At 59.5% G+C, this 41,681-nt stretch carries 35 protein-coding genes (1 of these 35 only partly in view); 28 read left to right on the top strand and 7 right to left on the bottom strand.

Annotated elements, in window-relative coordinates:
- Window positions 1-49: 49 nt before the first annotated feature.
- Window positions 50-1,444 carry a class II fumarate hydratase gene (locus IAE40_RS18560; protein WP_197893343.1) on the bottom strand — a complete coding sequence of 465 codons (1,395 nt, stop codon included), beginning with the start codon at window positions 1,442-1,444 and terminating at the stop codon, window positions 50-52.
- Between the two features lie 157 nt (window positions 1,445-1,601).
- On the opposite strand from IAE40_RS18560, the gene IAE40_RS18555 reads away from it, so the two are divergent.
- The 7 genes from IAE40_RS18555 to IAE40_RS18525 all read left to right on the top strand — a co-directional run bounded on the left by IAE40_RS18555 (window position 1,602) and on the right by IAE40_RS18525 (window position 9,366).
- Window positions 1,602-2,126: a DUF2059 domain-containing protein gene (locus IAE40_RS18555; protein ID WP_054893865.1), complete on the top strand. Its 525-nt coding sequence runs from the start codon at window positions 1,602-1,604 to the stop codon at window positions 2,124-2,126.
- Window positions 2,127-2,136: 10 nt separating this feature from the next.
- A complete protein-coding gene (locus IAE40_RS18550) occupies window positions 2,137-2,433 on the top strand; it encodes a BolA family protein (RefSeq protein ID WP_054893866.1) in 297 nt (98 codons plus the stop codon).
- Window positions 2,434-2,550: 117 nt separating this feature from the next.
- Window positions 2,551-3,483, top strand: coding sequence for an oxygen-dependent tRNA uridine(34) hydroxylase TrhO (gene trhO, locus IAE40_RS18545; protein WP_054893867.1), 933 nt, complete (start codon window positions 2,551-2,553; stop codon window positions 3,481-3,483).
- A 3-nt stretch (window positions 3,484-3,486) separates the two neighbouring features.
- The gene (locus IAE40_RS18540; protein ID WP_200603666.1) at window positions 3,487-4,119 is read left to right on the top strand and encodes a DsbA family protein; all 633 of its coding nucleotides are present in this window, start codon (window positions 3,487-3,489) and stop codon (window positions 4,117-4,119) included.
- Complete coding sequence (locus IAE40_RS18535) at window positions 4,112-5,944, top strand: ABC transporter ATP-binding protein (RefSeq protein WP_197893344.1); 1,833 nt, start codon at window positions 4,112-4,114, stop codon at window positions 5,942-5,944. The genes IAE40_RS18540 and IAE40_RS18535 overlap by 8 nt, the downstream gene beginning before the upstream one ends.
- A 122-nt stretch (window positions 5,945-6,066) precedes the next feature.
- Window positions 6,067-8,523, top strand: coding sequence for an EAL domain-containing protein (locus tag IAE40_RS18530; RefSeq protein ID WP_197893345.1), 2,457 nt, complete (start codon window positions 6,067-6,069; stop codon window positions 8,521-8,523).
- Between the two features lie 45 nt (window positions 8,524-8,568).
- Entirely contained in the window at window positions 8,569-9,366 is a 798-nt protein-coding gene (locus IAE40_RS18525) for a TenA family transcriptional regulator (protein ID WP_151926277.1), read from the top strand.
- A 58-nt stretch (window positions 9,367-9,424) separates the two neighbouring features.
- Here IAE40_RS18525 and IAE40_RS18520 read toward each other — a convergent pair whose 3' ends face one another.
- The 4 genes from IAE40_RS18520 to IAE40_RS18505 form a co-directional block, all read right to left on the bottom strand.
- Window positions 9,425-10,165 (bottom strand): YciK family oxidoreductase, encoded by a 741-nt coding sequence (locus IAE40_RS18520; protein WP_200603665.1) that lies wholly within the window; start codon window positions 10,163-10,165, stop codon window positions 9,425-9,427.
- A 48-nt stretch (window positions 10,166-10,213) separates the two neighbouring features.
- Window positions 10,214-10,885, bottom strand: coding sequence for an N-acetylmuramic acid 6-phosphate phosphatase MupP (gene mupP, locus IAE40_RS18515; RefSeq protein ID WP_125931655.1), 672 nt, complete (start codon window positions 10,883-10,885; stop codon window positions 10,214-10,216).
- Between the two features lie 2 nt (window positions 10,886-10,887).
- Window positions 10,888-11,586: a bifunctional 2-polyprenyl-6-hydroxyphenol methylase/3-demethylubiquinol 3-O-methyltransferase UbiG gene (gene ubiG, locus IAE40_RS18510; RefSeq protein ID WP_112898930.1), complete on the bottom strand. Its 699-nt coding sequence runs from the start codon at window positions 11,584-11,586 to the stop codon at window positions 10,888-10,890.
- Between the two features lie 64 nt (window positions 11,587-11,650).
- The gene (locus tag IAE40_RS18505; protein ID WP_200603664.1) at window positions 11,651-12,976 is read right to left on the bottom strand and encodes a TRZ/ATZ family hydrolase; all 1,326 of its coding nucleotides are present in this window, start codon (window positions 12,974-12,976) and stop codon (window positions 11,651-11,653) included.
- Window positions 12,977-13,085: 109 nt separating this feature from the next.
- Between IAE40_RS18505 and mtnA the strand changes: the two genes are divergently transcribed.
- The 20 genes from mtnA to IAE40_RS18405 all read left to right on the top strand — a co-directional run bounded on the left by mtnA (window position 13,086) and on the right by IAE40_RS18405 (window position 39,148).
- Complete coding sequence (gene mtnA, locus IAE40_RS18500; RefSeq protein ID WP_200603663.1) at window positions 13,086-14,162, top strand: S-methyl-5-thioribose-1-phosphate isomerase; 1,077 nt, start codon at window positions 13,086-13,088, stop codon at window positions 14,160-14,162.
- A 258-nt stretch (window positions 14,163-14,420) separates the two neighbouring features.
- On the top strand, window positions 14,421-17,192 hold the full coding sequence (gene gyrA / locus IAE40_RS18495) for a DNA gyrase subunit A (RefSeq protein WP_063545778.1): 2,772 nt from the start codon (window positions 14,421-14,423) through the stop codon (window positions 17,190-17,192).
- Window positions 17,193-17,404: 212 nt separating this feature from the next.
- On the top strand, window positions 17,405-18,490 hold the full coding sequence (gene serC, locus IAE40_RS18490) for a 3-phosphoserine/phosphohydroxythreonine transaminase (protein ID WP_054893889.1): 1,086 nt from the start codon (window positions 17,405-17,407) through the stop codon (window positions 18,488-18,490).
- Window positions 18,490-19,584, top strand: a complete 1,095-nt coding sequence (gene pheA, locus IAE40_RS18485) for a prephenate dehydratase (protein ID WP_054893877.1) — start codon at window positions 18,490-18,492, stop codon at window positions 19,582-19,584. Before serC ends, pheA begins: the two co-directional genes overlap by 1 nt.
- Window positions 19,585-19,757: 173 nt before the next feature.
- A complete protein-coding gene (locus IAE40_RS18480) occupies window positions 19,758-21,995 on the top strand; it encodes a bifunctional prephenate dehydrogenase/3-phosphoshikimate 1-carboxyvinyltransferase (RefSeq protein ID WP_200603662.1) in 2,238 nt (745 codons plus the stop codon).
- Window positions 21,992-22,678, top strand: a complete 687-nt coding sequence (gene cmk, locus IAE40_RS18475) for a (d)CMP kinase (protein WP_054893879.1) — start codon at window positions 21,992-21,994, stop codon at window positions 22,676-22,678. Before IAE40_RS18480 ends, cmk begins: the two co-directional genes overlap by 4 nt.
- 124 nt (window positions 22,679-22,802) lie before the next feature.
- On the top strand, window positions 22,803-24,482 hold the full coding sequence (gene rpsA, locus IAE40_RS18470; RefSeq protein WP_054893880.1) for a 30S ribosomal protein S1: 1,680 nt from the start codon (window positions 22,803-22,805) through the stop codon (window positions 24,480-24,482).
- Between the two features lie 240 nt (window positions 24,483-24,722).
- Window positions 24,723-25,028 (top strand): integration host factor subunit beta, encoded by a 306-nt coding sequence (gene ihfB, locus IAE40_RS18465; RefSeq protein ID WP_125931661.1) that lies wholly within the window; start codon window positions 24,723-24,725, stop codon window positions 25,026-25,028.
- 8 nt (window positions 25,029-25,036) lie between these two features.
- Complete coding sequence (locus tag IAE40_RS18460; protein ID WP_153772859.1) at window positions 25,037-25,258, top strand: lipopolysaccharide assembly protein LapA domain-containing protein; 222 nt, start codon at window positions 25,037-25,039, stop codon at window positions 25,256-25,258.
- A gap of 345 nt (window positions 25,259-25,603) precedes the next feature.
- Window positions 25,604-27,085 (top strand): O-antigen ligase family protein, encoded by a 1,482-nt coding sequence (locus tag IAE40_RS18455; protein ID WP_200603661.1) that lies wholly within the window; start codon window positions 25,604-25,606, stop codon window positions 27,083-27,085.
- Between the two features lie 111 nt (window positions 27,086-27,196).
- Entirely contained in the window at window positions 27,197-28,630 is a 1,434-nt protein-coding gene (locus IAE40_RS18450; RefSeq protein WP_153772861.1) for a lipopolysaccharide biosynthesis protein, read from the top strand.
- Window positions 28,631-28,720: 90 nt separating this feature from the next.
- Window positions 28,721-29,911 carry a glycosyltransferase gene (locus tag IAE40_RS18445; protein ID WP_200603660.1) on the top strand — a complete coding sequence of 397 codons (1,191 nt, stop codon included), beginning with the start codon at window positions 28,721-28,723 and terminating at the stop codon, window positions 29,909-29,911.
- Window positions 29,908-30,948, top strand: a complete 1,041-nt coding sequence (locus IAE40_RS18440; RefSeq protein ID WP_065862133.1) for a polysaccharide biosynthesis protein — start codon at window positions 29,908-29,910, stop codon at window positions 30,946-30,948. The genes IAE40_RS18445 and IAE40_RS18440 overlap by 4 nt, the downstream gene beginning before the upstream one ends.
- Before the next feature lie 3 nt (window positions 30,949-30,951).
- Complete coding sequence (gene wbjC / locus IAE40_RS18435; RefSeq protein WP_197893352.1) at window positions 30,952-32,070, top strand: UDP-2-acetamido-2,6-beta-L-arabino-hexul-4-ose reductase; 1,119 nt, start codon at window positions 30,952-30,954, stop codon at window positions 32,068-32,070.
- Window positions 32,071-32,094: 24 nt separating this feature from the next.
- Window positions 32,095-33,225 (top strand): non-hydrolyzing UDP-N-acetylglucosamine 2-epimerase, encoded by a 1,131-nt coding sequence (gene wecB, locus IAE40_RS18430; RefSeq protein ID WP_200603659.1) that lies wholly within the window; start codon window positions 32,095-32,097, stop codon window positions 33,223-33,225.
- Window positions 33,226-33,237: 12 nt separating this feature from the next.
- Window positions 33,238-34,488 carry a glycosyltransferase family 4 protein gene (locus IAE40_RS18425; RefSeq protein ID WP_153772865.1) on the top strand — a complete coding sequence of 417 codons (1,251 nt, stop codon included), beginning with the start codon at window positions 33,238-33,240 and terminating at the stop codon, window positions 34,486-34,488.
- On the top strand, window positions 34,488-35,453 hold the full coding sequence (locus IAE40_RS18420) for a UDP-glucose 4-epimerase family protein (protein ID WP_200603658.1): 966 nt from the start codon (window positions 34,488-34,490) through the stop codon (window positions 35,451-35,453). The genes IAE40_RS18425 and IAE40_RS18420 overlap by 1 nt, the downstream gene beginning before the upstream one ends.
- A complete protein-coding gene (locus IAE40_RS18415) occupies window positions 35,450-36,460 on the top strand; it encodes an MraY family glycosyltransferase (protein WP_153772867.1) in 1,011 nt (336 codons plus the stop codon). The genes IAE40_RS18420 and IAE40_RS18415 overlap by 4 nt, the downstream gene beginning before the upstream one ends.
- A gap of 92 nt (window positions 36,461-36,552) precedes the next feature.
- Window positions 36,553-38,547 (top strand): polysaccharide biosynthesis protein, encoded by a 1,995-nt coding sequence (locus IAE40_RS18410; protein ID WP_153772873.1) that lies wholly within the window; start codon window positions 36,553-36,555, stop codon window positions 38,545-38,547.
- Window positions 38,548-38,812: 265 nt separating this feature from the next.
- Entirely contained in the window at window positions 38,813-39,148 is a 336-nt protein-coding gene (locus IAE40_RS18405) for a ComEA family DNA-binding protein (RefSeq protein WP_197893354.1), read from the top strand.
- Between the two features lie 454 nt (window positions 39,149-39,602).
- Here the strand turns inward: IAE40_RS18405 and IAE40_RS18400 are convergent, their stop codons facing one another.
- Together IAE40_RS18400 and IAE40_RS18395 are read right to left on the bottom strand one after the other, a co-directional pair.
- Window positions 39,603-40,697 carry an acyltransferase family protein gene (locus tag IAE40_RS18400; RefSeq protein WP_200603657.1) on the bottom strand — a complete coding sequence of 365 codons (1,095 nt, stop codon included), beginning with the start codon at window positions 40,695-40,697 and terminating at the stop codon, window positions 39,603-39,605.
- 334 nt (window positions 40,698-41,031) lie between these two features.
- Complete coding sequence (locus IAE40_RS18395) at window positions 41,032-41,199, bottom strand: DUF2897 family protein (protein WP_065862125.1); 168 nt, start codon at window positions 41,197-41,199, stop codon at window positions 41,032-41,034.
- Between the two features lie 166 nt (window positions 41,200-41,365).
- Between IAE40_RS18395 and pyrF the strand changes: the two genes are divergently transcribed.
- Window positions 41,366-41,681, top strand: the beginning of a protein-coding gene (pyrF, locus tag IAE40_RS18390; protein ID WP_153774642.1) for an orotidine-5'-phosphate decarboxylase. The gene runs 386 nt beyond the window's last position; the window shows 316 of its 702 coding nt (coding positions 1-316); it begins with the start codon at window positions 41,366-41,368; its stop codon lies beyond the right edge, outside the window.

Here is a 41,681-nt window from a genome sequence, read left to right as displayed (position 1 = left end):
GGGGCCTGTCCCCGGCCAAGCCCGCGAAGAGGCCGCTATCGGCTCAGGATCAGCCCTTGGCCCCCGGTGCCAGCATGTTTTCCGGGCGCACCCACTGATCGAACTGCTCGTTGGTCAGGTACTTGAGCTCCAGCGCTGCCTCGCGCAGGGTCTTGCCCTCGCTGTAGGCCTTCTTGGCGATTTCCGCAGCCTTGTCGTAGCCGATGTGCGGGTTCAGCGCCGTCACCAGCATCAGTCCGCGCTCCAGGTGGGCGGCCATCTGTTCGGCGTCCGGCTCGATGCCGGCCACGCAGTGCTCCTGGAAGTTGCGGCAGCCATCGGCCAACAGTTCGATCGACTGCAGCAGGTTGTGGATGATCACCGGCTTGAACACATTCAACTGCAAGTGCCCCTGGCTGGCCGCGAAGCCGATCGCCGCATCGTTGCCCAGTACCTGACAGGCCAGCATCGACAGGGCTTCGCATTGGGTCGGATTGACCTTGCCCGGCATGATAGAGCTGCCTGGTTCGTTGGCCGGCAGGCGCACTTCGGCAAGCCCGGCACGCGGGCCTGAACCCAGCAGGCGCAGGTCGTTGGCGATCTTCATCAGGGCCACGGCGAGAGTTTTGAGCGCGCCAGCCAGGCTGGTCAGCGGCTCATGGCCGGCGAGGGCGGCGAACTTGTTCGGTGCGGTGACGAAGGGCAGGCCGGACAACGCCGCGAGCTCAGCGGCAATGGCTTCGGCAAAGCCGTGTGGGGCGTTGAGACCGGTGCCGACGGCCGTGCCACCCTGTGCCAGTTCACAAACTGCCGGAAGGGTGGCGCGAATTGCCCGCTGTGCGTAGTCGAGCTGGGCAACGAAGGCCGAGATTTCCTGGCCGAAGGTGATGGGCGTGGCGTCCATCATGTGTGTGCGACCAGTCTTGACCAGATTCGAGTGACGCGCCGACAGTTCTGCCAGGCCCGACGACAACTCGGCGATGGCCGGCAGCAACTTGCCATGCACGGCCTGGGCGGCGGCGATGCTCATGGCGGTAGGGAAGCAGTCGTTGGAGCTCTGCGAGCGGTTGACGTGATCGTTCGGGTGGACCGGCACCTTGCCGCCACGGCCCTTGCCAGCCAGTTCGTTGGCGCGCCCGGCGATCACTTCGTTGACGTTCATGTTGCTCTGGGTGCCACTGCCGGTCTGCCAGACCACCAGCGGGAACTGATCGTCGTGTTCGCCGTCGAGCACTTCGTCGGCGGCCTGTTCGATCAGGCGGGCAATGTCGGCTGGCAGGTCGCCGTTGCGGTCGTTGACTCGTGCCGCGGCTTTCTTGACCAGCGCCAGGGCGTGGAGGACAGCCAGGGGCATGCGCTCCTTGCCGATGGCGAAGTTGATCAGCGAGCGCTGGGTTTGCGCACCCCAGTAGGCGTCCTCTGGAACTTCGACCGGGCCCAGGCTGTCTGTCTCGATACGGCTCATGCTGCGCTCACTCCTTTGTTCAGTCAGAAGTCGCAGTTTAGGCCCTGATCCACCCGGGCGGTCAATCGCTCGTCTTCCCACTTGAGCACAGTGCCCATCGCGGCGCAGAATGCTCTACTCTGAGGTATCCGCCTCACCCTCTCATGAAGGAATTGCAATGACCCGCCTCCGTGTCCTCTTTGCCGCCGTCGCCCTGGCCTGTGCCAGCGGCCAGGTCCTCGCCGCAACTGCCAGCCACAACGCCGCCGCCGAGAAGTTCCTGACCCTGGCCAATGCCGACAAGCTGGGCACCCCGGTGTACATGCAGGTCCAGCAGATGTTCGCCCAGCGCTTCGAGCAGACCAAGGCCCCGGCCGCGAAGAAATCCGTGCTCGACAGCTACCAGGCCAAGGCCAACGCCGCCCTGGACAATGCCATTGGCTGGAAGAAGCTCAAGCCGCAGATGGTCAACCTGTACACCGCGACCTTCACCGAGCAGGAGCTCAACGACCTGGTCAAGTTCTACGAGTCGCCGCTGGGCAAGAAAGTCCTGCGCGAAATGCCCAAGGTCACCCAGCAGTCGGCCCAGCTGACCCAGCAGAGCCTGGAGCCTGCAGTGCCGGTGGTGAACAAGCTGCTGGACGACATGACCAAGGAGCTGGACCCGAACGCTGGCAAGGCCGCCGCTCCGGCGAAGAAGTGAGCCTGAATCGATGAGCATGCAACAACGCATCGAGCAGCAACTGGCAGCGCTTGGCGATCAGCACCTGCAGGTGCTGAATGAAAGCCACATGCACAGTCGTGGGCAGGAGACGCACTACAAGGCGGTGCTGGTCAGCGAACAGTTCGCCGGCCTGAACAGCGTCAAGCGTCACCAGAAGGTCTACGCCACCATGGGCGAGCTGATGGGCGAGATTCATGCCCTGGCCATCCACACCTACACGCCCGAAGAATGGGCGCAGGTAGGGGCGGCGCCGGCCTCGCCGGTGTGTGCCGGCGGCGGGCACTGAAACCTGTCCGTCGTTCTGGTAGAATCCGCTTCATCCGGGGGCCGCTTTGCGGCCCCCGTGTTTTTTGTCAAACCCGGTCCGCCCCTTACGAGGGCAACCACCTGGAGATACAGATTCATGTCCCAACCGATCGTCGTGGCGGCGCTCTATAAGTTCGTCACCCTCGAGGACTACCTCGACCTGCGTGAACCATTGTTGAAAACCCTGCAGGACAATGACGTCAAAGGCACTTTGCTGCTGGCGCTCGAGGGTATCAATGGCACGGTCTCCGGTACCCGTGAAGGTATCGACGGCCTGCTGGCCTGGCTGCGCAACGACCCGCGCCTGGCGGATGTCGACCATAAAGAGTCGTACTGCGATGAGCAGCCGTTCTACCGCACCAAGGTCAAGCTCAAGAAAGAGATCGTCACCCTCGGCGTGCCGGGCGTCGACCCCAACAAGCAGGTCGGCACCTATGTCGAACCCAAGGACTGGAACGCGCTGATCAGCGACCCCGAAGTGCTGCTGATCGACACCCGCAATGACTATGAAGTGGCCATCGGCACCTTCAAGGGCGCCATCGATCCGAAGACCGAGACCTTCCGCGAGTTTCCCGACTACATCAAGGCCAACTTCGACCCGAGCAGACACAAGAAGGTCGCGATGTTCTGCACCGGCGGCATTCGCTGTGAAAAAGCGTCCAGCTACATGCTCGGTGAAGGCTTCGAGGAGGTCTATCATCTTAAGGGTGGGGTCCTGAAATACTTCGAGGAAGTGCCTCAGGAAGAAAGCCTCTGGGACGGCGACTGCTTCGTCTTCGACAACCGGGTCACGGTGCGTCACGACCTGTCCGAGGGCGAGTACGACCAGTGCCATGCCTGCCGCCATCCGATCAATGCGGATGACCGTGCGTCCGAGCATTATTCGCCCGGGGTGAGCTGCCCGCATTGCTGGGACACCCTGAGCGAGAAGACCCGGCGCAGCGCCATCGACCGCCAGAAGCAGATCGAGCTGGCCAAGGCGCGCAACTTGCCGCACCCGATCGGTTACAACTACAAAGCCGAGGCCTGATGCATGACTGCACGCCTGCTCTATGTGATGGACCCGATGTGTTCCTGGTGCTGGGGCTTCGCTCCCGTGGCCGAGGCGTTGATCGCCCAGGCGCGGGATGCCGGTGTGCCGACGCGCCTGGTGGTGGGTGGCCTGCGCAGCGGTAGCAGCGCGTTGGATAGCTCGACGCGCAAGTACATCCTCGAGCATTGGCAGGCGGTCGCCGAGGCCACCGGTCAAGCGTTTCGCTTCGAGGGCGCCATGCCTGACGGTTTCGTCTATGACACCGAGCCGGCCTGCCGCGCCTTGGTCACGGCGCGTGATCTCGATGCCGAGCGCGGTTGGGCGCTGCTCAAGCTGATCCAGGGCGCGTTCTACGAACAGGGCCTGGATGTCACCCGTGCCCCGCAACTGGTGGACCTGGCCGAGCAGGCAGGCTTCGACCGCGAACGGTTTTCTGCAGCGTTCGCAAGCGTCGAGACCCGCACGACCACGACAGCCGACTTTGCCTGGGTTCAGGACCTGGGTATCGCCGGCTTCCCGACCCTGCTGGCCGAGCGCAATGGTCAACTGGCCTTGCTGACCAACGGCTATCAGCCGCTCGATCGCCTGCAGCCGTTGCTGGGCCGCTGGCTGCAGCAGGCTGCCTGTGCTTGATCTGTCAGGGTCTAGCGACCCTGTGCCGGGGAAGCCCCCCGTTGCGCACGATCGTCTGAGCTGGGCGGAAATCCGCCGCCTGGCGCTGCACCACAAGAAGGCCTTGTGGACTGCCAACCTGGTTGCCGTGCTTGCCGCCCTCTGCAGCGTGCCGATTCCCTTGCTGCTGCCCTTGCTGGTCGATGAAGTGCTGCTGGGCCATGGCGACGCTGCCTTGAAATGGATGAACCAGTTCCTGCCGAGCCAATGGCAGGTGGCAGCCGGTTATATCGGCTTGATGCTGGTTGCGACCCTCAGCCTGCGCCTGGCCTCGCTGGCCTTCGGTGTGATCCAGGCCAGGCAGTTCGCCGGGCTGGCCAAGGATATCGTGTACCGCTTGCGAATCCGCCTGATCGAGCGGCTCAAGCGGATCTCGCTCAAGGAGTATGAAAGCCTGGGCAGTGGCACGGTCACTACGCATCTGGTCACCGACCTGGACACCCTGGACAAGTTCGTCGGTGAAACGCTCAGCCGCTTCCTGGTGGCCATGCTGACGCTTACCGGCACTGCGGCGATCCTGATCTGGATGCACTGGAAGCTGGCGCTGCTGATCCTGCTGTTCAACCCGTTGGTGATCTATTTCACCGTGCAGTTGGGCAAGCGGGTCAAGCACCTGAAGAAGCTCGAGAACGACAGTACCGGGCGTTTTACCCAGGCGCTGAGCGAGACCCTCGACGCCATCCAGGAAATCCGCGCAAGCAACCGCCAGGGCTATTTCCTCGGGCGCCTTGGAGTACGTGCCCGGGAAGTGCGTGACTATGCGGTGGCCTCGCAGTGGAAGAGCGACGCCAGTGGTCGGGCCAGCGGTCTGCTGTTCCAGTTCGGCATCGACATTTTCCGCGCTGCGGCGATGCTCACGGTGTTGTTCTCCGACCTGTCGATCGGGCAGATGCTGGCTGTGTTCAGTTACCTGTGGTTCATGATCGGCCCGGTGGAGCAGTTGCTCAACCTGCAGTACGCCTACTACGCGGCCGGTGGTGCGCTGAGCCGGCTCAACGAGTTGCTGTCGCGGGAGGACGAACCGCAGTATCCGGCCGCCTGTGATCCGTTCGCTGGGCACGCGACGGTGGGTATCGAGGTGCGCGAGCTGCGCTTCGCCTATGCCGATGAGCCGGTGCTCGATCACCTGGACCTGTCCATCGCTCCGGGCGAGAAGGTGGCTATCGTCGGTGCCAGCGGCGGCGGCAAGAGCACGCTGGTTCAGCTGCTGCTGGGGTTGTACAGCGCCCAGGCCGGGACCATTCGCTTTGGCGGTGCCAGCCTTCAGGAGATCGGCCTGGAGACCCTGCGCGAACATGTCGCGGTGGTGCTGCAGCATCCATCGTTGTTCAACGACAGTGTGCGCGCCAACCTGACCATGGGCCGCGAGTGCAGTGACGACGCCTGTTGGCAGGCGCTGCGCATCGCCCAGCTCGATGCCACCATCGCCGCGCTGCCGCAGGGATTGGACAGTGTGGTCGGGCGCTCTGGTGTACGCCTGTCCGGGGGCCAGCGTCAACGCCTGGCGATTGCCCGGATGGTACTGGCCGAGCCGAAGGTGGTGATCCTCGACGAGGCTACCTCGGCCCTCGATGCGGCCACCGAATACAACCTCCATCAGGCCCTGGCGCGCTTCCTCAGCGGCCGCACCACTCTGATCATTGCCCATCGCCTGTCCGCGGTGAAACAGGCTGATCGGGTTCTGGTATTCGACGGCGGTCATGTGGCCGAAGACGGCGGCCACCAGCAGCTCATCGCCGAAGGCGGGTTGTACGCCAAGCTGTATGGGCACCTGCAACAGTCCTGATCGGGCGGTGCATCAATAGGTGCAGTGGCTGCGACAAAAAGCTCCGCGCAGTTATGGCAAATGGCCTACGCTGTGCTTGTCTGGGTCGATTCGTGCCATATCCGCTCTGAGACAGGGACTACATGAAGGGAAATCGGACTCTCGAGGCGCCAAGGTTGCTGGGAATCATCTGGCCCTTCGTCGCAGTGGTGGTTTTCCAGGTGCTGTTGGGCAGCCTCAGTCTTTATTCGCTTTCGGCCATGCGTGCGTACGTGGCCGGCGAAAGCCTGTGGTCCAAGGCACAGAAAGACGCCATCTATTACCTCAATCTGTATGCCGAAAGCCAGGACGAACGCATCTTCGAGCGTTATCGCCAGGCCATTGCCATACCCCAGGGCGACCGTGAGCTACGGGTGGCTCTCGATCAGCCTGTCCCGGACCTGGAGGCGGCGCGGCGCGGGATCTTGCAGGGTGGTAACCATCCGGACGACGTCAATCGGATCATCTGGTTCTACCGCAATTTTCGCCAGATCAGTTACATGCAGAACGCCATCGGCTACTGGAACACCGGCGACGACTACCTGCGGCAACTGGACGGCCTGGCCCAGCAAATGCGCGAGGCCTTCGTCCAGGGGGTGGCCACTGAACGCGAGGTGGCGGACTGGAAAGCGCGTATCGTCTCGATCAACGAGGGCGTGACGCCGGCCGCCAAGGCATTCAGCGATGCATTGGGTGAAGGCTCGCGGGTGCTGCTGCGGGTGTTGATGGTCACCAATCTGCTCACGGCGTTGTTTCTCATCGCGCTGGCCTGGCGCCGTTCTGCACGGTTGCTGTCCCAGCGCCAGGCGTTTGCCAGCGCTTTGCAGGTGGAGCGTGAGCGGGCACAGACCACCCTTGAATCGATTGGCGATGCGGTGATCACCACCGATGTCGAGGGGTGCATCGTCTACATGAACCCTGCCGCGGAGCAGTTGACCCACTGGCAGGCCTCCCAGGCCCATGGCTTGCCGCTGGCGGCGCTGTTCAGCCTGCTCGATGAGAATGCCGAGCGGGACAGCCTGACCCTGGTCGAGCAGGTACTCAGCGGCAGCCTCAAGGGCGGCGCCGAGCATGCCCGGCTGATCCAGCGCCTGGATGGCAGTACGGTATCGGTCAACCTGGTTGGATCGCCGATCCACACCGACGGCCAGATCAGCGGTATCGTGCTGGCCTTGCATGACATGACGCAGGAGCGACAGTACATCGCCAACCTGTCCTGGCAGGCGACTCACGATGCCCTGACGGGCCTGGCCAACCGCCGCGAGTTCGAGTATCGCCTGGAGCAGGCGCTCAACACCTTGGTCCGTCAGTCGGGGCGCCATTCGCTGATGTTTCTCGACCTTGACCAGTTCAAGCTGGTCAACGATACCTGCGGACACGCTGCGGGCGATGAGTTGCTGCGCCATATCTGCGCCGTGCTGCAGGCAGGCCTGCGCGAAGGTGACACCCTGGCCCGGCTGGGCGGTGATGAATTCGGCGTGTTGCTGGAAAACTGCCCACCCGACCAGGCCGAGCGGATTGCCGAGCACTTGCGCCAGACCGTGCAGAGCCTGCATTTCGTCTGGAAGGGACGACCCTTCGTCACCACCGTCAGTATTGGCCTGGTACACATTGCCCAGTCGCCCGGCACCCTCGAGGCCTCGCTGCGGGCAGCCGACATGGCTTGCTACATGGCCAAGGAGAAGGGTCGCAACCGTGTGCAGGTCTACCATGCCGACGACAGCGAGTTGTCGATGCGCTTTGGCGAGATGGCCTGGATCCAGCGCCTGCATGTCGCGCTCGAGGAAAACCGCTTCTGCTTGTATGCCCAGGAAATCGCCCCGCTCAAGCCCGACATGGGCGCCGGGCACATAGAGATTCTTCTGCGCCTGCATGACGAGAGCGGCCGGACCGTGCTGCCTGACAGCTTCATCCCTGCTGCCGAACGCTACGGCCTGATGACCGCACTCGATCGCTGGGTGGTGCGCAATGTGTTTCAGGTGATTCGTCAGGCGCTGGATGAAGGTTGCAGTCGGCCGCTGGCGATGTGCGCGATCAATCTGTCGGGTAGCAGCATTGGCGACGACAAGTTTCTGGAGTACTTGCAGCGATCGTTCGCCGAGTACCAGATTCCTCCGCACATGATTTGTTTCGAAATAACCGAGACCAGCGCAATCGCCAATTTGGGAAGTGCTATTCGCTTCATCAACGAATTGAAAGGCTTGGGCTGCAAGTTCTCCCTCGACGATTTCTGCGCCGGGATGTCGTCATTCGCCTATTTGAAGCATTTACCCGTAGACTTCCTGAAGATCGACGGAAGTTTCGTCAAAGATATGCTCGACGATCCCATTAACAGGGCTATGGTGGAGGTGATCAACCATATCGGCCATGTCATGGGTAAGCGCACCATCGCCGAATTCGTCGAAACGCCGTTGATCGAGCAGGCGCTGCAGGAGATCGGCGTGGATTTCGCGCAGGGTTATCTGATCGAGCGGCCGCAGGTGTTCACCTGTGGCAGCCTTCAGCGACAACGGATTGCAGTAAGGCCCCTGTTGCACCGGGCGCCAGGGACCTTCCGCTGATACCAGTAGCCGTCCGGGAAATCACAGGGAATCAAGGAGCTGACAGTGATTGAAGCATTCGTTCGGATCGGTCCATTGATGGACGCCAAGAGCTATCCCGACTGGGCGCAGAAAATGATCGATGATTGCGCCGAGAGCAAGCGCAGGGTGGTCGAGCATGAGATCTACCAGCGGCTGAGCGACGGCAAACTGAGCAAGAAGACCATTCGCCAGTACTTGATCGGTGGCTGGCCGGTGGTCGAACAGTTCTCGCTGTACATGGCCCACAACCTCACCAAGACCCGCTACGGCCGAAGCCAGGGCGAAGATATGGCGCGGCGTTGGTTGATACGCAATATCCGTGTCGAACTCAATCATGCCGACCATTGGGTCAAATGGTGCAAGGCGCACGACATTACCTTGAAGGACTTGCAGGCCCAGGATGTTCCGCCTGAGCTGAACGGCTTGAATGATTGGTGCTGGCGCGTCTGTGCGACCGAGTCCCTGGCCATTGCGATGGCCGCGACCAACTATGCAATCGAAGGGGCGACGGGAGAGTGGTCGGCAAAGGTCTATCCCGACACGGACTACGCGCAGGCCTTCATCCAGCAAGGTGACAAGGAGTCCAAGGCGGCCATGAGGTGGCTGGATCTGCACGCCGAGTACGATGATGCTCACCCATGGGAGGCATTGGAGATCATCTGCACGCTGGTGGGCGAGAACCCTTCCGAGGAATTGCAGGCGCAACTGCGCAAGGCAATCTGCAAGAGCTACGACTGCATGTACCTGTTCCTGGAGCGTTGCCTGGCAATGGAGCCTGTGCAGCGTCAGACCTTCAGCAAGCCGGTGTTGGCGGCGGGCTGATCAGGTGCCCGGCCTCATCGCGCGCTTGCAGAGATGAGGCCGGTGCAGTTGCCGGCGTTTATTGGGCGTTGAACGCTTGTCCGTTCACGCCGCTGCTGTCAGGGCCCATCAGGTACAGGTACACCGGCATGATGTCTTCGGGCAACGGATTGTCCTGCGGGTTCTCGCTGGGATAGGCCAGCGCCCGCATCGCCGTGCGCGTGGCACCCGGGTTGATGCTGTTGGCGCGCACCGGCGCCACGCCTTCCAGTTCGTCGGCCAGGGTCTGCATCAGGCCTTCGGTGGCGAACTTCGACACGCCATAAGCGCCCCAGTAGGCCCGGCCCTTGCGCCCCACGCTGGACGAGGTGAACACCACCGAGGCGTCCTCGGACAACTTGAGCAGCGGCAGCAGTGTGCTGGTCAGCATGAAGGTCGCGTTGACGTTGATGTGCATCACACGCATGAAATTGTCGCCCGACAACTGCTCCAGCGGCGTACGCGGGCCGATGATCGACGCGTTGTTGAGCAGGCCGTCGAGGCGCCCGAACTGTTCTTCGACCATCACCGCCAGTTCGTCGTACTGATGGGGCAGGGCGGTTTCCAGGTTGAACGGAACCACCACAGGTTGTGGGTGGCCGGCGGCCTCGATCTGGTCGTAGACCTCGTTGAGGTTGGCCTCGGTCTTGCCCAGCAGCAGCACGGTGGCCCCCAGTGCTGCATAGGCCTTGGCGGCGGCAGCGCCGATGCCGCGGCCAGCGCCGGTGACAAGAATGACCCGACCCTTGAGCAGGTCGGGGCGGGCGATGTAGTCGAACATTGAGAATTCCCTGTTTTTATCCCTGTGTGTGCTGCCAGCCCTTACAGCTCAGCAGCCGCACAACGCACTGTCGATCACCTTGCGCAGGTCCAGCGGGTGGTCCACCACCACGTCGGCGCCCCAGTTGTTGGGGTTGTCCTCTGGATGAATATAGCCGTAGCGCACGGCTGCGGTGCGGGTGCCGGCATCGCGGCCGGATTCGATATCACGCAGATCGTCGCCGACGAACAGTACGCTGGCTGGGTCCAGGTCAAGCGTCTTGCAGGCGAGGATCAGCGGCTCGGGGTCGGGCTTGCTGTTCTTCACGTGATCGGGGCAGATCAGCAGCGCCGAGCGCTCGGCCAGGCCAAGCTGCTGCATGATCGGCTCGGCGAAGCGTACCGGCTTGTTGGTGACCACGCCCCACAGCAGGTTGCCTTTCTCGATGTCGTCCAGCAGTTCGGCCATGCCCTCGAACAGCTTGCTGTGCACCGCGCAGTCACGCTGGTAGCGCTCGAGAAACTCCAGGCGCAGGGCTTCGAAGCCTTCGGCGTCAGGGCTCATGGCGAAAGTGGCGGCGACCATGGCCCGGGCGCCGCCGGAGATCACGCCGCGGATCAACTGGTCGTCCACCGCCGGCAGTCCGCGTTCTGCGAGCATGGCCTGGCAGATGGCGATGAAGTCTGGCGCGGTGTCCAGCAGGGTACCGTCCATGTCGAAGAGTACTGCTCGCAGGCGCATGCTCATTCCTCGCGCAGGGTCTGGATCATGTAGTTGACATCGACGTCGCTGGCCAGCTTGTAGTGCTTGGTCAGCGGATTGTAGGTGAGGCCGATGATGTCCTTCACTTCGAGGCCGGCAACACGGCTCCAGGCGCCGAGCTCCGATGGCCGGATGAATTTCTTGAAGTCATGGGTGCCGCGCGGCAGCATCTTGAGGATGTACTCGGCGCCGATGATCGCCAGCAGGTAGGCTTTGGGGTTGCGGTTGATGGTGGAGAAGAACACCTGGCCGCCGGGCTTGACCAGGCGATGGCAGGCGCGGATCACCGAGGAGGGGTCGGGCACGTGTTCGAGCATTTCCAGGCAGGTGACCACGTCGAACTGGCCAGGCAGCTCTTCTGCGAGCGCTTCGGCGGTGATTTGCCGGTACTCGACCTCAACCCCCGATTCCAGCTGGTGCAGGCGCGCCACGGCCAGTGGTGCTTCGCCCATGTCGATACCGGTCACGGTGGCGCCGCGCTGGGCCATTGCCTCGCTGAGGATGCCGCCGCCGCAGCCGACGTCCAGTACCTTCTTGCCGGCGAGGCTGGCGCGCTCGTCGATCCAGTTGACCCGCAGCGGGTTGATCTCGTGCAGGGGCTTGAACTCGCTCTCGCGGTCCCACCAGCGGTGAGCCAGGGCCTCGAACTTGGCGATTTCGGCGCGGTCGACGTTGCTCATTGAACAGATCCTCTGAAAACTTCGATAAAAGGTGTCTCAGGCGGCAGCCGCAGCTGCCGGCCGGTCATTCTTTGCCAGCGCGAATGCGCGCTCCCCAGGTGCGGGCGGTGTCGATCAGTGCGGCTTCGTCCATCTGGGTCAGGCGCCTGTCGTCGAGCAGGTGGTGGCCCGCGACCCAGACGTGGCGCACGCAGTCGCGGCCGGTGGCGTAGATCAGTTGCGAAACCGGGTCATGCACCGGTTGCTGGGCCAGGCCCGAGAGGTCGAAGGCGGTGATGTCCGCGGCCTTGCCCACCTCCAGCGAGCCGATGCTTGCTTCCAGCCCCAGGGCGCGGGCGCCGTTGAGCGTGGCCATGCGCAGGGCGCGGTGGGCGTCCAGGGCCGTGGCCGAACCTGCGACGGCCTTGGCCAGCAATGCTGCGGTCCGGGTTTCGCCAAGCAGGTCGAGGTCGTTGTTGCTGGCGGCACCGTCGGTGCCCACGGCAACGTTGACCCCGGCCTGCCACAAGCGTTCGACCGGGCAGAAGCCGCTGGCCAGCTTGAGGTTGGATTCCGGACAGTGCACCACGCTGGTGTTGCTTTCTACCAACAGGGCAAGGTCGTCGTCGCTGATCTGGGTCATGTGCACGGCTTGCAGGCGCGGACCCAGCAGGCCGAGGCGCGCCAGGCGTGCCAGGGGGCGTTCGCCGTGCTCGGCCACGGCCCGCTCGACCTCGCCGGCGGTCTCGTGGATGTGCATGTGCAGCGGCGCGTCGAGCTGGTCGGCGATGACCCGGATCTTCTCCAGATTCTCGTCATTGACTGTATACGGGGCATGGGGGCCGAGGGCGATACTGATGCGTGGGTGATGGCGCAGGTCGCCGAACAGCTCGATGGCCAGGTGCAGGGCCTCGTCGGTGGTGCGCGCACCGGGGATGGGGAAGTCCAGCAACGGCACGGCCACCTGGGCGCGGATGCCGCTGCGGTGCACGCGGTCACAGGCTTCGCGGGGGAAAAAGTACATGTCGGCAAAGCAGGTGATGCCACCCTTGAGCTGCTCGGCGATCGCCAGGTCGGTGCCGTCGCGCACGAAGGCTTCGTCGACCCAGCGTCCCTCGGCCGGCCAGATGTGCTCCTGCAGCCAGGTCATCAGCGGCAGGTCGTCGGCCAGGCCGCGGAACAGGGTCATGGCGGCGTGCCCGTGGGCGTTGACCAGCCCCGGAGTGAGCACGCAGTCGGGCAGCTCGCGCACCTCGCGTGCCTGTGGTGCCCGCTCGCGGGGGCCGATCCAGGCAATCAGCCCGTCCCGGATACCCAGGGCGTGCCCTTCGAGCGCCACGCTGGCCGGCTCCACGGGCACCAGCCAGCGGGGTGCGAGCAGCAGGTCGAGCGGCGAAGAGGCTGAAAGCATAGGCAGGCTACCGGGTTCCGTTAAATGGAACGCGCAGTATACCCGAGCGCCTGCGCCCGAGGCTCGCTATAATCGTCCGCTTTTGATCAGTGAATTGCGGGGAGAGGCGATGCGCGAGCGACTTTTGGCGGCGGAGAAGGTGACCAGCATCCAGTGGCGTGATGGCACCCTGCATCTGCTCGACCAGCGTCTGCTGCCGACCCGCGAGCACTGGCTGACCTGCGCCGATGTGGCAGCCGTGGTCCAGGCGATCCGCGGCATGGCGGTGCGCGGTGCGGCTGCCATAGGCATCAGTGCTGCCTATGGGCTGGTGCTTGCGCTGCGTCAGCGCCTGGCCGAGGACGATGACTGGGAGCAGGCGCTGGAAGAGGACTTTCTCGAACTGGCCGAGGCGCGCCCGACTGCTGCCAACCTGTTCTGGGCGCTCAACCGCATGCGCGAGCGCCTGCAGCGGTTGCGCCCCGACGAGGACGTGCTCGCAGCCATGGAGGCTGAAGCTGTGGCGATCCACGACAGCGATCGCGAAGCCAACCTGACCATGGCGCAGAGCGGTATCGAGCAGATCCGTCGCCACCAGGGCAGCGAGCAGACCTTGCTGACCTACGGCAATGCCGGTGCGTTGGCCAGCGGTGGTTTCGGCACTGCGTTGGGGGTGATCCACGCCGCCTATCTGGAGGGCATGGTCGAGCGCGTCTATGCCGCTGAAACCCGCCCCTGGTTGCACGGATCGCGCCTGACGGCCTGGGAGCTGTCCCATGAGGGGATACCGGTCACGTTGTGTGCAGACTCGGCGCTGGCGCACCTGATGAAGACCAAGGGCATCACCTGGGTTGTGGTCGGTGCCGATTGCATCGCGGCCAATGGCGACATGGCGAGCAAGATCGGCACATACCAGCTGGCGGTCTCTGCCATGCACCACGGCGTACGTTTCATGGTGGTGGCGTCGAGTACCAGCATTGACCTCAACCTCGCCAGCGGTGATGACATCCCTCTCGAAGAGCGCGAGGCAGACGAGTTGCTGGACGTGGCCGGGAAGCGGGTCGCTGCGGATGTCGAGGTGTTCAATACCGTTTTCGATGTGACCCCTGCGGATCTGATCGATGTGATCGTGACCGAAAAGGGTATTGTCGAGCGCCCGGACGCTGCAAAAATCGCCCAGTTGATGTGTCGCAAGCGCTTGCATTGAGTGTTTTCGCGAGGGGGATGGCGGTCGGGACTTTCCGCTTCAGTGGCATCCTGCCCCATCTCCCACCCGCCAACCCTTTGTGATACCATCCGACAGTTTCCAAGGCCGCTCTTTTCCGCGGCCTTCATTGCGCAGATCCTGGGCACAACTCATTGATTTGTCGTATGTCGTCGCACTGTCGAACGCTGCGGCGACGAGCTTCGTTCGTCCACCGATGGATATGGCGAAGTTTCACCAGAAAAAGGAATCAGGCTTCTCATGGGCGAACTGGCCAAAGAAATCCTCCCGGTCAATATCGAAGACGAACTGAGACAGTCCTACCTCGACTACGCGATGAGCGTGATTGTCGGGCGAGCGCTGCCCGATGCGCGTGACGGCTTGAAGCCTGTGCATCGCCGCGTCCTGTACGCGATGAGCGAGCTGGGCAACGACTGGAACAAGCCGTACAAGAAGTCCGCCCGTGTGGTCGGTGACGTCATCGGTAAATACCACCCGCACGGCGATACCGCTGTGTACGACACCATCGTGCGCATGGCGCAGCCGTTCTCGCTGCGCTATCTGCTGGTCGATGGCCAAGGCAACTTCGGTTCGGTGGACGGCGACAACGCCGCGGCCATGCGATACACCGAAGTGCGCATGACCAAGCTGGCTCACGAGCTGCTGGCCGACCTGCACAAGGAAACGGTCGACTGGGTGCCCAACTACGACGGCACCGAGCAGATCCCGGCTGTCATGCCGACCAAGATCCCCAACTTGCTGGTCAACGGCTCCAGCGGTATTGCCGTGGGCATGGCGACCAACATTCCGCCGCACAACCTGGGCGAGGTCATCGATGGCTGCCTGGCGCTGATCGACAACCCCGAGGTCACCGTCGATGAGCTGATGCAGTTCATCCCAGGCCCGGACTTCCCGACTGCCGGCATCATCAACGGTCGCCAGGGCATCATCGAGGCCTATCGTACCGGTCGTGGCCGCATCTACATGCGTGCCCGTTCCGAGATCGAAGACATCGACAAGGTCGGTGGCCGTCAGCAGATCGTCGTCACCGAGCTGCCGTACCAGCTGAACAAGGCGCGTCTGATCGAAAAGATCGCCGAGCTGGTCAAAGAGAAGAAGATCGAAGGCATCACCGAGCTGCGCGACGAGTCCGACAAGGACGGCATGCGCATCGTCATCGAGCTGCGTCGCGGCGAGGTGCCGGAGGTGGTGCTCAACAACCTCTATCAGCAGACCCAGCTGCAGAGCGTGTTCGGTATCAACGTCGTCGCGCTGATCGACGGTCGTCCTCGGTTGCTGAACCTGAAAGACCTGCTCGAGGCCTTCGTTCGTCACCGTCGCGAAGTGGTCACCCGTCGCACCGTGTTCGAATTGCGCAAGGCGCGCGAGCGTGGGCACATCCTCGAAGGTCAGGCCGTCGCGCTGTCCAACATCGATCCGGTCATTGCCCTGATCAAGGCCTCGCCGACGCCGTCGGAAGCCAAGGAAGCCCTGATCGGCACGCCGTGGGAATCCAGTGCCGTGCAGGTCATGGTCGAGCGCGCCGGCGCCGACTCCTGCCGTCCGGAAGACCTGCCGGAGCAGTATGGCCTGCGTGATGGCAAGTACTGGCTGTCGCCTGAACAGGCCCAGGCCATTCTCGACCTGCGTCTGCACCGTCTGACTGGCCTGGAGCACGAGAAGCTGCTGGCCGAGTACCAGGAGATCCTCGAGCAGATCGGCGAGTTGATCCGCATCCTCAACAGCGCCCAGCGCCTGATGGAAGTGATCCGCGAAGAGCTCGAAGCGATCCGCGCCGAGTACGGCGATGCCCGTCGTACCCAGATCCTCGATGCCCGTCACGACCTCAACTACGGCGACATGATCCCCGAAGAAGAGCGTGTGGTGACCATCTCCCATGGTGGATATGCCAAGACCCAACCGTTGTCCGCTTACCAGGCCCAGCGCCGTGGCGGCAAGGGCAAGTCGGCCACCGGCGTGAAGGACGAGGACTACATCGAACACCTGCTGGTCGCCAACAGCCACGCCACGCTGCTGCTGTTCTCCAGCAAGGGCAAGGTGTACTGGCTCAAGACCTACGACATCCCTGAAGCCTCGCGCGCCGCGCGTGGGCGCCCTATGGTCAACCTGCTGCCGCTGGAAGACGGCGAGCGCATCACCGCGATGCTGCAGATCGATCTCGAAGCCCTGCAGCAGAGCGCCGACCTCGACGAAGAGATCGACGAGGCGGAAGACGCGGTGCTCGAGGGCGAGGTGATCGAGCCGGAAGAGGTCGACGAAGAAGACGGCGACACGCCGGAATTGGTTGCCGAGCCAACCGGCGCCTACATCTTCATGGCGACCGCTTCCGGTACCGTCAAGAAGACCCCGCTGGTGCAGTTCGCTCGCCCGCGCTCCAACGGCCTGATCGCGCTCAAGCTGAAGGAAGGTGACACCCTGATCGCTGCTGCCATCACCGATGGCGCGAAGGAAGTCATGATGTTCTCCAACGCCGGCAAGGTGATTCGCTTCGCCGAGAGCGTGGTTCGCGAGATGGGTCGTACTGCGCGCGGTGTGCGTGGCATGAGGCTGGGCAAGGGGCAGGAAGTGATTTCCATGCTGATCCCCGAGTCCGGCGCACAGATTCTCACCGCCTCCGAGCGTGGCTTCGGCAAGCGTACTCCGCTGTCCAAGTTCCCGCGTCGTGGTCGTGGTGGGCAAGGTGTGATCGCCATGGGCACCAAGGGGCGCAACGGTTTGCTGATCGGTGCCATCCAGGTTCAGGAAGGCGAGGAGATCATGTTGATTTCCGACCAGGGTACCCTGGTGCGTACACGGGTTGGCGAGGTCTCCAGTCTGAGCCGTAACACCCAGGGTGTGACGCTGATCAAACTGGCCAGCGACGAGACGCTGGTGGGGCTGGAGCGTATCCAGGAACCGTCCGAGGACGAGCTCGACGACATCGTCGAGGCGGACGAGGAGGGCGTCGACAACGACGCGCTGGACACGGCTGGCGAAGACGCCGCAGGCACCGAAGAGGCGCCGCAGGACTAAGCCAGTGCACTACCCGAACGGGGCGACCAAGGTCGCCCCGTTTGACTGATTAGCGACGGCAACGTCTGGTTTTTGTGGGAGCGGGCTTGCCCGCGAAGCAGGCGGTGCGATGTATGGCGCCGGCTTCGCCGGTGTTCGCGGGCAAGCCCGCTCCCACAGGATTACCGCTGAACCAGCTGGTTAGATTTTGTTCTATTAGAGCGAGAGTGGATGTGAGCAAACGAGCCTTTAACTTCTGCGCAGGCCCTGCCGCGCTTCCCGACGCTGTGCTGCAGCGTGCTCAGGCCGAAATGCTGGACTGGCGCGGCAAGGGCTTGTCAGTGATGGAAATGAGCCACCGCAGCGATGACTACGTGGCGATCGCTGAAAAGGCCGAGCAAGACCTGCGTGATCTGCTGACCATTCCCTCGAACTACAAGGTGCTGTTCCTGCAGGGCGGTGCCAGCCAGCAGTTCGCCGAGATCCCGCTGAACCTGCTGCCGGAAAACGCCACCGCCGACTACATCGAGACCGGTATCTGGTCGAAGAAGGCCATCGAGGAAGGGCGCCGTTTCGGCAATATCAACGTTGCCGCCAGTGCCAAGCCCTACGATTACCTGGCCATTCCTGGTCAGAACGAGTGGAAGCTGACCCCAGGGGCTGCCTACGTTCACTACGCCTCCAACGAAACCATCGGCGGCCTGCAGTTCGACTGGGTGCCTGAAACCGGTGATGTTCCGCTGGTGGTCGACATGTCGTCCGACATCCTCTCGCGCCCGATCGACGTGTCGCAGTACGGCCTGATCTACGCCGGTGCGCAAAAGAACATAGGCCCGAGCGGCCTGGTGGTGGTCATCGTGCGCGAAGACCTGCTCGGTCGCGCGCGCAGCACGTGCCCGACCATGCTCGACTACAAGATCTCGGCCGATAATGGTTCGATGTACAACACCCCGGCTACCTACTCCTGGTACCTGTCGGGCCTGGTGTTCGAGTGGCTCAAGGAGCAGGGCGGCGTCGAGGCCATGGAGCAGCGAAACCGCTCCAAGAAAGAACGCCTCTACGGCTTTATCGACGCCAGCGAGTTCTACACCAACCCGATCAGCCACAACGCCCGCTCTTGGATGAACGTGCCGTTCCGTCTCGCCGACGAGCGCCTGGACAAGGCATTCCTCGCCGGTGCCGACGCCCGAGGCCTGCTCAATCTCAAGGGCCATCGTTCGGTCGGTGGCATGCGTGCCTCGATCTACAACGCGCTGGGGCTGGATGCGGTGGAAGCCCTGGTGGCCTACATGGCCGAATTCGAGAAGGAGCACGGCTGATGTCCGAACAGGAACTCAAGGCCCTGCGCGTTCGCATTGACAGTCTCGACGAGAAAATCCTTGAGCTGATCAGCGATCGTGCCCGCTGCGCCGAAGAAGTGGCGCGAGTCAAGACCGCTTCGCTCGCCGAAGGCGAGAAGCCGGTGTTCTACCGTCCTGAGCGTGAGGCTGCAGTGCTCAAGCGCGTCATGGAGCGCAACAAGGGGCCGTTGGGTAACGAAGAGATGGCGCGTCTGTTCCGCGAAATCATGTCGTCGTGCCTGGCCCTGGAAGAGCCGTTGAAGATTGCCTACCTCGGCCCCGAGGGCACCTTCACCCAGGCTGCGGCCATGAAGCATTTCGGTCATGCGGTGATCAGCCGCCCGATGGCGGCCATCGATGAAGTGTTCCGCGAAGTGGCGGCCGGCGCGGTCAACTTCGGCGTGGTGCCGGTGGAAAACTCCACCGAAGGCGCGGTGAGTCACACGCTCGACAGCTTCCTCGAGCACGACATGGTGATCTGTGGCGAGGTCGAGCTACGTATCCACCACCACCTGCTGGTGGGCGAGAACACGAAGACCGACAGCATCACCCGTATCTACTCGCACGCCCAGTCGCTTGCCCAGTGCCGCAAGTGGCTGGACGCGCACTACCCGAACGTCGAGCGCGTTGCAGTTTCTAGCAATGCCGAGGCGGCCAAGCGGGTCAAGGGTGAGTGGAATTCGGCGGCGATCGCTGGTGACATGGCAGCCAATCTGTATGGTTTGACCCGTCTGGCAGAGAAGATCGAAGACCGTCCGGACAACTCTACGCGCTTCCTGATGATCGGTAACCAGGAAGTGCCGCCAACCGGCGACGACAAGACCTCGATCATCGTTTCGATGAGCAACAAGCCAGGCGCGCTGCATGAACTGCTGGTGCCATTCCACGATAACGGCATCGACCTGACCCGCATCGAGACCCGCCCGTCGCGCAGCGGCAAGTGGACCTACGTGTTCTTCATCGACTTCGTTGGCCACCACCGAGATCCGTTGATCAAGGCGGTGCTGGAGAAGATCAGCCAGGAGGCCGTGGCGTTGAAGGTGCTGGGGTCTTATCCGAAGGCGGTGCTCTGAATTTATTGTTGCCCGTGGGTGGGAGCGCTTTGCGCTCGATCGCGGGATCAGCCCGCTCCCACAGGTTTCACGTTGCCCGTGAGAGTGGCGTCGGACCTATAGTGCGGGTTCGTCCTGCCCATCTGTAGGCTGTAATTTGGCACATGTTGCTGTTCTGAACAGGGTTCGCACTCGTGGTTAATGCTGTAAACAAACCCGCACCGCTCATCAATCGCCTGGTCGTCGTCGGCCTGGGTCTGATCGGTGGTTCCTTCGCCAAAGGTCTGCGTGAAAGCGGCCTGTGCCGCGAAGTGGTCGGTGTCGACCTGGATGCCCAGTCGCGCAAGCAGGCTGTCGCCCTCGGCGTGGTCGACCGCTGCGAAGAAGATCTGGCCGCGGCCTGTGTCGGTGCTGACGTGATCCAGTTGGCGGTACCGATCCTGGCCATGGAAAAGCTTCTGGCCCGCCTGGCGTCGCTCGACCTGGGGGCTGCGGTGATCACCGATGTCGGCAGCGCCAAGGGCAATGTGGTGCGTGCCGCGCGGGCCGTGTTCGGCGAGCGTCTGGCGCGTTTCGTGCCCGGCCATCCGATCGCAGGGTCCGAGCAGAGCGGTGTGGAGGCTTCCAATGCTGCACTGTTCCGTCGTCACAAGGTGATCCTCACGCCGCTCGCCGAAACCGACCCGACAGCCCTGGCCTTGGTCGATCGCCTGTGGCGCGCGCTGGAGGCCGATGTCGAGCACATGCCGGTCGAGCGTCATGACGAAGTCCTGGCGGCCACCAGCCACCTTCCGCACCTGCTGGCGTTCGGCCTGGTGGATTCGCTGGCCAAACGCAATGAAAACCTCGACATCTTCCGGTACGCTGCGGGAGGGTTCCGCGATTTCACGAGAATCGCCGGCAGCGACCCGATCATGTGGCATGACATCTTCCTCGCCAATCGCGACGCTGTCCTGCGCACGCTGGATACATTTCGCAGCGATCTCGACGCCTTGCGCGACGCGGTCGATGCAGGGGACGGGCACCAGTTGCTGGGTGTGTTCACCCGCGCTCGGGTCGCCCGCGAGCATTTCAGTAAAATCCTGGCCCGCCGGGCCTATGTGGACGCTATGAACGCCAACGACCTGATCTTCCTGGCCCAACCTGGTGGCCGCGTGTCCGGACGGATTCGCGTACCGGGCGACAAATCGATTTCCCACCGCTCGATCATGCTCGGCTCGCTGGCCGAGGGCACCACTGAAGTCGAAGGCTTCCTCGAGGGCGAAGACGCCCTGGCGACCTTGCAAGCCTTCCGCGACATGGGTGTGGTCATCGAGGGGCCGCACCACGGCCGCGTCACCATTCATGGTGTCGGCCTGCACGGCCTGAAGCCGCCACCTGGTCCGATCTACCTGGGTAACTCCGGGACCTCGATGCGCCTGCTGTCGGGCCTGCTGGCCGCACAGCCGTTCGACGTGACCATGACCGGTGACGCTTCGCTGTCCAAGCGTCCGATGAACCGCGTGGCCAATCCGTTGCGCGAGATGGGCGCCGTGGTCGAGACCGGCCCCGAGGGGCGCCCACCGCTGACCATTCGCGGTGGCCAGAAGCTCAAGGCGCTGAACTACACCCTGCCGATGGCCAGTGCCCAGGTTAAGTCCTGCCTGCTGCTGGCTGGCCTGTACGCCGAAGGCACTACCACCGTCACCGAGCCGGCACCGACCCGTGATCACACTGAGCGCATGCTGCGCGGCTTTGGCTACAGCGTGCAGAGCAATGGCCCTGTCGCCTCGCTGCAGTCCGGCGGCAAGCTGACTGCCACTCGGATCGAAGTGCCAGCCGATATCTCGTCCTCGGCCTTCTTCCTGGTCGCAGCGTCCATCGCCGAAGGTTCGGAGCTGGTGCTGGAGCACGTCGGCATCAACCCGACCCGTACCGGCGTGATCGACATCCTGCGCCTGATGGGGGGGAACATCACCCTGGAGAACCAGCGTGAAGTCGGTGGCGAGCCTGTCGCCGACCTGCGCGTGCGTGGCGCGAAACTCAAGGGTATCGAGATTCCGGAAGAGCTGGTGCCGCTGGCCATCGACGAATTCCCGGTGCTGTTCGTCGCTGCGGCCTGCGCCGAAGGGCGTACCGTGCTGCGTGGCGCCGAGGAGCTGCGGGTCAAGGAGTCGGACCGTATCCAGGTCATGGCTGATGGCCTGATCGCCCTGGGCGTGAAGTGCGAGCCGACTCCGGACGGCATCATCATCGACGGCGGCCAGATTGGTGGCGGTGAGGTCCACGGTCACGGTGATCACCGGATCTCCATGGCCTTCAGCATTGCCTCGCTGCGTGCCAGTGCGCCGATCCGTATTCACGACTGCGCCAACGTCGCCACTTCCTTCCCCAACTTCCTGGCGCTTTGCGCCGAAGTCGGCATCCGCGTGGCGCAAGAGGGCAAGTCGTGAATTCGCAGGCGCCGGTCATCACCATCGACGGGCCAAGCGGCTCGGGCAAGGGCACGGTCGCTGGCCTGCTGGCACGCGAGCTTGGCTGGCGGCTGCTGGATTCCGGAGCGTTGTATCGCCTGCTGGCGTTCAACGCCTCGAACCATGGCGTCGACCTGACCAATGAAGAGTTGCTCAAGGCGCTTGCCGCCCACCTGGACGTGCAGTTCATCGCCGCCGAGCCGGGCAAGCTGCAGCAGATCATTCTCGAGGGCGAGGATGTGAGCAATGTCATCCGTACCGAAACGGTAGGGGCGGGCGCCTCGATGGTCGCTTCTCTGCCAGCGGTGCGCGAGGCACTGCTGCAGCGCCAGCGCGCGTTTCGTGAGGCGCCGGGGCTGATTGCCGACGGTCGCGACATGGGCACCGTGGTGTTTCCCGATGCGCCACTGAAGGTGTTTCTCACCGCCAGTGCCGAGGAACGTGCCCGCCGCCGTTACCTGCAGTTGAAGGGCAAAGGCGAAGATGTTAGTCTGTCGAGTCTGCTAGATGAGATTCGTGCGCGCGATGAGCGCGACACCCAGCGCGCAGTGGCCCCGCTCAAGCCGGCGGCCGATGCAATCCAGCTGGACTCTACCGAGTTGTCCATCGAGCAGGTGCTGCAACGGATCAGAAGCGAGCTCGCATTGCGCGACCTGCTCTGATCGCCAGGAAAGCAGGCAGGGGCACCAGTCAACGTCCTGCCCGCTTTCCTTTACTTAAACGAAACCCACATTGTCTGGAATGTGGCGATGGGCGTCTGTCTCGCCCGAATTTACAGGAATTAAAATGAGCGAAAGCTTTGCAGAACTCTTTGAAGAAAGCCTGAAAACCCTCAATCTTCAGCCGGGCGCAATCATCACCGGTATCGTTGTCGACATCGACGGCGACTGGGTTACCGTTCACGCTGGTCTGAAGTCCGAGGGCGTCATCCCGCTCGAGCAGTTCTACAACGAAGCTGGCGAGCTGACCATCAAGGTCGGTGACGAAGTTCACGTTGCGCTGGACGCGGTCGAAGACGGCTTTGGCGAAACCAAGCTGTCCCGTGAAAAAGCCAAGCGCGCCGAGTGCTGGATTGTTCTGGAAGCTGCTTTCGCTGCCGAAGAAGTGGTCAAGGGCGTTATCAACGGTAAGGTTAAGGGCGGCTTCACTGTCGACGTTAACGGCATCCGTGCGTTCCTGCCGGGCTCCCTGGTTGATGTCCGCCCAGTGCGCGACACCACCCACCTGGAAGGCAAAGAGCTGGAATTCAAGGTCATCAAGCTGGACCAGAAGCGCAACAACGTTGTCGTTTCCCGTCGCAGCGTGCTGGAAGCCGAGAACAGCGCCGAGCGCGAAGCCCTGCTGGAAACCCTGCAGGAAGGCCAACAGGTCAAAGGTATCGTCAAGAACCTCACCGACTACGGCGCCTTCGTGGACCTGGGCGGCATCGACGGCCTGCTGCACATCACCGACATGGCCTGGAAGCGCATCAAGCACCCGTCGGAAATCGTCAACGTTGGTGACGAAGTCGACGTTCGCGTTCTGAAGTTCGACCGTGAGCGCAACCGCGTTTCGCTGGGTCTGAAGCAGATGGGCGAAGATCCGTGGGTTGCTATCACTTCCCGCTACCCAGAAGGTACTCGTGTTACCGCTCGCGTCACCAACCTGACCGACTACGGCTGCTTCGCCGAGCTGGAAGAGGGTGTCGAAGGTCTGGTACACGTTTCCGAAATGGACTGGACCAACAAGAACATCCACCCGTCGAAAGTCGTTCAGGTTGGCGACGAAGTGGAAGTCATGGTTCTGGACATCGACGAAGAGCGTCGTCGTATCTCCTTGGGTATCAAGCAGTGCAAATCTAACCCATGGGAAGACTTCTCCGGCCAGTTCAACAAGGGTGACAAGATCACCGGTACCATCAAGTCGATCACCGACTTCGGTATCTTCATCGGCCTGGACGGCGGCATCGACGGCCTGGTTCACCTGTCCGACATTTCCTGGAACGAAACCGGCGAAGAAGCCGTACGTCGTTTCAAGAAGGGCGACGAGCTGGAAACCGTCATCCTGTCGGTTGACCCGGAGCGCGAGCGCATCTCCCTGGGCATCAAGCAGCTGGAAGACGATCCGTTCTCCAACTTCGTTGCTGTCAACGACAAGGGTGCAATCGTCAAGGGCATCGTGAAGGAAGTTGACGCCAAGGGCGCCATCGTCACTCTGGCCGACGACATCGAAGCTACTCTGAAAGCTTCCGAAATCAGCCGTGACCGCGTTGAAGACGCGCGTAACGTTCTGAAGGAAGGCGAAGAGATCGAAGCCAAGATCATCAGCGTTGACCGCAAGTCCCGCGTCATCAGCCTGTCCATCAAGTCGAAGGACGATGCTGAAGAGCGCGAAGCAATCCAGAGCCTGAAAAACACCGCTCCGGAAGCTGCTGCCGACACCACCATGGCTGCGCTGCTGCGCGAAGCAATGGCCAAGCAGAACTGAGTTCTGTTTGATTGGTAAAAAAGGGCGACCCTCGGGTCGCCCTTTTTTATGCCTTTGATTTCTCTCCCTTCCCCAGAGCCTTGCCGCTGCGGTGTTCCTGTCGGTGTTGGCCTAGGGTTAGTGTCATATGCAGATCTTGAATTTTTTTATCAAGTCAAGATGCACCCTGTTCAAATCCCTCCAAGCGTGCTACAAACTGCTTAAGCAATGATCTAGCTGCTTGATAACGAAGGGAAAAATATGACGAAGTCGGAGCTGATCGAACGTATTGTCACCCATCAGGGGTTGCTCTCGTCCAAGGATGTAGAGTTGGCCATCAAGACCATGCTTGAACAGATGTCCCAATGCCTGGCGACCGGGGATCGCATCGAGATCCGTGGCTTTGGCAGTTTTTCTCTGCATTATCGTGCGCCTCGGGTTGGGCGTAACCCTAAGACCGGGCAGTCGGTGAGTCTTGAAGGCAAGTATGTGCCGCATTTCAAGCCGGGGAAGGAGTTGCGGGATCGGGTCAATGAAGACGAAGCTCACGATTCCATCCAGCCGTGAGGAATAGCATGCGTCGTTTAAACCGCCTTGCCGTAGTGATCTTTTTGAGCTTCTTGTTAGTAGTTACTGTCCTGTTTGTGCTGGAGAATCAGCAGACTGTTTCGCTTGCGATGTTTGGCTGGTCGCTTCCTGATGTGCCGGTAGCACTGCCCGTGCTTGCTGCGTTTGTTCTCGGTCTCGCCTTGGGGCCTCTGCTGGGTGGCATTGCCAGGGTGTCACGCAAGCGTTGATGAGCTGCGCGTCTCTGCGCAGCCAGCGTCTCTCATGCTCTGCGGCTCTTGGATGCTCTCAGGAGCGACAAGTATTTTCCAGTCACGCGAGTGGCGGCCTAGAAAAAAGCGTTCACGAAGATTAAGATGCTCCCCTTGTCTTGGGCGGGCGCGACTTGGCTTTGAAGGTGATCAGGTCGGCACGCTTCCCCCACTTGAGTTTTTTGCTAGCGCTGCAATACGGTTGGATTTGTTGATGTCGTCTTTCAGGGGCTATGGGGGCTGAAGGGCGTCGATGCATGTTCAATATTGGCTTTGCCAGGCGATAAACATGGCTTTGGTTTGTCAGCTTCTTGGGTGGATGAAATGCAGTATGCAGTAAACGTCAGGCGGGTCAGTGATGTATGGGTAGTACTGATTGCTGCGGCTCTCTCTACGCCTATCATTTTATTTTCATTATTGAACTACGACATCAATCCAGTATTTCTGCTTGCGCCGTTAGTGGCGTTGGCGTTTTTTGATGGCCTTGGGAAGATGTCCATCCTCTACGTTACCTCGTTGGTTCTCGGTATCGTATCTATTCTGGTTGTCAATCATCTGAAGCCAGATGGTGAGTTGGTCCGACACTTCTTTTCATTAGTGCTGATCATGTTTGCACCGTCTTTTTGGTTCTTGGGGCGCTCCCTATCCCGCCGCGTTGGTTTGGAAACCATCGTCTATTGGCTGGCGGTGTTTTCCTCGATTTTTGTTGTCGTGGTAACGGGACGTATCATCGCTCTGAATGAGCAGGTCAGGATTTACATTGGTGATCCAGGCCTAGAACTGGCTTACATGAATGCCAAGTTTCTCGGCTGGCCTGTGTTCGCTGCGTTTGGCGTATTGAGCCTGGCACATTTGATTTGTTTGCAGTTCCTGGTCGTGTGCGGTGTCTACCTGGCCCGGTCGGGGGGGCGAGTGTTCTCAATCGGTATGCCCTTGGCGTTGTTCAGTGGTGCGTTCCTGATCGCGGGCAGTGACTCGAGAAGTGCCCAGGCCTTGCTGCTTTGGATCGCTGCAACGTTGCTGGTAGGTGCGTGGCGCGTTCCCCGGATCAGGCGCAAGACCTTGGTTGTCGTTATGCTCACGTTACTCGCTTTCCTGGTGCTATATGTCAGAGGCATGTCTGAATTCCGGATGTTCACCACTGTCCAGACCATGTCGCAGGAGCAGCCGGTGGCAACGGGTGATGTCGCAGAGCGGATCGAGAGGTTGGCTGAGGAGCTGAACAGCGTCGCACCGCTTGCAGATATTTCCAACGATAGAGAAGAGGCCTCGACGGAGGGCCTTGCATCGGATGAAGAGATGCGTAGCGAAGTTCAGCAGCGGGAACAGAGCGTGCAAATCTTGAAAAAAGCTGATCAATTTTCGACCGGCCGTTTGGAGTTGGCAATCGAGAGCGTCACTGAGGTCTCCAAAAGCCCCGTGGTCGGAAATGGCTTTAGTGGTTATGGGCGACTCAGGGATGATGCCACGCCTTTGAAAGGCAGCATATCGGAAAATAGCTCAACGCATATCTACTATCTGACGCTGCTCTGGAAGGGCGGTTTACTTTTCTTCATACCGTTCATGATCATGTTGATGATGGCGTTTCATCGTCTGTGGCGCTTGCGATTGAGCCAGCCGCGTTCGGTAGAGAGAATCTATGCCGTCTCTGCAGTATTAATGGCATTTGGTCCAATGGCGCTGGCCTGGGACATTCTTATCGTGCCCAGCGCCGGGGTCCTCGCTTTCTTCCTGCTTGGCACGCTAGGGACGGTGCAGCGTCCAGTGGTCGAGCCAGGTTTCGGGGTCGCGGGTGCAGGTGACTGACAGGGTAGAACGATTTGGTCGATCTGCGTTCGCAAGGAGGCGAGCTGCTGTGGGCGGTGCTGTCTCAAGTGGGGCGGGAATGCAAGGCGTGTCGCGCAAAGGGTTCCAGGTATGAGTGGTAATAATGGCTTTTTGGGAAAGTTCGCACTGTATATACCTGTGAAGTTGCTTCCGGCAGCCCTTACAATATTTTTTATATTCTTCCTCTACAAGAACCTGTCAGGTGAAGACTATGTGAAATACTCTGTTGGCTTGGCGTGTGCCGCCATTGCTGCACAAATTGGGTCGATGTGGGTCGGTAACGCGTTCATTTACCATTTTGCTTCGGTGAGTAATAAGTTTTCTTTTCTGAAACATAGCGTGTTTCTGGTTTCGACACTGGGGCCTCTCACTGCCCTTGCTGCCGCGGGTGCTGCGATTGTGCTCGTGGGCGGGGGTGATGCATTTTTGAGTGTGTGGGTGTTGTGCTTGTGCCAAGCTTACTTCTTTTTTCTGTCGGCGGTTTGCCAGGCAGGATTTCTGGTCAAGCATCAGTTAGTGGCGGTTGCCCTTCAAGCACTCATTCAAGTGGGGGTCATCGTTTCCCTCCAGCGCGGCGGGGGGTTGACCTATTCAGCGGCAATGCTGGCGCTTGCTCTGGGTTACGCCTCGGCGGCATGCGTGATGCTTTATTTCGCCGTCAATCGTTTTCGAGTGTTTTCCCGCGGCATCGCCCCGTCAAAAATACGAGGAGATATCAAGGCAGTCTTCAGCTATGGCGTGGCCTTGGTGCCTTGGACGCTAGGCATGCTCATGATGGCTGCATCCGACCGTTTCGTCATCGGATATCTCGGGCTGGAAAATGGCGATTCCTACCTGTCCATGAAAGACCTGTTCGTCGGTGCTGGCGGGCTCTTGAGTATGCCTTTGCTGATGTTGGTCCACCCTTTGATCATGAAAAGGTTCAAGGAGGGTCGATTCGACGCATCGCTGGTAGAGGGGTCTCTTGGGTTCTTGATCATTGCATTTTCCTTGCTGTGGTGCGGGATCTGGCAAGTCGGCTTTGAATTGTTCGAGCGCGCAGTCGGAAAATCAGTAGTTGCACCAACCGGTACGTTGTTGCTGGCGTTTGTCGGCGTGTTTCTCAATTGTGCTGCGGTGTATGTGCAAAAGCGTCTGGAGGTGCACAGGAAGATGCGTCGGCTCGCGATGCTTTCGCTCGGCTGCGCGCTGGTGGGTGCTGTGCTGGCGTATGGCGGTGCTTTGTGGTTCGGATTGGTTGGTGTCGCATTGGGTGGCATGCTCGGTCAGGCGTTGTATTTCGTTGTTGTCACGACATCGATCAAGAGTAAAGCCACGGTGCTCAAGGCGGTCATCCGGCCTTTGCTGGTTGCTTGTGTTTCGCTTGTGTTGGGATGGGGGCTGCACCAGATATTGTCGTTGCTTCTGGGGGGGGAGCCTTGGTGGGTGGTCAGTGCAGGATGGATACTGATCTTCTCGGCGGTCTCCTTATTGTCTTTTTGGAAGGGTGTTGCCTGGCAGGGTTTTTTGCGGTCGCGTTTCTAAGCAATTCATTTCGATGCCGACAGGGGTGGACTCACCGCATTGGAGGTAGGGATATGTCAATGAGGTTTTTGAGTGTGCGCTGGGGGTGGTATGCATGATCTGACATTGCTGGGTTTCTGTGTCGATGACGACTATTTTCTCAAGTACTCCAAGGGCGATGCGATGCCGCAGGTGGCCGCTCATAAGCTGGAGTCTCGGTTTCTTGAGGCGATATCCGGTGTCGGGGTGGAAGTGGTTGCGCTGTCCACAATGGCGTCATCCGCCTATCCAAGAAATCCTCATGTTTTCATGCCTGCTGCACGTACCAGGCAGTCGGGAGTCGTCAGGCGGGTAATGCCGTTGATCAACCTTCCCGGCTTGAAGCTTATTGTTCGTTTCGTGATGGCTTTGTGTGGATTATTCTCATCCGGCAAGCCTCGCATAGGGGTGTGCGTGTATGCCGCACATACCCCCAACCTCTTGGCGGCCTGGATTTTTTCAAGGCTTCGTCGAGTGCCCTATTACGTGTATGTGCCAGACTTGCCTGCTTACATGGACGTGATGCTCAAGCGCTCGCGCTTCGTGCGGCTCATGAAGCAGATGGACGCTTCGATTCTTGGTTTTCTGGTCCGAGGCGCCGCAGGGTTGTTTGTGATAAGTCGTCCAATGGTAGACGACTGCCCGCAGTGGTCAAACGTGCCGTTCATGGTGCTGGAGGGCATAGCCGATACTGCTGAGCCACCGATCCAGGATCAAGTGATCGAGAAGAAAAGAGTGTTCTACGCCGGTGGTGTAAATCGGTCTTACGGGATCGAAGAGCTGGTGGAGGGATTTCTCCAGTCGGGTATTGATTATGAACTCCACATCTGTGGTGGTGGGGACCTTGTCGAATACCTCAAGTCGGTCAGTGCAGCAAACCCTTCTGTAAAATACTGGGGGGTGGTCAGCCCGGCCGAGGTGGCAAAAATGCAGGCATTTGCATCCGTCTTGCCAATTACGCGGGACCCGGCGCAAACATTTACTCGTTATTCGTTTCCATCAAAGTTGATCGAGTATATGTGTGCGGAAGTTCCTGTGTTGACCACGCGCTTGAAAGGTATTCCAGACGAGTATTATCAGTATCTCAATATTATCCCGGAGTTTTCCGTGGAGGGCGTGGCTTCGGCGCTCAAAGAGTTTGCATCGGCGGACCCGGAGCAATTGTCACAAAAGGCTAATCGTGGTAGGGTTTGGCTACTTGAAACGCGGTCTAGTCAAGCCGTTGGGAATCAGATTTTGAAATTTATGGAGAAATTTAAGTGAGTTTTTTCACGGGTAAAACACTGCTGATTACCGGGGGCACTGGTTCGTTTGGCAATGCCGTATTGAAGCGGTTCCTGGATAGCGATATTGCAGAAATTCGCATTTTCAGTCGCGATGAGAAAAAACAGGACGACATGCGTAAGCGCTATGCCAGTCCTAAGTTGAAGTTTTATATTGGCGACGTGCGTGATTATCAGGGTATTCTCAATGCCACCCGTGGCGTGGATTATATTTATCATGCGGCGGCATTGAAACAGGTTCCGTCCTGTGAGTTCCATCCACTGGAGGCGGTCAAGACTAACGTGCTGGGCACTGAAAACGTTCTTGAGGCTGCGATTCAGAACGGAGTCAAGCGTGTTGTCTGCCTGAGCACCGACAAGGCCGTTTACCCGATCAACGCCATGGGCATCTCCAAGGCAATGATGGAAAAGGTGATGGTCGCCAAGTCGCGAAACGTCGACGAGACCAAAACGGTTATCTGTGGTACCCGCTACGGCAACGTCATGGCCTCGCGAGGGTCGGTGATCCCTCTGTTCATCGAGCAGATCCGCGCAGGCAAGCCATTGACACTGACCGACCCGAACATGACGCGTTTCATGATGACGCTTTCTGACGCGGTCGATCTGGTGTTGTATGCATTCGAGCATGGCAACAATGGCGACCTGTTCGTCCAGAAGGCGCCCGCTGCTACGGTGGAAGTCCTCGCCAAGGCCCTCACTGCCCTGGTGAACAAGCCAGATCATCCTATTCAAGTGATCGGCACCCGTCACGGTGAAAAACTCTACGAAGCGCTGTTGAGCCGTGAGGAAATGGCTTGCGCAGAAGACATGGGCGACTATTTCCGTGTGCCGCCGGATCTACGCGATTTGAACTATGCCAAGTTTGTCGAAGAGGGTGAGACTAAAATCTCCCGTACTGAAGACTACAACTCGCATAACACCGAACGTCTCGATGTCGAGGGTATGCAGAAGCTGCTGCTCAAGTTGGACTTCATGCGTGCCATTCAACGCGGCGAACTGGCTGCGCCCGAGGACTGATCCATGCGTGTTTTGATTACTGGGGCGAATGGCTTTGTCGGTCAGAACCTGCTGGTGCATCTGGCTGAACGCAGTGATGTCGAAGTGGATCGCTTCACCCGAGCCGATGCGCCTGAATCGCTCAAAGGCAAGGTAGCGAACGCTGACTTCGTGTTCCACCTGGCCGGCGTCAATCGACCACAGGACCCTGCTGAGTTCAATACCGGGAATGCGGACCTTACCCGTCTTCTGTGTGATGCGATCATCGCCAGTGGGCGCAAGGTTCCGGTTCTTTACACTTCCTCGACCCAGGCTGAACTCGATAACGCCTACGGCAAGAGCAAGCGTGATGCCGAGGATGCGCTCAGGTCGCTTGCCAATGACGAGGGCGTGCCTGTCCAGATCTTCCGCTTGCCTAACGTGTTCGGTAAGTGGGCGCGTCCGAATTATAATTCGGCCGTCGCCACGTTCTGCCATAACATCGTCCGTGATTTGCCGATCACCATCAACGACCCAGAAGCCAGGATCAATCTGGTTTACGTCGACGATGTGGTGCGTCGCTTCATCGAAGTGATGGACGCAAAGGGCAGCGGTGCTGTTTTCGGAGAAGTCGAGCCCCAGTATCAAATCACGGTTGGCAAGTTGGCGGAACAGTTGCGGGCTTTCCGCGACAGTCGTCAGACCATGGTCACCGAGCCGGTAGGTACGGGGCTGGTGCGTGCACTGTACTCGACCTATCTGAGTTATGTTCCTGCCGAAAAGTTTACCTACGAGGTTCCCAAGTATGGCGATCCTCGGGGTGTTTTCGTTGAAATGCTCAAAACCAAGGATTCAGGGCAGTTCTCCTACTTCACGGCGCATCCGGGAATCACGCGTGGCGGGCATTATCACCACTCTAAGACGGAAAAGTTCCTGGTCATCAAAGGGCGTGCCTGCTTCCGCTTCCGTCACGTGATATCGGGCTCGTTTTACGAGCTTTTCACCACTGGCGAAAAGCCTGAGATCGTCGAAACCGTTCCCGGATGGACCCATGACATTACCAATGTCGGCGACGAAGAAATGATCGTCATGCTGTGGGCCAACGAGATCTTTGATCGCGAGCTTCCTGACACTTACGCGCGCCCTGTGGGTACACAAGCCTGAATTCTTGTTTAGGGTATAAAGAATATGAAAAAGTTGAAAATAGTCACTGTCGTTGGTACGCGTCCGGAAATCATCCGCTTGGCTCGCGTCATGGCAGCGCTGGATCGCCACTGCGATCACGTGCTTGTTCACACAGGGCAGAACTACGATTATGAATTGAACGAGATCTTTTTCAATGATCTCGGTATTCGTAAGCCGGATCACTTTCTCAATGCGGCTGGTGCAACAGGTGCCGAGACGATCGGTAACGTGATTATCGCGGTGGATCGTGTATTGGCCGAAGTCCAGCCTGAAGCGCTGTTGGTGCTGGGTGATACCAACAGTTGCATGGCAGTGTTGCCAGCCAAGCGCCGTAAGATCCCGACGTTCCACATGGAAGCGGGTAACCGGTGTTTCGACATGCGTGTGCCTGAAGAGATCAACCGCCGGATTGTTGATCACACTGCCGACATCAACCTGACTTACAGCACCATTGCCCGCGACTATCTGTTGCAGGAAGGCCTGCCTGCGGATCGCGTGATCAAGACCGGCAGCCCGATGTTCGAGGTTATCAATCACTATCTTCCGGCGATCGAAAAGTCCGATGTGCTTGATCGCCTGGGTCTGGAGTTCGGGAAGTTCTTCGTGGTCAGCGCGCACCGCGAAGAAAACATTGACTCCGAAAAGAACTTCATGAAGTTGGTTGCGGTGCTCAACACCGTCGCCGAGCAATACGACTTGCCGGTGATCGTGTCGACCCACCCACGCACCCAAAAACGCGTGGATGCCCTGGGTGTCACGTTCCACCCCAACGTACGTCTGCTCAAGCCACTGGGCTTCACCGACTACAACAAGCTGCAACTGACCGCCAAGGCTGTGCTCTCGGACAGCGGCACGATCAATGAAGAGTCGTCGATCCTCAACTTCCCGGCACTCAACATCCGTGAAGCGCACGAGCGTCCGGAGGGCATGGAAGAAGCGGCCGCGATGATGGTCGGCTTGGAAGTCGAGCGAGTGCTGCAGGCACTGGCGATCCTGGAGGAGCAATCCCGTGGTGCCGATCGCAGCCTGCGCCTGGTTGCCGATTACAGTATGCCGAACGTCTCGGACAAGGTCGTGCGCATCGTCCACAGCTACACGGATTATGTGAATCGCACAGTCTGGAAAAGATACTGATTCGTGGCCTGCATGTCAGAGAAACCATTAAAAGTACTGGTGGTCACGCAGTATTTCTGGCCGGAAAACATGCGGATCAATGATATGGTCCGCGATTTGGTCGAGAAGGGCCACGACGTGACCGTTTTGACAGGCCTTCCCAATTATCCTGAAGGCGTGGTCTTCGAGGCTTATCGGAAGGATCCCGCGCGTTTCAGTAACTATCATGGCGCGCAGGTCGTTCGAGTGCCCATGCGAGCGCGTGGTAAAGGCAGCCTCGGCTTGATACTCAACTATGCGGCGTTTTTTACCAGTGCCTCGACAATCGGAGCCTACAAACTGCGTGGTCGGGCATTCGACGCGCTATTTGTGTACGCCGTATCTCCGATCATGTCAGCCATACCGGCGATCGTGATTGGTCGGCTCAAGCGTGCCCCGGTATTCGTCTGGGTGCTCGATCTTTGGCCTGAAACGCTTCGGGCTGTGGGCGTGATCAAGCATACGGGTCTCCTGTCATTGGTCGGCCGCATGGTGTCCTGGATCTACAATCGGACTGATTACCTGTTGCTGCAATCCCATGGTTTCTTTGACAACGTCAGACACTACTGCACCAGGCCAATCGATCCGGATCGCCTCGTGTATTTTCCCAGCTGGGCCGAAGATGACTTTTCCGTCGAAGCCCCGCCGACTCGGCTGATCGAAGCGGATCCGACGGTGTTTACCGTTGCGTTCGCCGGCAACCTGGGTGAATCCCAGGACTTCCCCTCGATCCTCGAGGCCGCGCAATTGTTGCGCGACAAAGTTGCGGTGCGCTGGGTCATCGCCGGTGACGGCCGGATGGGTGAGTGGCTGGCCGATCAGGTGCGAGAGCGTGGGCTCGATAATGTCCATCTGCTGGGACGTCATCCACTCGAGGAAATGCCCGGCCTGTTTGCGTGTTCGGATGCCCTATTGGTGTCGTTGAAAACCAACGATGTCTTCGAGAAAACAATTCCCGGGAAGGTTCAGGCGTACCTGGCCTCTGGCCGTCCGCTGCTGGGCATGATCAACGGAGAGGCGGCCCGCGTCATCCGTGAGTCCGGTGCCGGACTAGCCTGTGATTCGAGCGATGGTAAAGGTCTCGCGCGAATTGTCACCGAGCTCGCCGGGTCGTCGGTCGAACGACGTACCGAGATGGGCAACGCCGGGCGTGACTATTACCTCACGCACTATTCCAAGGCCAGACTCATGGAGCGTCTGGTTTCTCTTTTCCGTACCGCGACTCAGCGCAAGGCGGCCAAGTGATGTCGAACAGGATTCTGTTGACCGGTGCAACCGGTTTTGTGGGCAAGGCAGTGCTGGAAAAGCTGCGCCAACTAGGCCACTCGGTGGTCATCGCAGTACGTCAGCCTGAAGTCGAGCAGACGGCTGCGACCGAGGTGTTCCACTGCGCCCAACTTGATGGTGACGCGGACTGGAGCCCGGCACTGGGTGATGTCGGCACTGTCATTCACTGCGCTGCTCGCGTTCATGTGATGAACGATACCGAACCAGACCCACTCGCGGCTTTTCGGCGTATCAACGTCGACGGCACCGTCAACCTGGCCAGGCAGGCTGCTGCGGCCGGGGTACGACGCTTTGTATTCGTAAGCTCGATCAAGGTCAACGGCGAGGGCACGGTCAAGGGGCGCCCGTACAAGCCTGACGATGTTCCTGCGCCGGTGGATCCGTACGGGGTGTCCAAGCGAGAAGCAGAAGACGCACTGCTACGTCTTGCCCAGGAGACCGGACTGGAAGTCGTGATCATCCGGCCGGTGCTGGTATATGGGCCGGGCGTGAAGGCCAACTTCCAGGCCATGATGCGTTGGCTCGACAAAGGCGTCCCGCTGCCTTTCGGTGCCATCGACAACCGGCGGAGCCTGGTGGCGCTGGACAATCTGGTCGACCTGATCATCATCTGCATGGATCATCCTGGGGCGGCCAACCAGACCTTCCTGGTCAGCGATGGCGAAGATCTCTCCACCACCGGTTTGTTGCGACGCATGGCTGCGGCTCTTGGACGTCCAGCCCGGCTCCTGCCAGTGCCTTCGATGCTGTTGGAGCTGGCAGCGACCCTGCTGGGCAAGCGTGCATTGTCCCAACGTCTTTGCGGGTCGCTGCAGGTTGATATCGAGAAAACCCGTTCGTTGCTGGGCTGGACTCCCCCGGTGAGCGTAGACGACGCGTTGCGCCAAGCTGCGCGTGACTTTCAGGAAGATACAAGAAAATGAATCAAGCGTGGTTGCTTCCGCTGGTGTTGGTGCTGTCGTTTTCGTTGACGGCGGTGTTGCGCCGGTATGCACTGGCCAAGAGCATCATCGACGTTCCCAATGCGCGCAGTTCCCATGCGGTTCCCACGCCACGTGGCGGCGGTGTGGCCATCGTGGTGGCGTTTCTGCTGTCGTTGGTCGCTATAGCATTTGGCCAACTGGCCGACTATCCGATGCTCGTGGCATTGGGCGGCGCAGGCGCTGCCATCGCCGTTATCGGTTTCATGGACGACCATGGGCATATCGCGGCGCGCTGGCGCCTCCTGGGACATTTCGCCGCCGCAGCCTGGGCGCTGTTCTGGCTTGGCGGATTCCCCGTAGTGCGAGTATTGGGCCTGGATATTGACCTTGGGTGGATTGGGGCTGTACTCGGGGCGTTCTATCTGGTCTGGTTGCTGAACCTCTACAACTTCATGGACGGTATCGACGGCATTGCCAGCGTCGAAGCGCTCTGTGCCTGCCTGGGCGCTTGCCTGGTGTATTGGGTGGGCGGCTTCGAGCAATTGATGATCCTGCCCTTGCTGCTCAGCGCTGCAGTGCTGGGTTTCCTTTGCTGGAATTTTCCACCTGCGCGGATCTTCATGGGGGACGCTGGCAGTGGCTTCCTGGGTATTGCATTGGGTGTACTTTCGCTGCAGGCCGCCTGGAAGGACCCATCGCTGTTCTGGTGCTGGCTTGTCCTGCTCGGTGTGTTCATCGTCGATGCCACGTTCACCCTGATTCGCCGCCTGGCAAGGGGGGACAAGGTCTATGAGGCTCATCGCAGTCACGCCTATCAATTTGCCTCCCGGCAATATGGGCGCCATCTGCCGGTCACGCTTGCTGTCGGTGCAATCAATCTGTTCTGGTTGTTACCCATTGCCTTGTGCGTCATGCTGCTGAAACTCGAGGGTGCATTGGCGCTCGTTATCGCCTATGTACCGCTGGTCGTGCTCGCGGTGCGTTACCGCGCTGGCGATCTCGAATAATAGAGAGTTATAAAGACCTGCTGCACGTGCGGCAGGTCTTGGTCATTCAAGACAGGCTTCGTAGGGGAGCGGTAAAGGTGTTCGAAGGGGTTATGGATAGATTGCGGACCTTTCTGTTGGGATTGCCTCGCCGTTATAAGCGCCTCCTTCAGGTCGCTACCGATATAGTGCTGGTGTGGGTAGCCTTGTGGATGGCATTTGTCGTGCGCCTGGGTATCGATGAATTGGCCAATCCCGTCAAGGATCACCCTTGGCTCTTTGCTGCTGCGCCCTTCGTGGCGATTCCATTGTTCATCCGTTTCGGCTTGTACCGGGCGGTCATGCGTTACTTCGGTAATGACGCCCTGATCACCATCATCAAAGCGGTCAGCCTGTCTTCTCTGATTCTGGGCGTGATCGTCTATTGGTACAGCAATCACGAGAATGTCGTGCCACGCTCCATCATCTTCAACTACTGGTGGCTGAGCCTGATCATGATCGGCGGGTTGCGTCTGGCCATGCGGCAGTACTTCCTGGGTGACTGGTTCGCAGCGGTGCAGCATGTACCGTTCACCAATCGCGACGATGGTTTGACCAAAGTCGCGATCTATGGTGCCGGTTCGGCGGGTAACCAATTGGTTGCCGCGCTGCGCTTGGGCAAGGTGATGAGGCCTGTGGCGTTCATTGATGATGACAACAGCATTGCCGACCGAGTGATTTCCGGGGTGCAGGTGTTCAAACCCAAGCATCTTCAGCGCATGATCGACCGGACCGGTGCGCAGGAAATCCTCCTGGCGATCCCATCGGCAACCCGGGCCCGACGCCGTGAGATTCTTGGCCTGTTGGAAGGGTATCCGCTGCACGTGCGCAGTATCCCGGGCTTCATGGATCTGGCCAGCGGCAGGGTCAAGGTCGATGACATCCAGGAGGTCGACATCGCCGACCTGCTGGGGCGTGACGCCGTGCCGGCGCAACGCGATCTGCTGTCGCGCTGTATCGCTGGCCAGGTGGTCATGGTGACAGGCGCGGGCGGCTCTATCGGATCGGAGTTGTGTCGCCAGATTCTCGGCCTGGGACCGAAAGTGCTGCTGCTTTTCGAACACAGCGAGTTCAATCTGTACAGCGTTCTTTCCGAGCTCGAGAAGCGCGTCGAGCGTGAATCGCTTTCGGTCAAGCTGCTGCCGATACTGGGATCAGTGCGCAACCAGCGCAAACTCATAGATATCATGCGCGCCTGGCGAGTGGACACTGTCTACCATGCGGCGGCCTACAAGCACGTGCCTATGGTCGAACACAATATCGCCGAAGGCGTGTTGAACAACGTGATGGGGACCTTGTATACCGCGCAGGCAGCGCTCCAGGCGGGTATCTCGAACTTTGTGCTGATCTCGACCGACAAGGCGGTACGACCAACCAATGTCATGGGGAGCACCAAGCGTCTGGCCGAAATGACGCTGCAGGCGCTGAGCCGAGAGTTGGCACCGATCCTGTTTGGCGAAACGGGCAACATCGCGCAGGTTAACAAGACGCGATTCACCATGGTGCGCTTCGGAAATGTCCTGGGTTCTTCCGGCTCGGTTATTCCATTGTTCCACAAGCAGATCCAGGCAGGCGGGCCGCTGACGGTCACCCACCCCAATATCACGCGATACTTCATGACCATTCCCGAGGCTGCGCAGTTGGTCATCCAGGCGGGTTCGATGGGCCAAGGGGGCGATGTATTCGTGCTCGACATGGGTGAGCCGGTGAAAATCGTCGAGTTGGCTGAAAAGATGATTCATCTGTCCGGGCTCAGTATCCGTTCGGAGCACAATCCCCACGGAGACATCGCCATAGAGTTTTCGGGCCTGCGGCCTGGGGAGAAACTCTACGAAGAATTGCTGATCGGCGACAATGTCGAGGCGACCCCCCACCCGATGATCATGAGCGCCCATGAAGACTACCTTCCATGGGACGTGCTCAAGGAGCGTCTGGAGGCCCTGCTGAAGGCTGTCGAAAACGACGATTACGCACGGGTACGCCAATTGCTCAGAGAGACGGTGAGTGGCTACGCTCCCGATGGCGAAATAGTCGACCTGATACATCAGCAACGTCGTCTGGAGCCCTGATGTATGCACAGGACTCATGGATGACACGGTCAGTGTTTAACGTGAGTCCTTTGGGTTTCTTTAATGTCAGGGTGTAGTTGCAAGTTGTTATTTTGACGAGTTCGTGTAGGAGTTGTCTGAATATATTGAATGTTTTATTTTATTGTTTCGCGCAAGTAACTATTTTCCTGGATCGTTTGCTTTACGGCATACCGGTCCGCAGGTAATGTCACCTCGGTAGTGAGGAAATACTGCCGAAGATAAAACCCACAAGGAGATGTACATCATGCGCAATAATGTCCTGTCTTATCTCTTCCTTCCTCTGTTTGCCTGCCTATCGGTGTCCGCTCACGCCGTGACGCAAACGGTAGAGCACATGCCGCGTCCAGCAATGGCTACTGGCACCGTCGTTCAGGAGTCACCGGTCAGGATCGACCTGAACAAGGCTGATGTACAGACCCTGGAGGCCGGATTGAGTGGTATTGGCAAAGCCAAGGCCGAGGCCATCGTCGCTTATCGAGAGGCCAATGGGCCTTTCACGTCCGTTGATGAATTGCTGGAAATCAAGGGGATCGGCAACGCGCTGCTGGAGCGCAATCGAGAGAAGTTGAAGGTGGAGTAAGCCATCATCAAAAGCCGGCTGGCATTGCGCTGGTCGGCTCTGGCAGCTTGGGCTGGTTATTTGTATGTAAGCGTTCAGCCGACAAGCCCGCTCAATTGATCGACAAGCGCATCGCCAGCCCCAGCCGGGTGGGATAGCTGGGGTTCACGGATTGATTACAAAACGCCTTAGCGCATCACCTTGTCGCCAGTCTCGACCAAAAGTCAGCAGCAGTGTTCCTGGCATGGGTGGAGTTTTTCGAACTTCGGGTAAAGCCTAGGCGCAGTATGAAAAGCCTTGATACTCGGTGATGCTGCGTTGAAAACAGCCTGGTGCGCCAGCCCGGTCGGAATGCTCATTTACAACCCGTAAAGTCGAGCGCGACTCCGACCGTTCCTCGGCTGTTTTCGCCTTGCCTGACCTTCGTCTCAAGACTTTTCAGACAGAGTCTAAGCAGCGATAAGCGGATGCTGGATTAAGCGTTATCTTCCCGCAGGGTTAGCTTTCTAGCTAAAGGTTTTGATTTTTTCAAAGACCACTTCTCAATCATTTGATGAATTGCTACCGCAAGTAAATACGTGGCAAGGCATGCTGAGGCTATAGCGGTGATAGCGTTTGCACCCTGTTCCACGAGTACATACATTATCGCGTAACCCGTTAGCGCATGGACGACGTACAAGGGGTAGCTGATATCTGCCATGTGTGAGAGGATTTTATTGTTTGTGAATTTGTCTCTGCATAGGTAGCAGGTGTGAAAAACAATGATTGCCAGCAGATAGCCACTCATCCACTGTAGTGTGTATTGATAAGGTTCGGCAATGTAAATCCATAGGATTGTTATTAATATTGCCGTCAGTAGTATTAGTGCATGCATCTGTTTCTCAGTAATGCGCTTGGTTATCAGGGCGTGGTAGCTCATTCCTAGTGCGAGTAACATTCCTGAAGAAACCTGTACGCCAATAAGGTAGCTTTTTACTTTAAAGGTGATTGCTGCAATTAATGCGATGACGAGAATTCCCAGTGCGAGTGCCTTGAAATCTAGGTTCAGGGCGCGTTTTCCAAGTGCGCATAGTATCAAATAAAAATAAATTTCTACTTCAAGCGTCCAGCTGACTCCGTCGATTCGGTTGATGTCCAAAGGGGCGCGAGTAATAATTCCGTAATGAGATATTATGTCGAGTGCGCCGAACCTATAGCTGACGCTCTTGTATTGGGCGAGTATGTAAAGTGCAAGCATTACGATCGTGAAGCCTGCGATGTAGACTGGGTAAATACGCCAAGCTCGTCTGCGAAGAAAATTGAGTTTTTGGGAGGGCGCAAGTGAGAAGGGGATCACCAGTCCGCTAATTATAAAAAATATGCCTACGCCAAACTGCCCGGCAATGATGCAGTGTTCGGCGAAGCGCTCAATAAAATACGGAAGTTCTGGTAGGGATGCTGGAGAAGGAACGCCCATCAAGCTGGAAATTGCTGGGTTCATGATCCAGAATATACCTGCGAAGTGCGAAAGCAATACAAATACCGCGGCAAATCCTCTCAGCGTGTTTGCAAAAATAATTCTGTTGGTCATTGTGAGCCCATTGAACTCCATTGGCAGGCTTCTGCCGCAGGGGCAGCTCGCCTGCGATGATAACTAAACCGTATTATTTGTCGAGCCCGCTCCTGTTTAGTGGGAGTGGGTGGCGCCATCGCTTGCGATCCGCGGATCGCCTTCTCGACGCTAAGCGAGAACTGAATCAAGCGCCGGGCACAAACGGGGTCTGTCTTAAATGTATATATGCGAAGGGCAGGCAAGGCGAAACGGGAAAGGAACGGCCGGAGTCGGGCCCGACTGTAAAGGGGAACAACAGCATTCCGAGTCCCGTTTCAACGCAGCCTCACCGAATATCAAGGTTTTTTCGTGGTTATCGATCCCGCGCCTCCTTGGCATCCATCTCCGCATTCCGCTCCCGTATCTTCAGCTTCTGCTCCTCCGTCAACGGCACCTTCTTCGCCGTGTCCCGCAACATCATCAGCCCACCCACGATCGAGCCAATGGCCACTAACAGAATCAACCACGCATACCAAGGCATCTCATCTCTCCCACGAGCCGCTGGCTGCGGCGCTCATACCTTTTCGAGCCGCCGTCCAGCCGTTAGGTTCCAGTATAGGAGTTTTCGACCCCGACCTCTGGCCCCCAAACCGCGCCCCACTTCGTTTACAATGCGCGCCGTTTACGACTTGCCAAGAGACCTGACCATGTCCGCCTGCCAGACGCCCCTGATCGTCGCCCTCGATTTCCCTACCCGTGAGGCCGCCCTGACGCTGGCTGACCAGCTCGATCCGGCGCTGTGCCGGGTGAAGGTCGGCAAGGAGCTGTTCACCAGCAGCGCCTCGGGCATCGTCGAGACCCTTTGCGCGAAGGGCTTCGAGGTGTTCCTCGATCTGAAATTCCATGACATCCCCAACACCACGGCGATGGCGGTCAAGGCTGCCGCCGAGATGGGCGTGTGGATGGTCAACGTGCATTGCTCCGGCGGCCTGCGCATGATGTCGGCCTGCCGTGAAGAGCTGG

The organism is Pseudomonas sp. S44 (assembly GCF_016624805.1).
GTDB classification, from domain to species: Bacteria; Pseudomonadota; Gammaproteobacteria; order Pseudomonadales; family Pseudomonadaceae; genus Aquipseudomonas; species Aquipseudomonas machongensis.
Note: the sequence above shows the minus strand (reverse complement) of the source record. Positions and strands in the feature narration are given on the sequence as shown.

Bases quoted from the DNA above. Each gene is read 5' to 3' on its own strand.
- IAE40_RS18560 (WP_197893343.1), bottom strand. From the start codon at position 1,444: ATGAGCCGTATCGAGACAGACAGCCTGGGCCCGGTCGAAGTTCCAGAG.
- IAE40_RS18555 (WP_054893865.1), top strand. From the start codon at position 1,602: ATGACCCGCCTCCGTGTCCTCTTTGCCGCCGTCGCCCTGGCCTGTGCC.
- IAE40_RS18550 (WP_054893866.1), top strand. From the start codon at position 2,137: ATGAGCATGCAACAACGCATCGAGCAGCAACTGGCAGCGCTTGGCGAT.
- trhO (WP_054893867.1), top strand. From the start codon at position 2,551: ATGTCCCAACCGATCGTCGTGGCGGCGCTCTATAAGTTCGTCACCCTC.
- IAE40_RS18540 (WP_200603666.1), top strand. From the start codon at position 3,487: ATGACTGCACGCCTGCTCTATGTGATGGACCCGATGTGTTCCTGGTGC.
- IAE40_RS18530 (WP_197893345.1), top strand. From the start codon at position 6,067: ATGAAGGGAAATCGGACTCTCGAGGCGCCAAGGTTGCTGGGAATCATC.
- IAE40_RS18520 (WP_200603665.1), bottom strand. From the start codon at position 10,165: ATGTTCGACTACATCGCCCGCCCCGACCTGCTCAAGGGTCGGGTCATT.
- mupP (WP_125931655.1), bottom strand. From the start codon at position 10,885: ATGCGCCTGCGAGCAGTACTCTTCGACATGGACGGTACCCTGCTGGAC.
- ubiG (WP_112898930.1), bottom strand. From the start codon at position 11,586: ATGAGCAACGTCGACCGCGCCGAAATCGCCAAGTTCGAGGCCCTGGCT.
- IAE40_RS18505 (WP_200603664.1), bottom strand. From the start codon at position 12,976: ATGCTTTCAGCCTCTTCGCCGCTCGACCTGCTGCTCGCACCCCGCTGG.
- mtnA (WP_200603663.1), top strand. From the start codon at position 13,086: ATGCGCGAGCGACTTTTGGCGGCGGAGAAGGTGACCAGCATCCAGTGG.
- gyrA (WP_063545778.1), top strand. From the start codon at position 14,421: ATGGGCGAACTGGCCAAAGAAATCCTCCCGGTCAATATCGAAGACGAA.
- pheA (WP_054893877.1), top strand. From the start codon at position 18,490: ATGTCCGAACAGGAACTCAAGGCCCTGCGCGTTCGCATTGACAGTCTC.
- rpsA (WP_054893880.1), top strand. From the start codon at position 22,803: ATGAGCGAAAGCTTTGCAGAACTCTTTGAAGAAAGCCTGAAAACCCTC.
- ihfB (WP_125931661.1), top strand. From the start codon at position 24,723: ATGACGAAGTCGGAGCTGATCGAACGTATTGTCACCCATCAGGGGTTG.
- IAE40_RS18460 (WP_153772859.1), top strand. From the start codon at position 25,037: ATGCGTCGTTTAAACCGCCTTGCCGTAGTGATCTTTTTGAGCTTCTTG.
- IAE40_RS18455 (WP_200603661.1), top strand. From the start codon at position 25,604: ATGCAGTATGCAGTAAACGTCAGGCGGGTCAGTGATGTATGGGTAGTA.
- IAE40_RS18450 (WP_153772861.1), top strand. From the start codon at position 27,197: ATGAGTGGTAATAATGGCTTTTTGGGAAAGTTCGCACTGTATATACCT.
- IAE40_RS18445 (WP_200603660.1), top strand. From the start codon at position 28,721: ATGCATGATCTGACATTGCTGGGTTTCTGTGTCGATGACGACTATTTT.
- wbjC (WP_197893352.1), top strand. From the start codon at position 30,952: ATGCGTGTTTTGATTACTGGGGCGAATGGCTTTGTCGGTCAGAACCTG.
- wecB (WP_200603659.1), top strand. From the start codon at position 32,095: ATGAAAAAGTTGAAAATAGTCACTGTCGTTGGTACGCGTCCGGAAATC.
- IAE40_RS18425 (WP_153772865.1), top strand. From the start codon at position 33,238: ATGTCAGAGAAACCATTAAAAGTACTGGTGGTCACGCAGTATTTCTGG.
- IAE40_RS18420 (WP_200603658.1), top strand. From the start codon at position 34,488: ATGTCGAACAGGATTCTGTTGACCGGTGCAACCGGTTTTGTGGGCAAG.
- IAE40_RS18415 (WP_153772867.1), top strand. From the start codon at position 35,450: ATGAATCAAGCGTGGTTGCTTCCGCTGGTGTTGGTGCTGTCGTTTTCG.
- IAE40_RS18410 (WP_153772873.1), top strand. From the start codon at position 36,553: ATGGATAGATTGCGGACCTTTCTGTTGGGATTGCCTCGCCGTTATAAG.
- IAE40_RS18405 (WP_197893354.1), top strand. From the start codon at position 38,813: ATGCGCAATAATGTCCTGTCTTATCTCTTCCTTCCTCTGTTTGCCTGC.
- IAE40_RS18400 (WP_200603657.1), bottom strand. From the start codon at position 40,697: ATGACCAACAGAATTATTTTTGCAAACACGCTGAGAGGATTTGCCGCG.
- IAE40_RS18395 (WP_065862125.1), bottom strand. From the start codon at position 41,199: ATGCCTTGGTATGCGTGGTTGATTCTGTTAGTGGCCATTGGCTCGATC.